The following is a 55602-nucleotide window of genomic DNA, read 5'->3' on the forward strand; positions in this document are numbered from 1 at the left end:
TTCGCCACTCGCCGCCAGGGTTGCCCCCGCGCTGCCGTTCGACTTGCATGTGTAAGGCATGCCGCCAGCGTTCAATCTGAGCCAGGATCAAACTCTTCAGTTCAAACCTGTTACTGTTTTTCGGTTCACGCAGTTGCCTACGTATTGAACCGGTCGCTCACTCAAAATCACTGACGAAAGATCTGCGCTGAGTTTTTCAACCCAGTCAAACCTTCCTCAATTACTTCTGTGTGAGACTCGATTACTTTCGCTATATCGGTAATCCGAAGATCACCGCGCGCCGCCATCGAGCACCCACACTTATCGGCTGTTGATTTTTAAAGAACATTCGCGGGAAGCGCCTTGCTTTCACCACATTGCTGCGTCAGCAGCAGAGAAACGAGATTATGAAGAACCTTTTTCGTTTCGTCAACCGGTTTTTTTAACTTCCTAACCTGCCGACTGAACGGGAAAGCCTGTCAATACTGGCTTTCCAGCCTCCCTCGTTTCTTTCGCACCGCGTTGGCCGCAGCGCGAAAGACCGGAATTCTAGACACTGGATCGCGGACTTGCAAGGCTTTTTTTGATGTGCGTAAACCGCATGACATATCCAGCGAGTAACCAGCAAGCCCGCAGCTAGAAATCACGCAACAGCATGCCGCGACATCACCCGCGACACGACATCCATATAGTGATCAAGCCCCGGCGTCGCTCGGTTCGACTCTTTCGCGAGATCGTCCCAGCGGCGCAAACGCAGCGCGTCTTCGGCAAACGGCTTCTGCAAGAACGTCTGCGCCTCGTCATCGCTGAAAATGCCGCCCTGCAGTTCAAGACTGCGCACGGAATCCGCCGACAGCTTCCCAAAGTAAGCCGCGTCGATTGCGCAAAGACAGCGCTTTGCATCGACATGCAGCCGAATCGGCTCCAGCGTCGCCTCCGGCAACACCGGCCGCAAGAATGGCAGCGCGAAGTATTGATGCAGATCGTCGATGCCGCGCGCCGTCGGCGTCTCGCCCTGACGGTTCAGCAAATGCCCAAGGTCGTGCAGAAACGCCGCCGCGACCAGTTCCTCGGACGCGCCCTCCGATTCCGCCAGCGCACCGCTTTGCAACGCATGCTCGAGCTGCGTCACCGGCTCACCACTGTAGGCAAGCTGGCCGTGCGCCTCGAACAGTCCGCGAATGTCGTCCAGATTCAATGCCACGCGATCACTCCCACGGAAGAGAAAAGGTTTTGAGATTGGTGAAGCTCTTCATCGCTTCCTGCACGCCTTCCTTATAGCCGAGCCCCGAATCCTTGATGCCGCCAAACGGCGTCAGTTCGACGCGATAGCCCGGCACTTCCCACACATTCACCGTGCCCACGCGCAGTTCGTTGATGAAGCGCGGAATCGCATCCTGCCGGTTCGTGCACAGTCCACACGACAGCCCGAACGGCGTGCCGTTGCTGATACGGATGGCGTCATCGATCGTGTTGAAGGTGATGATCGGCGAGACCGGGCCGAAGGTTTCCTCGCGGATCAGCGTCATCGACGGATCGACCTGATCGACGACCGTCGGCGCATACAGCGCGCCCTTGCGCTGATTGCCCGTCAACAGGCGTGCGCCCTGTGCGACAGCTTCGTTCACACGCGCTTCGAACAGACGCGCTGCATCGGCGTCGATCACCGTGCCCATCTGGTTCGACGTATCGAACGGATCGCCGTAGGTCCATTCGCGTGTTTTTTCGACAACCAGTTCCGTGAAGCGCGCCGCGATGCTCTTCTGCACGATCATCCGCTTGACGGCCGTGCAACGCTGCCCCGAGTTCTTGTAGGAGCCTTGCACCGCCAGTGTGGCCGCACGCTCGATATCGGCGTCTTCGAGCACGATCAGCGGATCGTTGCCACCGAGTTCGAGCACGACGCGGCGGTAGCCCGCGCGCTCGGCGATATGCTTGCCGATCGCCACGCCGCCCGTGAACGTCACCAGTTCGGCAAGCGGATTCGTGATCAGTTCGTCGGCGATTTCGCGCGGGTCGCCTGTGACTACCTGCAGCATCGGCGCAGGCAGGCCGGCTTCATAAAGAATGTCGGCGAGAAAGAACGCCGACAGCGGCACCTTCTCCGATGGCTTCAGGATCACCCGATTATTCGTCGCAATCGAAGGCGCAATCTTGTGCGCGACCTGGTTCATCGGGTGATTGAACGGCGTGATCGCGACGATCACGCCGGCAAGCGGATCGCGCTGCGTAAACACGCGCCGCTTCTTGCCGTGCGGTGTCAGATCGCACGAAAAACTCTGGCCGTCATCACGCAACGCTTCGATCGACGCGAACTTCAGCACGTCGGCAACGCGCCCGATCTCATAGCGAGAATCCTGCTTGGACAAACCCGATTCGAGCGTGATCAGATCCGACGCCTCTTCGAGCCGCTCACGCAGCAGCAAGCCCGCACGTTCGAGAATCTGCGAGCGTTCATAACGCGACAGCGTCGCGTGATACGCACCCGCGTACTCGAAAGCGGCGCGCACATCGTCGACGCTCGCCATCGGCACCGTGCCGACGCGCATGCCCGAATACGGATCGAACACATCGAGCGTGCGCGAACGAGCGGCGCGCTCGCCCTTCAGACGCAGCGCTTCCGCGCGAAACGCCGGATGGTCGTTGGATTGCAGGATTGCGTTCATGACGCCGCCGTATGGTTGAGCGCGATATCGAACACGTCGAAATTGCGCAGACGCTTGCCCGCGACGCTTGCTTCGTCGATGCGTCGATTGAAGATCAGCGGCACCACCTGCTCCGAGATGCCGCCGTGCGAACGCAGCGGTACGGTCAGGCCCGACAGGTCATGTTCTTCGCGGCGCGTGCCGAGCGCCGTATTCTTCTTGCTGACGACGACGATGTCGCCCACGCGGTCGTTCGGCAATTCGAAGCGCTCGCACGCCGCCTTGTTGTCGAGCACGACTTCGATGTCCTTCAAACCGCCAAGACGTTCGATCACCTGACGTGCGTTTGCATCGGCAGGCAGATAGATCGTCGCGAACGAACCGAGCGCGCCGTGATGGACGACATACGGATCGGTAATCGGCAGAATCACGCGGGCTGCGCGCGCGCCGAGCCATTCGTCCATCACGTCCTGCAGATAGATCACGTTCGGCTCGCCCGTCTGCGGATCGTGCTTGGCGTTCATGCCGTGGTCTGCCGTCAGACCGATGACCCAGCCGAGCGCATCAAGTTGTGCGAGATAACCGTCCATCATGGCGTAAAACGCGTTCGCACCCTCCGTGCCCGGCGCCCACTTGTGCTGGATGTAATCGGTGGTCGACAGATACATCAGGTCGAGCTTGCGCGTCTGCGCGAGTCGCACGCCAGCGGCGAACACGAACTCGGAAAGCCCCGCGCTGTACACGTCAGGCACAGGCAAACCGACCAGATCCAGCACTTCGTCGATACCGTTTTCTTCGAGCGTTACCTTGTCGGCCTTTTCCGCCGAGAAGCAGATGCCTGTCATCTTGTTGCCGAGCAGACGGCGCAGCTTGTCCTTTGCAGTGACGACGGCCACGGCCGCGCCTGCATCGGCGGCAGCGGCGAGCAGCGTCGGCGCGCGCAGATAAGCGGGGTCGTTCATCATCACTTCCGCGCCTTTGCCGTCGTTGGCCTGCGGGTCCCAGAAGTAGTTGCCGCAGATGCCATGCACGGACGGCGGCACGCCACACACGATCGACAGATTGTTCGGGTTGGTGAATGACGGAATCACGCAGTCGGCCTTGAACGCCGCGCCTTCGCTCAGCATCTTGCCGATATACGGCGCGACGCCTGCCTTCACGGCTGCTTCCAGATAGTCATACTCGCAGCCATCGACACAGACGACCACCGTCGGCTTGGCAGGCAACTGATAAAGACGGCCATTCACTTCAACACTACGTCCGGATTGGATTGCCATTGCACTCTTCCCTACGCGTCGCCGACGCGTGTTCTTGATTCGTTCAGGCTTCGTTCAGGCGAGCAGCGCGCTCAACCCGTCGTTGCCATCGTTTGTTGCGCGCGGCTCCGCAGCCTCGTGCGCGCGCTGCCTGCCGCCGTCGACGTGCGCACGCATCAGCCGTGCTGCTTCGTCGGCATCACGCGCGGCGAGCGCCGACAGAATCGCGCGATGCTCGGCGAGCGACCGCTCGACGGCATCGCTTCGTACATCCAGCGCGGCGCGTCTGAACAGGCTCAATTCACCCACCAGCCCGCGATACGTCTCATACAGCTTGCCGTTGCCCGCCGTCGCGACGATCGCGTCGTGAAATGCGACGTTGGCGCGCGCGTAAGCGTCGTGATCGCCGGCATCGAGTGCGCTGCGCATCGCATCGACATGTGCGCGCAGCGTCGCCAGTTGAGCGGCGTCGATGCGCGGCGCCAGCATCCGGCACGCCGCTTCTTCGAGCACGGCGCGGACCGCGTAAATCTCGTCGGCTTCCGTCAGCGACACGGTCCGCACGAACACGCCGCGATTCTTCTCGTTGCGCACCAGCCCCGCCTGCTCCAGCGCGCGAAACGCCTCGCGCACCGGACCGCGCGACACCTGCAGCCGCGTGGCCCATTCGGCTTCGTTGAGCTTGTCGCCCGGCGCCAGCTTGCCGTCGACGATGTGCCGTTCGATCTCGTCGCGCACCAGCGCCGTCAGCGAATGCCGCCTGACCACGTCGATCCGGTCGTCCGGTTCAATTTCCATATTTTCGGTCATTTCGACAATATTTGCCACATCAATGTGCGTGGTGCGCCGACCTCGACACACCTCACGAAAAATCAGGAAACGTTGACGATCAGTCCACGCGGCGACGCGGCACGCGGGCGGCGATAAGAAGCAGCGCGGCCAGCGACGCGATCAGCAGGATCAGCGACAGCGCGGACGCCGGAAGGTAATAACCGCGCTCGACCTGCCCGACGACGACGATCGGCACCGTCGCGAAACCAGGCGGATAAACAGTGAGCGTCGCGCCCAGTTCACCGAGAGACAGCGCGAAACCGAGCGCGAGCGATGCGCGGATAGCGGGCACCAGTTGCGGCAGCACGACCCGGCGCAACACCATCGACGGCGGTGCTCCGAGGCTCGCTGCCGCTTCGCGCAACACCGTCAGTTCAGGCCGCAGCGCAGCCGCGGCGCAGCGATAGCAGAACGGCAGTACCAGCGCGAGCTGCACGAAGATCACGATGGCAGCGGAGCTCGACAGATCGACTGGCTTCTTGTGATACGCGATCAGCACGGCCAGACCGAGCACGACGCTCGGCACGCCGTTGGGCACCATCGCGATCGTATCGACGAGCGCGCCGAGTCCACGGCGGTCGCGGCCTTCCAGCGCAAGTGCGAGCCACAGACCGAGAATCGTGCCGAGAATCGCCACGCCGAAACCAATCTGCAGGCTGGTGACGAGCGCATCGAAATCGCTGCCGCCGAGGCGCTCGAACCAGCGCATGCTGAAGCCGTCGGGCAGGATCGTGCCTGACCAGTGCGCAGCGACGCTCGACAGCGCGACCACGATCACAGGCAGCACGAACAGCCAGAAGCACAGCAGCGCGGCGAACGCCATGAACAGCGCCCCGCCGATGCGCGCAACGATGCCATGTTGCACAGGCCGCGCGCGATGATGCACGGCGGGCAGCACGGTTTGATCGACGTCGGACATTACTTCGCTCCTCTCACCTTGCGCTTGTTGACCTGGCGGTACAGCGCATACAACGACAGCGACATCGCCAGCATCACGACGGCACCGGCGGCGGCCGTCGGCAGATCGAGATCGACGGTGGCCGAACTGTAGATCGCCACGGGCAGCGTGATCAGATGCGCGCTGCCGAGTACGAGCAGAATGCCGAACTCGTTTAGCGTCAGCAGGAAACACAGGATCGTGCCCGCCGCGATACCTGGCCACGCGAGCGGCAGGATCACGCGAAACGCAACCATCCAGCTATTCGCGCCGAGACTGCGCGCGGCTTCGATCAGGCGCATGTCGAGCATCGCGAACGACGCGAGCGTCGGACGCACGACGAACGGCGCGTAGAACACCACTTCCGCGAGAATCACGCCGCCGATGCCGAACAGGAAATCGAGCGGCGGCGCTTCGAGATGAAAGAGCCGTTGCAACCCGATACTGACGGAGCCCTGCGAGCCGTACAGAAAGATCAGCGTGAACGCGACGAGAAACGACGGGAACGCGACGAACAGTTCCAGAAAACGCGTGACGAGACGCGCGCCCGGAAACGGCTTGAAAAACAGCAGCGACGCGAGCGCGACACCGAGCAAAGAAGCAAGCCCGGCGCTGGCGAACAGAATCCACAGCGTCGTGCCGATCACGCCGCTCGTCTCGGGGTTCTGGAAGAACGTCGAGTAAGCGTGAAAGCTCAGGCCATGCTCGCCCGTCAGGCTCAACAACACGAGACGCACGAGCGGATAGATCACGAGCGGACCGAGCACGACCACGGCGAGAAACGCCAGATGCCACTGCGACAGTCGCTCGCGACGACGCTTCGCCGCCGCGTGCGCCGCATGCGAGGCGGCGGCCGCGGCGCGGCGCGCATCCTGCGCTGCGTCGAGCGCGTCAGGGCTTGATAAGGACGACATCGTCTGCCTCGTAACGCAAGGAAATCCGCGCGCCCTTTTCGGGCGTCACGCCGGTGCCGCGCTGCATCGATACCTGCACGGGTTCGTTGGGCATCGCGTCGAGGGCGACCTGCACGGCCAGCACCGAGCCATACCATTCGACCGTCGAAATCGTGCCGTGCAACTGGCCTTCGCCAAGCGGCACGATACGCATCGATTCAGGACGCAGACACGCGACGCGGTCACGCTCGCTGTATCGCGCATCGCCGAGGGCGAACGCGACGTTCGGCGGCAGCAGGTTGGCCGCGCCGAGATACCGCGCGACGAACGCGTCGTTCGGCGTGTCGTACAGTTGCTGCGGTGTGCCGAGCTGCGCGATCTGGCCGTCGCGCATCAGCAGCGTGCGATCGGACAACACGAGCGCGTCGTCCTGATCGTGCGTCACGCAGACGATCGTCAGATTCGGCAGGCGTTCATGCAGCGCCTTCAGTTCGGAGCGCACCGACGCGCGCAGATTGGCGTCGAGCGCGGACAGCGGTTCGTCGAGCAGCAGCACATCCGGCTCGATCACGAGCGCACGCGCGAGCGCCACGCGCTGCTGCATGCCGCCCGACAGTTGCGCGGGCATCACGTGACCGGCGTCGCCGAGTTGCACGAGCTTCAGCGCATCGGCGACACGGCGGGCAATTTCTTTCGTCGAGATGCGGCGCGCGCGCAGACCGAACGCGACGTTCTCGAACACGGACAAATGCGGGAACAGCGCATAGCTCTGGAACAGCAGCCCCAGATTGCGCTTGTGCGGCGGCACATGCGTGAGATCGCGTCCGGCGACCGTCAGCGTGCCTGCGAGACCATCGGCTTCGATAAAACCGGCGATAAAGCGCAGCAACGTCGTCTTGCCGCAGCCGCTGCGGCCGAGCACGGTCAACAGTTCGCCGCGCTCGATCGTCAGCGACAGATCGTCGAGCACCGTGCGCGAGCCGAAGCGCACCGTCAGGTGGTCGATCTGCACGCCGCCTGGCGCGCCCGCCTGCGCGATGCCCTCAGCGCGTGACGTGGCGTCGAGTTCGCCGGAACCAGCAAGGGTTGCAGTATTCACCGGGACCATCCTCCTACGTTTTTTATCGGCGCTTTCGGGCGCCGGCATGCTTGTCGCGCGGCGCGATGAGCGTTGGAACGAACATCGCGCCGCGCGCTTCCATCAGACATCCAATGCCGCAATTACTTCGGCTTGACGACCTCGAGCTGCTTGCCCGAATTGCCGATCACTTCGCTCTTCCAGCGTGCCGTCCAGTCAGCCTTCTTCGCCATCACCTGGTTCCAGTCGACCGGGATCAGCTTCACGCCCGAGATCGCCTGCTTGACAGCCGCGCCGTTCTTGCCCGACAGCGCCACGTCCGTGCGACCCGGAATGCCGAAGATGTCCGGCACCTTCGACTGCACTTCCGTCGACATCAGATAGTCGATCAGCTTCTTGCCGCCTGCCTGGTTCGGGCCGCCCTTGATCAGACCGATCGCGTACGGCAGCTGGAACGTGGTCGGCTGGCCGCCTGCTTCGGCTGCGAGGAAGATCGGCTTGAGCGACAGGCCGCCGTTGGCTGCGTCGTCGAGGTCCATCTGCAGGTCGCCGTTGGCCACCGCGATCTCGTTACGCGAGAGCAGCACGTCGAGGTAGCCCGTACCCTTGGTGTGGAACTTGGCGCTCTGCTCGAGCTTCTTCAGATAGTCGAACGCCTTGTCTTCGCCCATCAGCGACGTCGTCAGGATGATCACGGCCATACCGTCGCCCGCCGTAGCCGGGTTCGAGTACGCGACCTTGCCGCTGTAGTCCGGGTGCAGCAGATCCGCGAACGTCTTCGGCTGGTTCTTCACCACTTCCGGGTTGATCGCGAACGAGAAATAGTTGTTCACGAACGTCGCCCACGCGCCATCCGAAGCCTTCGCGATGGCCGGCACGTTCTTGTAATTCACGCTCTCATAGTTCTGCAGCAGGCCCGACTGCCCCGCCTGCTGGATGAACGGCGGCAACGTGACGATGACGTCAGCCTTCGGCGCATCCTTTTCGACCGTGGCGCGGTTCACGACTTCGCCGCTGCCGGCCGTCACGATATTGACCTTGACGCCTTCCTGCTTCTCGAACGCGGGCAGCACGTCCTTGTAGAGATTCTCCAGGCCGTCAGCCGTGTACAGCACGACCGCGCCCGCCGCGTGCGCGGACATCGCGCCGCCGAACGCCGCCGCCGCGACCAGCGCGGGCAGCAGTTTGCGCGCGTAGTGAGCAGCGCGGCCCGTCGGGCGAAGGTGATCCGTCTTCTTCATGTCGTTCTCTCCAAAAGGCAAAAACCTGTGGGTAACCCGTTTAGTGGTGGTGTCGAGCGGCGCTACGGGCGCGCCACACGCCTGACGTCGCGGCCTGAACCGCTGGAATTGCAGATTGCTGACAACTTTTTTTGCGGCGTTTGTACCAAGGCATCCCTCCGACGATTACGCGTTGCTGAATGCCTTGCCTGAACGGGCACGGCAAGGATGGGCTTTTTTTGTGACACCGACGTGAAGATTCTGCCGATTTCCACAAAATGACACAAATAGCCAATAATATGCAAAGCATCTGCTGATGCAAGCAATGCAATGTGCGCCCGCCACGGCGCACCTGACCCATCCGAAGGAGGCTGTGTGATTCTTGGCAACGACCCGATCCTGCTCACGCCGGGACCGCTGACGACCTCGCCGGCGACGCGTCAATCGATGCTGCGCGACTGGGGATCGTGGGACGCCGCGTTCAACCGCGTGACGCACAGCGTCTGTGCCGATCTCGTCGAGATCGTACATGGCGAAAATGACTACGTGTGCGTGCCCCTGCAAGGCAGCGGCACGTTCGCCGTCGAAGCGGCGCTCGGCACGCTGGTGCCGCGCGACGGCCGCGTGCTGGTGCCGAACAACGGCGCGTACTGCGCGCGCATCATCAAGGTGCTGCAGCGCATGGGCATCGCGTACGTGGAATTGGCGCTGCGCGAGGACGAGCCGGTGAGCGCCGCCGCGATCGAAGATGCGTTCAATCGCGACCCGCGCATCACGCACGTCGCGCAGGTGCATCTGGAAACCAGCGCCGGACTGCTCAATCCGCTCGACGCGATTGCGGCCGTCTGCAAGCACCACGGAAAAAGCCTGATCGTCGATGCAATGAGTTCGTTCGGCGCGCTGCCGATCGATCTGCGCAATGGCGGCATCGATGCGCTGGTGTCGGCGAGCGGCAAGTGTCTGGAAGGCGTGCCCGGCATGGGCTTCGTGATCGTGCGGCGCAGCGTGCTCGAAGCGTGCGAAGGACGCTCGCCGTCGCTCGCGCTCGATCTGTACGACCAGTTCGCATACATGCAAAAAACCACACAATGGCGCTTTACGCCACCGACGCACGTGGTCGCGGCGCTGCGCACGGCGCTGGACCAGTTCATCGCGGAAGGCGGTCAACCGGCGCGTGGCGCGCGTTACCGCAGCAACTGCGCGGCGCTTGTCGACGGGATGAAGGCGCTCGGCTTCGAGACGTTTCTGCCGGCCGACGTGCAGGCGCCCGTGATCGTCACGTTCCACGCACCGCGCGATCCGAAGTGGCAATTTGGGGAGTTTTATGCCGCCGTGCGCGAGGCCGGATACGTCCTGTATCCCGGCAAGCTCACGCAGGTGGAAACGTTCCGCGTCGGCTGCATCGGTGCGATCGATACGAACGAGATGCACAACGCCGTCGCCGCGATCGGCAGGACGCTGACCGACCTCGGCATCAGCGTGAAGTGAACGAAACGGAAACAACGCGGCGCGCGACACTCACGCGATCAGGATTTCGGGTCCGCGCGCCGTGATCGCCTTTGCGAGCGCGCGGTCCGGCGCAAGCTCGGTGACGACGTAACGTGCCTTCTCCATCCCTTCGATGCGCACAGGCGTCACGCGGCCGAACTTCGAGTTATCGGCGACGATGATGACCGTGTTGCCCGCGCCGATCATCCGGCTGCGCACTTCGGCGGCCATGCGCGAATAGTCCGAGAGATATGCGTCCGGCGTGATGCCGCCCGCGCCGATCAGCGCGAAGTCCGCGTGATAGTGCGACAGCTGCGTGATCGTGTCGAGGCCGAACGCGGCGTCTTCATTGTCCGACAGTTCACCGCCGAGCAGCGTCACGCGATTGTCGTTGCGCCGGCCAAGCAGCAGCGCGATACGCCAGTCGTTCGTGTAGACGCTCAGCCGGTGGCGGTCCGTCAATGCACGCGCGACGGCATGCGTGGTGCTGCCCGAATCGATGATGACCGACGCGCCGTCGGGTACCAGTTGCGCCGCGCGTTCGCCGATGGCGCGCTTCGCGCTGGCGTTCGCGGCATCGCGTGTATCGAGATCAGGCTCGCGCCGGTCGCTCGACAGCGCGCCGCCATGCGTCGTCACGATCAGGCCGCGCTCGGCGAGTGCGTTGAGATCGCGGCGGATCGTCTCGCGCGATACGTTGAGCTCGCGGACCAGTTCGGCGACCGACAGTGCGCCCGTCTTCGTGACCTGAGCCAGAATGTATTGATGACGTTGTTCTGCGAGCATCGGTTGGTTTGGCCGCCGTGAGCGGCGAGCGTGTATTAGGAATTGGGCAAGCCCGCGCCGTATTGTATTACGCATGGCGAGCGGTTGCGGAAGTCGCGCGTAATGAAGGGCTGCAAGCCGTGGGCGGGCTGTCGGCAGATAGTCGGTGAATCGTAGGTATATGCCGTTTGCGTGCGCCGAACGGCACGCGCTTGCCTGTGCGGGTGTCCCGCGCCGCGCATCTTTGCTAATCTGAGCGGTCTTCCCACGCATCGCCGATGCGCCCGCCGAACACACCGCCCCGATGCCGCCTCTGTTTCGCCGACTACGACTGCTGTTCCACGCGCTGCGCTATGGCGCGCGTCTCATCTGGCTTGCCGCGCCTGAACATCACAAGCTGCACTGGATCGTCACGCTCGCTTCGCGCGTGCACGAGTCGCCCGGCGGCCGTGCCGGCGTGCATCGCGCGCTGCCCAATCTTGGCCCGCTGGCAAGCGCGTTCGCCGAAGCGCTCCAGCGCCGCCCCGAACTCGCAACGGGCACGCTGCACGATGCCATCGATGCCGTCAGCCACCTGGAAACGCCCTTGCCGCCCGAAGAAGTCGAGCATGCGATCGCGGCCGCGCTTGGACGGCCGGTCTCGACGCTCTTTGCTTCCATCGATCTGACGCCCGCAAAAAACGGTTTTGCCGAGCAGACGCACGTGGCCCGGCTGATCGAGCCGCTCGGCGGGCACCGCGACATCGCGCTCAAGCTCGTGCGCGTCGCGCAAGTCCAGGAAATCTCGGATGAAGCCGCGCTGCTGCGCTGGGTCGCGCGCTGGATCGAGAAGCTCTCGAAGAACGCGCGCCGGCTGCGCCTTCGCGAACTCGCCGACACCTTCACGCAAGAGATCCTGCGCCGTTTCGATCTGCGCGCCGAAGCCGCGAATCTGAGCCAGACCGCCCATCATTTCGACGGCGACAAACGCGTCGCGATACCCGACGTGATCTGGGAACTGTGCACGGACCGCACGCTCGCGATGCAGCATATCGAGTCGCTGCCCGCGCTCGATCTCGCCGGTCTGTCCGCGCGCGGCGTGAAGCTCGTGCCACTCGCCGAGCACATCATAGAAGTGGTCACCGAGCAGGCCTTCGAGCACGGTTTCTTCCACGCGACGCTCGACGCGCGGCGCGTGCGCGTGAGCATCGAGCCGGACACGCTCGGGCGCATCGTGCTCGCGGAGTTCGCGGTGATGTCGAGTCTGTCGTCGCAGGAGCGCGAGTTTTTCGTGCATGGCGCCACGGCGCTGTTCGACCAGGACTACGGCCGGCTCGCGCATCTGCATCGCGATGCCGGGCATGTGTCGCAGGAAACGCGGCCTGAAAAGCTCGAAGCCGAACTTCGCACGCGCGCCGAAGCGCATTTCGCGCCGCAGTCGCATGAACGCTCGGCGGGTGCGCTGTTCCATCATCTGCTGTTCGCCGTGCATCCGTTCGGCGGCGCCGTGCCGCCGCGGCTCGCCGCCGCGCAGCGCGCGTTCGGCCAGGCGGAGATGCTGGCCAACGCGCTGCATCCGGGCGTCGATTCATGGAAGATCGCGCGCTCGGTGCTGGCCAGGCTGGCACGCCGCGAACTGGATCATCGCGGCTGGGTCAGGCATCTTGCGCAGGAATTCCCGCATCTCGCGCATCTGGTGCCGCGCATTCCGCAGCTCGCGGTGCGCTATCTTCAGCATCGGCACGAAGTCACGACGGTCCGGCAACAGGCGCAGCTCGTCAGCGACGTGCTGCTCGAATACCGGCGCACGCGCACGCTGCTGTGGGCGTGCACGATCTGCGGCGGACTGCTCGGCGCGATGGCGGTGCTGCTCGCGTACTGAAGGCGACGTTGCGTTGCGCTCCACACGCGATGCAGCTTCGAACAAGACAACTCGCGGCGCTTGCGCCGATACTGCGGGCTTCGTATCCGTCGTTCGAGTCGTCCGATGCTGGTGGTCTTCAATGCCGTTGTGTTCGTCGTGCTGTGGTCGACGGGTTTCGTCGTCGCCCGCGCGATCAAGCCGTTCGCCGATCCCAATCTGTTTCTGCTCGCGCGCTTCGCCGGCACGGCGCTGCTTTTCGCGTTGGCGGCGCTGGTCGCGCGCGTCGAATGGCCGAAGGGGCGCGTGCTCGGCAAGCATCTGATTGCGGGCGCGCTGCTGCAAGGTGTCTATCTGGGCGCCGGCTACTGGGCCGTCGCGCAAGGGATGAGCGCGGGCATCATGGCGCTGCTCGGCGCGTTGCAGCCGCTGCTGACTGCGGCGGTTGCCGCGCCGCTGTTCGGCGAACGTCTGTCGGGACGCGGCTGGACGGGCATGCTGCTCGGCCTTGCAGGGGTCGCGCTGGTGCTCGAGCCGAAGCTCGCCGCTGCGACAGCACCCGTCGCGTCGGACGCTGCGGGTAACGTGCCGGAATGGATCGTCGTGACCGTGTCGATTCTCGCCGTGTGCGCTATCACAGCGGGAACGCTGTTCCAGAAGACATCGCTGTCGAAAGCCGATATTCGCAGCGCGAGCGCCGTGCAGAACGTCGGCGCGGCCATCGTCGTGCTCGTGTTCGCGCTGGCGCTCGGCGAGCAGAAGTGGATTCCGTCTCCCGCGCTGTGGGTGTCGCTTGCCTGGGGCATCGTGATGCTGTCGGGCGTGAGCGTCACGTTGCTCGTGTGGATGGTCAGGCGCGGCGACGCATCGCGCGCGACGGCGCTGCTGTTTCTCGCGCCGCCGCTTGCCGCGCTCGAAGGCTATGTCGGCTTCGGCGAAACGCTGACGGCAATTCAGGTGGCAGGCTTCGTGGTCGCGCTGATCGGCGTGCTGCTCGCGCGTTCGTGACACAGCATCCGGCCGCGGTTGTGTCGCGACGCTAATCAGCCGTGTCGGCGTTGGCCGGCACTTTCGCGCGAACCTTGCCGCTCGGCGCGGGCGACCACGCGGGCCGCGCCTTGCGCTGCGAATCCACCACGACGATGTAGCGGCCCGCCCACGGCGTCGCGACGCGGTCCGAGTGCAGCACCCAAAGCGAACGCCCTTCTGCCACAAGCGCCTCGTACTCGCGATCGAGAATGCCGTAGTGATCGAGGAACACGTTCAGCGAAGCGGGTATCCGCACGCAGCCTTTCGAATGGCGGATACCGAGGATCGGTTCGAGCTTGTCGGGATCCGTCGCATGCATCTGGAAGCGCATCTGCGACATGCCGCCCTTGCCCCAGCCGCGCTCGCCCTGCGCCCAGCCGAGATCGAAGATACGCATGTCGTGCTTGCCGTAGCCGCGGATGCCGTTCTGGTTCATCGTGCCTTCCGCGCGGAAGTCCATGTTGTCGGGCGTGTGTTCGAACACGCCGAGCGGCGTGATGAAGTGATCGAACTGCCCCGGCCTGCCAGTCGCGACGGGCGACGCCCCGATCATCTGCCACGCGTCCAGCGGCGCCGCGCGAAAGTAGATGAAGAGCGCCTGCACGTTTTCGTTGCGATCGACGAGCACCACATACTCGCCCGACAGATTGCCCAGATCGCTCTGCACGAGCGCCTGTTGCAGGCGCTCGCCGTACGCGCGCTGATCGGCGGCGGGCACTTTGAGCCGACGTGTGACGCTGCGCGCAAACACGTCGCGCATCAGCAGCGCGCGGCGAGGATCGACGCCGCCGGCGGCATCGCGTGTGGCGACAGCAGAAGCGTCGACGGCGGGATTGGCAGCGTCTTGCGGCGCATCGGCCGCCTGCGCGTTCTGCGTGGCTATTGAAGCGGCCAGCGTCAACGTCAACGGAATCGCCAAAGATAAGCCGAACGACAACGCCGATCGCCGCGCACGCGATATCGACGCGATCAGGCTGATCGCCGTATCCCCGTTGTCATTGCGCACGTTACCGCTATGCGCATCCGCCCTCTCTCGTGCAGGCGGAATGAATAACCTGTTCTCTTTTTTGCTGGTCATTGTGTTCGAACATCACTGCCTGTCGTCCAACCCGAGCAGCCGCTCGTTGCTTGCTGCCGGGCGTCTCGCGGCGCAGGAAACGTTTTCATCCGCTCCGTACTGCCTGTCATGACTAATCAATTACTGCTTCGCGCCTTTAAATACTGTGACGTCCCATGCATCAGTCGATTTAAAGCGCTATTGGTTCAGATTTAATTATGGGTATGCCACATTAAACCAGACAATGTGTGCGCGCGCACCGGATTCAGCGCTTCATGCAATCATCGAAGATCGCAGGCCGACCTTGCAAGGAGAACGCCGATGGACCAGCAGCAACGCGCCGCCCGCCAGCGGCAGATCGCAGCCGAACTGCACGTCGCGGACGAGTTCGACATTGCACGCGAAATCGAGCGGCGCGTCGCTTTTCTCGCCGATTATCTGCGCGCCAACGCAATGACCACTTACGTGCTCGGCATCAGCGGCGGCGTCGATTCGTCGACAGCGGGCCGGCTCGCGCAACTCGCCGTCGAGCGTCTGCGCGACGCGCACTACGAAGACGCGCGCTTCATCGCGATGCGTCTTCCCTATGGCGTCCAGCACGACGAAGCGGATGCGCAGCAGGCGCTCGCGTTCATCCGCCCCGATGACACGTTGACCGTCGACATCCGCCCCGCCGCCGACGCGATGCTCGCGTCGCTCGGCGCGAGCGGCCTGCCGTTCATCGACGCTTCGCAGCAGGACTTCGTGCACGGCAACATCAAGGCGCGCCAGCGGATGATCGCGCAGTACGCGGCCGCGAGCGCGCGTCGCGGCATCGTGATCGGCACGGATCACGCGGCGGAATCGGTGATGGGATTTTTCACGAAGTTCGGCGACGGCGGCGCCGATGTGTTGCCGCTGGCGGGTCTGACAAAGCGGCGGGTGCGTGCGCTGGCCCGGGCGCTAGGCGCGAGCGACGCGATTGCGCACAAGGTGCCGACCGCCGACCTCGAAATGTTGCGTCCTCAACGTCCTGACGAGGACGCGTATGGCATCCGTTACGATGACATCGACGATTTTCTCGAAGGCAAGCCGGTAAGCGAAACGGTGTTCGACACCGTCATGCGGTTCTACGACAGCACGCACCACAAGCGCGCGCTGCCTTACACGCCATTCGATTGAACGATGGCCCGTCTGACTACTTGCGCGGCGGCGTTTCGTCGCCGCCGAACGGCACCGCACTCACTTGCAGCGACACGCCGCCGAGTTGCTTGCCGTTGAACTGCTGCGCGATGACTTCGGCGACATAGGCTTCATCGGCTTCGACGTCGACCTTTGCGTACGCATTGGACGTGCCCGGCTCGAACACTTCGATGTCTTTTGCATAATGACCAAGCTCGTGGCTGAGAAAATCACGCACTTCCTGCTCGGAGCAGGACTCGGGAATGTTCCACACGATGATCTTCATACGCGCCACGCTCCCATTTGGTGGTGGTCAGCAACAGGCCAGATTGAACGCCGCATGCAGGGTTTCGATCTATGCTGTCTCAGCTTCGTTTCAGCTGTCAGCGTAGCCAGAAACGTGCCTCGCGGCAACGCAGGCGGCGAGACTCAGTCCGCGTTCTCGACATTCGCCGCGCTCACCCACCACGCCATCTTGCCTTGCGGCACATGCACGAGCACGGCGGAGGGATCGGCGACACCGTCATCGGCGATCTCGCACACGTCGAGTCCGTCGGGCAGGCGCCTGACCGTGCCCGCGTCCTGGAACATCGCGAGACGATGCGCGTCGAGCGGACGCAACTGGCGATACACGTCATAGCTGATCGCGCCCGGCGCGTCGCCGCGAATCTGCAGCGCGCCGTCCTTGCCGCACGGCGACGCCGCCAGCGCAGCGTGACTGGCCGCGAGACAGCTGAGCGCTGCAACAGCAGCGATGATGGATTGCTTCATGTGATTCTCCAGAATGTGACGGTTTGCCGCGGGTCGCGGCGACCTGAAAGACGGTTTGAACGTGCTGGCGACGCTGCCGGCCCGGCTCACGGGCCATCGTTACCGATTGACGCAACACCGCGATCGTCATCGCAAGGCGCACTGCCGAAGCCCCCGTAATGCGCGGACCAGTTGCCGGTAATGGCCGACTGCGCTTCGCTCAACGACATGCGCCCTTCGCACACGCAGCGCTTGAGCTTGGCCGTCAGCAATTCCTTGCGACGCTCGCCCTTGTGGCCGCCCCACGGCAGCAGGCCGAGATTGTCGGGCGCATCGGGCGAGCCACCCAACACGATCGGCACGCGGCGGTCCAGCGCATAGCGCGTACCGTGTTCGGCATCGATGCCGTATTCGGCAAGCAGCCGGTCCTTGTGCTCCATCATGTCGTCGAACGGTGGCGAAACTGTGTCCGCGTAGCCGGGCCGACAGATGGTCGCGGCGATGTTCTGCTGCGTGACGCGCTCGTCGAGCATCGACGCGTCTTGCGCAAACGATCCAGCCGCATGCAGATACAGGCCGGCAGACATAGCTACGAGCGCCATGCCGCGCACGCGCACCGTTAGCGCGAGGCGATGTGCATCACGCGCATTTGATTCGATTCGAGTACTGCCAGGCGCCTCACCGGGCGCGTTCGCCTTCCCTTCGTTCATTAATCAGCGCGCCTTTGGATTGCGCGGAAGAGTTAATTCGCAAGGCAATTAAAACACATCCGGCGCGCATGACGTAAATAACAGCGCAATTGAATCGTTGCGTTTTTTCGATGCCAGCCGAATAGGGGCATCGCCAGTACGAATGCAATGCCCCTATTGACGCAGTTTCGACGACGCGTCAAATCGTTGCCATGACCCGCATCAAAACAGACGCGCTCAATGCATCTTCGCAGCCGTAAGCGCCTGCAGCGCGCGTACGCGCCCGAGTGCTTCCGTGTTGCTGACCGCCTTCTCGTACATCGAAGCGAGGTCGGCTTTCAACGCGGTACGCGAGCCGCCGTCGAGGTACACCATATGCCCGGACGGATAGAAGCGCGCGGACAGGTTGTCGCGCACCTGCTGGCTCAGCAACGGCATCTGCTGCAGATCGAGCACGGTCTGATAGAACGGCGTGACGAAGTCGTAGAAGCCATTCGCCGACAGCACCTTCAGATCGACATTGAGCGCCATTACGGCGGCGAGGTCGCCCGCCGTGTACAGAATGACGTTGCCCTTCTTGTCGAGGCCCTTCTGTTCGCCCGTCGGATCGATATGGCTGAAGTCCCAGTACTTGAAGGCCTGATCGTTCAGATCCGTGAACGCCGAGTTCGACGTGAACTTCAACTGCTCGTTCAGATAGACGTTCCACATCGTCGTGTAGACACCCGTCACGGCCGTCATGGTCGGGTCGTTGCCGCCCGAGTTCGGATCGATCTTGCCTGCGATCCCCGTTTCGATCGCCGTCACGCGACCGTCGTACTCGCCGAGCGCGAGTCCCTTCGACTTCAGCAGCGTGGTCAAGAAGAGTGAATTGCCGCGGCTGTCATACCCGGCGATGTCGAGGCTCCACGCAAGCAGCGTGGTCTTGTCGATGCCCGTGTATTCGCTGAGCTTTTCGACCACGGCGCTATCCGTGGTCGGGAATTTGCGCAGCGCGTTGAGGTAGTCGGTGCGCGCGAACTGCGCAACCTCTTCGACGAACTGACCGAGATCCGTGGGCCTTGGCGCGACGCCGAGCTTCTTGTGATACCACGCGTCGGCGGCGGCCGTGGGCAGTGCGCCGACGGGATTGCCTGCCTGCGCGTAATCGAGAATCGACGATTGCAGCGTGATGCCGTTCAGATCGACGCCATCTTCGTGCAGCTTGTACGCAAGCACGCAGCTGCGCGCCGTGCCGTACGACTCGCCGAACAGAAACTTCGGCGAATTCCAGCGGTTGTTCTTCGTCAGAAAGCGCTTGATGAACTGCTTGATCGAGTCCGCGTCCTGATCCACGCCCCAGAAATCGCGGTTCTTGCGCGGCGCGACGGCAGCTGAATAACCGGTGCCAACCGGATTGATGAAGACGAGATCGCTCCTGTCGATCAGGCTGTCCGGGTTGTCTTCCATCTGATACGGCGCGGGCGGCGTGAAGCTCGGCATCGACGTCTTGATGCGGCGAGGCGCGAACGACCCCAGCAGCACGAACACGGACGACGAGCCCGGCCCACCGTTATAGAAGAACGTAACGGGCCGCGTTTCTTCCTTCTGGTTGTCCTGCGTGAACGCAACATAGAACATCTTCGCGCTCGGCAGCGAGCTGGATGGATCGACCGTCACCAGATGGCCTGCCGTTGCCGTGTAGTTGATCTTCTTGCCGCCGATCGTGATGGAATGCTTCGTGATCGCGGCGTTCTCGCTGCTGTCTGTGACCGAATCGTCGGGCCCGTTGCCGTACGCGACGGGATCGAAGAACGGATGGTCACCGGCCTTGTGCGACGCGCTCGCAGCGGATGCTTCCTGCGTGGCGTGTGAATTGTGAGGCGACTGCAAACTGCCGGAAGCTGATTCTGTGTTCGTCATGATCGCTCCATCGAATGCCTGTTTATGTGCTCACTGTTGCGATGCGTCGATCGCCGCGAAAACGCGGCGCCCGGACCGCCAACGCCCGCTCTTCAGACTATAAAGCCGCTGCCACCTTCACACCATTGGGACTGCCCAAGCCTGTGCAGGCGTCCCAGCCGGTGGTCGCGGCATAACTGCCGTTGTTGCCCTGCGTGATGTCGTTGCATGCGCCCGCCGCCTTGTACAGCTTCGGATTGACGAAGCCGACGGGCGTGCCGTTCGCGCCTCTCGCGCCATTAATGCGCGCGATCAGTGCAGCCCACAGCGGCGCAACCGCGCTCGTGCCGCCGATCACCGTGTTGTTGCCGTCGACTATTACGTCGTAGCCGGTGAGCGGCGACGCGTCGGCCGCCACGTCCGGCACGCCGCGCCCTGTCAGCGCGTGCTTGCTGCCCTGCTCGCTGGAGACAGACAGCCCTTCCTGCCATGCCGGCACCGGAAACGTGCCGCTTACGCCGCCGCCCGTTGCCCCGCCATTCGCGCCGTCGTTCCACACCACTTCATGCGAGACCGTTTGCCCGGAGCCTTGCAGGCTGGTGCCGCCGCATGCGAGCACATACGGGCTCGACGCCGGGAAATCGACATGGTTGCTGCCGTCGCCAACGCCGTCGCTGGAGCCGCTGTCGCCCGAAGCGGCGCAGACCGTCACGCCAACCGCCGCAGCCGATTGCAGGACATCGTTGAAAGCGTTCATTGATTGCGCGGTCCACACGCTTTCGGGCGCGCCCCAACTGATCGAAATCACCGAAGGCTTGTTGGTCTTGTCGTGCACGGCGCGGCTGACGGCGTCGATAAAGCCGGCGTCGCTATTGGTGGTGAAGTACACGGCAATCGTCGCGCCCGGCGCGATCGCACCGGCGATCTCGATGTCGAGCGTCACTTCGCCGTCGGGTCCGTTCGGATCGCCCGTCGGATGATTGCCGCCCTGATCGACGCCGACCGCGACGACTTTCGGCGAACCCACGCCGAGGCTGGAGAAATAGTTGTCGAGGTCCGCCGTGCGATAGCCGCCGCCCAGTTCGACGATGCCGATGCACTGTCCGCTGCCGTCGCCCTGCGGAAACTTGTACAGCGACGCGAGCTGCAACGGCGTAAACGACGACGCCTGTTGCACCCTCGCCGGCTGGAACGGTGGACGCATGCGAAAGTGCGGGCGCGCCTGCGGGCGGTCATCGAGACCGAGCACGGCCGTCACGACGCCATGCAGATCGTCGGGCACGCTGATCGTGCCCGTGCGTCCGCGAAACTGGCCCATCGATTGATGCTCGTAGTGCTGCAACTGAACGTCGAACGCCTTCTGGAACTGATCGATTGTGCCGCTCAGCACGACGCTGCGCGCCGACGCATCTTCACGCACAACCGTCAGCCCATGCTGCGCAGCGAAGGCTTTCAGTTTTGCAATGTCATCTGCCGCCGCGCCGAAGCGCTGCTCGAGTTCTTCGCGCGTAATCGGCTTTGCATCGGCCGCGCCCGCTTCGATCTTCTTCATCAACTGCGCGAACTGCTGCTCGTCCTTGCGCCGCAGCAAGACCACTACCTGAATCTTTTCCGCCGGATCGCATTGCGCGACCACCTTCGAGCCGGGCGCGAGCGTGCGCTCGCTGCCGGGCAATGGATGCTTCGTCATGGTTGCGATTCTCCCTGTGTCTACTGGAGGCACCTACTCGATCTCATGCAACAGACGGACGCTTAGGAAACACCTTCGCGCCCTCCCTCGTTACGAGGCAACGACATCCGTCCGACCAATCGATTCGAACACAGTTCCAGCACGTCCGACACCTGGCCGAACGGCCAGCTTCCAGCAAAGGTCAAACCAGCGTTACGCTGCTCCAGCAGTTTTTACGCTGTTGCGTTACGCTATGCGACCGCGTGCCAGAGAGCGCGCGGGACCCCAAGAATTCGAGGACTTCCATGACCATCTCGATGTTTCAGGCATCCATCCCCGTGCTGATCCGCGGCCTCACGAACCTGCAGGCCATTCTCGGCAAGGGACAGGCGTACGCAGCAGCAAAGCAGATCGATCCCTCCGTGCTGACGGGCGCGCGTCTGTTCCCGGACATGCATCCGCTCGCCCGGCAGGTTCACATCGCGACGGATACCGCCAAGGGTTGCGCGGCGCGTCTGGCCGGCGTCGAAGCACCCAAGTTCGACGACGTCGAGTTCACATTCGATGAACTGCACGCGCGCATTCAGAAAACGATCGATTATCTGAAGGAGTTCAACGCCGCTCAGATCGACGGCTCGGAGACGCGTGAGGTGACGCTGAAGATGCGCAGCGGCGCGGTCGAGTTCAGCGGCCTGTCTTACCTGCTCGGCTTCGCGATGCCGAACTTCTACTTCCACATTACGACGGCCTACGACATCCTGCGTCATAACGGCGTCGAACTCGGCAAGCTCGATTTCCTCGGCAAACCGGAATAGCCAGGCGCAACGCAGCGCTCAGCCAAGGCGTCGCGCGAACGTGTTCAGGCAGGTTCGCGCGATGCACGACTCCCGATGTGGGTCCGCGCTCGGTGCGGCGCGGGCCGGAGCAGCATCAGACGCGAGGCTGGAACGCAATGACGCTCATGCCCGCCAGCGTCAGCGCGACGCCCGCGACATCCCACGCGCTCGGACGCACGTGATCGACGCACCATAGCCAGAGAATCGCCACGGCCACGTAGACGCCGCCGTATGCGGCATAGACACGGCCCGCGGCCGTGCCATGAAACGTCAACAGCCATGCGAACAATGCAAGGCTCAACGCGCCCGGCAGCAGCAGCCATGCGGAGCCGCCGTCCTTGAGCCAGCGCCATGGCAGATAGCAGCCGACAATCTCGGCGATCGCGGTCACAACGTAGAGCAACAGGGTTTTCATCGGCAGGTGTCAGGTGATCGGTCGAGGCGCGGCCCCGGTTCAGGCCGTGTAGTCTATCGCCTTTATTGACACAATCACTTGGCTCGCCGCCGGCGCGCCATGCGACATTCACCTTTCACCTTCCATTCACACGATCACGAGCACGCCAGCATGAGTGTCAAATCGCCCTGCATCGACATCTGCAAGTTCGACAGCAAGACCGGCTATTGCGTTGGCTGCCTGCGCACGAAGGAAGAATGCAAAGGCTGGAAGAAGATGAAGGACAAGCACCGCCGCAAGGTCATCGACCAGAAGCCGGAACGTGCGGCGATGATTCGAAAATAAGCACGCGCGGCGCGTTCAGTCGAGCGAAAGGCGCAGCGCAAAGCCGATCAGCGCAGCCGAAAAGGTCCAGCGCTGCAGGGTCTGCGCAAGCGGATGCGCGCGCACCCAGCCGGCAATCCGCGCCGCGCCGATTGCATAGACGGCATCGAAACACGCGCCCAGCGCCACCAGCACGACACCCAGTTCGACCATCTGCCACGCGACGGGCCCCGCTTCCGGTCGCACGAACTGCGGCAACAGTACCGAACAGAACAGCAGCGCCTTCGGGTTCAGCAGGTTCGTGAACAGCCCTTTGACGAAAGCCGTGCGCAGCGCGCCGTCGTCGTCCGTCTGCGTGCCGTTTGCAGGCAGCGCGAACATCGGCGAACGGAAAATCTGCACGGCCACCCAGGCCAGATAGATCGCGCCGCCATAACGCACCACTTCGTAGAGCCACGGTGCATTGCGCAGCAGTGCCGCGACGCCGCACGCGGACAGCGTCACATGGGTTGCACGGGACAAGCCAAGGCCGACGGCCGCCGCGAAACCGTTACGCGCGCCGCGCCCGATGCTCGTCTGCAACACCAGCGCCATGTCCGGACCAGGCAGCGCAAACACCACGACCAGCGCCGTGACATACATGACCAGAAGATGAGCGGAAATCATGGGAAACCTCATATATCGAGGCACTCATGATGCACTCTGATTGAGAGCGAATACTGGCGATTATCGACCGCCCATCCATCATAGTTAGCGGATTGCCCTAAAATAAGCGAACCGGTTATCACTTTCCCCTCATCCATGAACGAACTCGACAAAACCGACCGCACGATCCTCGCCGCGCTGCAGTCGGACGGCCGCATGTCCAACGCGAAACTGGCCGACACCGTCGGCCTGAGCGAAACGCCGTGCGCCCGGCGCCTCAAGCGGCTCGAGAACGATGGCTACATCGAGCGATATCGCGCGATGCTGTCGCGATCCGCGCTCGGATTCGGTGTGATCTCTTTCGTTTACGTGCGCTTCGCCGTGCACGACCGCGCTACCGCAAACCGCTTCGAGCGCGAAGTGCTGGCAATTCCACGCATCCTGTCGTGCCACAACGTATCGGGCAGCGCCGACTACGTGCTGCAGGTGGTTGCACGCGATCTCGACGATTACGGCACCTTTATGCGCGACGAATTGCGCAGTCTGCCGGGCGTGACATCGGTGGAATCGTCGTTGTCGTTGCGCGAAGTGAAAGCGAATGGTGGCTTGCCTTTGATCTGAAGGCGCAACGCCGCGCGCGAAATACGCGGCGAGTCATGGCATAGTGAGCGCCTCGCCGACACGGCACGATGAATCACGGAGCATTGGCATGGACCACGCAGAGGCGCGAGCCGAAGAATCCCGCGCGATGGAGCGCGTTCTGAACGCAACGAAACAGGTGCAGACGGCGTTTGCCGCGCTGCAATCGCAATTCCCGCCGGCGGGCAGCGGCAAACCTTCGCAAATCGCCCTGCAGACCTTCGACGCCGCGCTGCAGGAACTCGAAGACGCTCAATCCGCTTTCGATACGTTGCTCAACGATCTGCTTGACGGCAATCGTTGAGCGGACTACACGCCGGGCGTTGATGACGTCTGGCGTCACGCGCGGCCTGGGCAGGTCCCACTGGCCGGGCGCCATCACGCGGAGAAGGCTGGGAATCGATAAAAACAGACAGTTAGTTGCGATTTAAGGTTACATCCGTCATCACTAAACTGAATCCCGATGGATTCAGTAAATAAATTTCAGAAATACGTCCCCCGCCGCTAAGCTGGTTTCACCTCTTCCACGGTGAAACATGCGATGGCGGAACTCTATCTGGTGCGGCACGGCCAGGCGTCGCTGGGCGCCGACGACTACGACCAGTTGTCGGAAGTCGGCGAGCAGCAAGGCGTCTGGCTCGGCGAATACTTTGCGCAGCGCGATATCACGTTCGATCGCGTGATGACCGGCACGCTGCGCCGCCATGCGCAGACTGCCGATGCGATCCGTCGCGGCCTCGATACGCTGCCCACGGAAACCGGGATCCATCCCGGCCTCGACGAATACGATTTCCACGCACTCTTTCGCGCGCTCGGCGAGCAACACGCGGCGCTGGCCGAACGTGCGACGCGTAGCCCGCGCGATTTTTTCAAGGCCTTGCGCGAAGTGCTGCATCTGTGGACGGAAGGCGCGCTCGATGGCCGCGCGCCGGAGAGCTGGCAAGCATTCCAGCAACGCGTCGCCGATGCGCGCGCCGCGATCCAGCAAGGCGACGGACAGCGCGTGCTGGTCGTCAGTTCGGGCGGCGTAATTGCCGCGCTGACGCAGCAGGTCCTGCAGGCGCCCGCGGCGACGGCGATCGCGCTCAACATGCAGGTTCGCAATAGCAGCGTCAGTCATTACTTCTTCAATCGCGACACGCTGCATCTGTCGAGCTTCAACGGCATTGGCCATCTCGACGATCCTCAGCGGCGCGCCTTTCAGACCTATGGCTAACTCATCGATGACCCAGCACGACACCGCGCTCGATCCCGAACGCCTCGCGCAGTATCTGGAGCAGCATGTCGCGGACTTTCGCGGCCCGCTGCGCGCGACGAAGTTTGCAGGCGGACAGTCCAATCCGACTTATCTGCTCGACGCCCAAAGCGGCCGCTACGTCTTGCGCCGCCAGCCGCCGGGCAACTTGCTGAAATCGGCGCATGCCGTCGATCGCGAATTCCGCGTGCTAAGCGCGCTCGCCGACACGCCCGTGCCCGTCGCGCGTGCGTGGCATCTGTGCGAGGACCGCGATGTCATCGGCAGCATGTTCTACGTGATGAGTTACGAGGAAGGCCGCATCTTCTGGAACCCGGCGCTGCCCGAGATTGACCGCGACGCGCGTCGCGACTACTACACGTCGATCGTGTCGACGCTCGCGGCGCTGCACGACGTCGATCCGCAAGCGGTGGGACTCGCCGACTATGGACGCGCGGGCAATTACTTCGAGCGTCAGATCGGCGTATGGACGAAGCAATACCGCGCCGCCGAAACGCAACGCATCGACGCAATGGAAGTGCTGATCGACTGGTTGCCCGCGCACTGCCCTGCCGATGCCATGGACGCGTCGCTCGTGCACGGCGACTTCCGCATCGACAACCTGATCTTTGCGAGCGACGCACCGCGCGTGCGCGCGATCCTCGACTGGGAATTGTCGACGCTCGGCAATCCACTCGCCGATCTCGCCTATTTCTGCATGTGCTTGCGCTTGCCGGCGCAAGGGCACATTACGGGTTTGCGTGGACAGGACCGCACTGCGCTCGGCGTGCCTGACGAAGAAGAGATCATCGCAAAGTACTGCGCACTGCGCGGCCTGCCTGCCATCGACAACTGGCCGTTCTATCTGGCGTTCAGTTTCTTCCGGCTCGCTTCGATTGCCCAAGGAGTGAAAGCGCGCGCGATGCAGGGCAATGCATCGAGTGCCGACGCGCACGCGGTTGGCGCGATGGTCGAGCCGCTTGCGCAACTCGCGGTCGAAGTGATCGCGTGAGATTCAAACACACTTACTTATTCGACAAGAACATGAAGGAGACGACATTGAGCACGAACCTATTCGATCTGACCGGCCGTATTGCGCTCGTCACGGGCGCTAGCCGCGGCATCGGTGAAGCGATTGCGAAGCTGCTCGCCGGGCAGGGCGCGCACGTGATCGTATCGAGCCGCAAGCTCGACGAATGCGAGCACGTGGCGGCGAATATCCGCGCCACTGGCGGAAGTGCCGAAGCGTTCGCGTGTCACGTGGGACGCATGGAGGATATTGAAGCGACGTTTGTGCATATTCGCGAGAAGCATGGGCGGCTCGACATTCTCGTGAATAACGCGGCGGCGAATCCTTATTTCGGGCACATCCTCGATACGGATCTTGCTGCTTATAACAAGACTGTTGAAGTGAATGTTCGCGGGTATTTCTTTATGTCGGTTGAAGCGGGCAAGTTGATGAAGGAGCGAGGACGCGGTGCGATTGTGAATACGGCGTCTGTCAATGCGCTGCAGCCGGGTGATATGCAAGGGATCTATTCGATTACCAAGGCAGCGGTCGTCAATATGACGAAGGCGTTTGCCAAAGAGTGCGGACCGCTTGGGATTCGTGTGAATGCGCTTTTGCCAGGATTGACGAAGACTAAATTTGCTGGCGCGTTGTTTGAGAACAAGGAGATCTATGAGCACTGGATCGAGAACATCCCGTTGCGCAGGCATGGTGAGCCATCTGAAATGGCTGGGACCGTGCTCTATCTTGTCTCCGATGCGGCTAGTTATACCAATGGGGAATGTATTGTTGTTGATGGCGGTTTGACGATTTAGGTTTTTTCTTGTCTGCGACGCTTGGTTTGGTTTGCTGGTGTTGTTGCTGGCATCCGCGTTTTGTTATCGGTTCTTCATGCGTTGCCCCTGTGCGGGGCGGCACCTACTTTTCTTTGCCGCGGCAAAGAAAAGTAGGCAAAAGAAAGCCGCTAACACCGCCAGCCCTTGTTCTTGCCTGAGGGCCCCCAACGATTCTTATCCTTCAAACGACATCACACTATTTCATTACCCGTTGCCAACGCTTCGAATTGACGCATCACCCGCTTCAATCACCTGTAGCGCCGCCAGCGGTAGCGAATGGTTGATGCCGCCCAGGTGGCAAACTGTGTGTCGGTCGTAGTGCTCCACACCTCAGCGCTTCTACGACACCGATCGTGTTTTTCAGTCCGGAGTGAAGTGCATACGGCGCGACAGCCTACACACCGTTTGCCGCTATAGAACGCGCGCAATTCGACAACGCGTGCGGTGACGCGGGAGTGTGAAGCGGGTGATGAGCCAATTCGAAGCGTTGGCAACGGGCAGCGACTGGCAGAACGCCGTTTGAAGCGGAGGAACCGTTGGGGGCCCTCAGGCGGAGGTCAAGTACGGGCGGTGTTAGCCCGCTTTCTTTGCTTACTTTCTTTGCGGCGGCAAAGAAAGTAAGTGCCGCCCCGCACAGGGGCGACGCGTGAACAAGGCAAAACAAATCGCGGATGCCAGCGAAAACAAAACCAAACCACACCAACGTCAAAGACAAAACCCAAACAAAGGAACACACACATCATGAACTTCGGCTACACAAAAAAAGTAGAAGACTTACGCGTACGCGTAAAAACCTTCATGGACAAGGAAATAGTCCCCCGCCACGCCCAGTGGCTAAGAGAAGTGCATGCGGGCAATTTCCCGCCATCCTTCATGGAAGAACTAAAAGCGAAAGCAAAAGCGGAGGGCCTCTGGAACCTCTTCCTGCCGCATCTGAAAGACGACGAACCCGGCACCCGCCTGACGAACCTCGAATACGCGCCACTGGCAGAAATCATGGGCCGAATCTCCTGGGCCCCGGAAGTCTTCAACTGCAACGCGCCGGACACCGGCAACATGGAACTACTCCACATGTTCGCCACGCCCGCGCAACGCGAAAAATGGCTCAACCCCTTGCTGGAAGGCAAAATCCGCTCAGCCTTCGCGATGACCGAACCCGACGTTCCGTCGTCGGATGCCACCAACATCACCACATCGATACGCCGCGACGGCGACGACTACGTGATCAATGGCCGCAAATGGTTCATCACGAACGCAGCACATCCGGACTGCAAGATCTTCATCGTGATGGGCAAGACGAACCCGGACGCGGAAACGCATCAGCAACAAAGCATGATCCTCGTGCCCGCACAAACGCCCGGCGTGAAAGTGATCCGCAACATCCCGGTGATGAATCACATCTCGCCCGAAGGCCACTGCGAAATCACATTCACCAACGTGCGCGTGCCCGCCACGAATCTGCTCGGCGAAGAAGGCAGCGGCTTCGCGCTCGCTCAGGCGCGTCTCGGCCCGGGTCGCATCCATCACTGCATGCGCTCGATCGGCGCAGCCGAGCTCGCGCTCGAACTGATGATCGAACGCTCGCAGGAACGCAAGACCTTCGGCAAGTATCTGCATCAGCACGGCACAGTCGGTGAATGGATCGCGAAGTCGCGCATCGAGATCGATCAGGCCCGCCTGCTCGTGCTCAAGACGGCGTGGCTCATCGATGAAGTGGGCGCGAAGGCTGCGCGCAAGGAAATTTCGATGATCAAGGCGCTCATCCCGCAACTGCATACGACCGTCTGCGATCGCGCGATGCAGGTGTTCGGCGCAATGGGCCTGAGCCCCGATACGCCGCTCGCCGATCACTGGACCTGGGGCCGCGCGCTGCGTTACGCGGATGGCCCCGACGAAGTGCACCTGCAAGCCATCGCACGCATGGAGATCGCGCAAGGCAAGGAGACACTGGGCGCAGCCGCTGCGTACATGACCGCGCCGCCGCGCGACTAGCCGCGTCGGCATGCGTGGACGCGTCGTGAGTGTCGTCGGCCTCGTTACGCGGTCCGTCTATTATGATGTCGGGCCGTGCAACCATGGCATGGGACTGGAGACTGTGCGATGCGTCCACCAAAGCTCGATCTGAACCTCTTCGTCGTATTCGAAGCGATCTACGACAAACGCAATCTGACGCGCGCGGCCGAAATGCTGTTCATCACGCAGCCCGCCGTCAGTAATGCGCTCGCGCGCATGCGCAAGGCGTTCGACGATCCTCTCTTCGTCAGCACGCCGTCGGGCATGGTGCCGACGCCGCTGTCCGAGAACATCATCGGCCGGGTGCGCGAAGCGCTGCAATTGCTGGAGACGAGCGCCACGGAAGGCGACGTGTTCGTGCCCGCCGCGTCCGAACGCACCTTTCGCCTGAGTATGCCCGACCTGACGGAGGCAATCCTGCTGCCCGCGCTCGGCGAAGTGCTGCAGCAACAGGCGCCTGGGATGCGCATCGAAAGTTATTTCACGCCGCGCAGCGAAGTGGCCGCCGCGCTCGCGACGGGCAAGATCGATTTCGCGATCGACGTGCCGCTCATCGACGATCCTCAACTGCATCAGATGCCGCTCGGCAGCGACCGTTACGCATGCATGCTGCGCCACGATCATCCGTTCGCAAGCGACACGCTGACCATGGACGACTATCTCGCGCTTGGCCACATTCAGGTGTCGAGCCGCCGCCAGGGCAGCGGTCTCGTCGATGCCGAGCTGAGCAAGCTCGGCAGGCGCCGGCAGATGCAGATGCGCGTCCAGCATTACATGGTCGCGCCGCTCATCGCGCTGCGCACCGATCTCGCGCTGACGGCACCCGTGCAACTGCTGCAACGCTACGACGCGCGCATTCTCGAACTGCCGTTCCCGCTCGCGCGGCTCGAATGGCATCTGTACTGGCATCGCAGCGGCGAACAGGATCAGGCGAACCGCTGGGTGCGCGGCGAAGTCATCCGGTTGATGGCGGAGATGTCGGGGCAGGCGGCCGGTTAGAAGGACAACTGCAAGGCAAAAACGGCGGCAGCAACATCTGGTAAGGAACGGCCTGTTTTCACGGCTGTTCGCCGTATTGGAAATGGCCGCTTGCGGCGATCATCGCTCGAATCCAAAGGCCCGCGTGCGCGTTGCGGGATGACCTGAGCGAATCATCGACGCAGAGAAAGACGTGAATACCTTGTTCGCACGAACAGTGCTGTTATCGGTGGCGATGTTGCTGACCGTGCATCTCGGTTATCGGCTGATCGAGTCCGTTTCTTTAATCGCCGACGACGCCCCTTTTAGTGCGCCGCCCGCAGGCGCGTCGTGCGCTGCGACCGAGGACACCGTCCTCGACGCCAGCGACACCACAGGCATCGGCCCCGCGCTGTCCATCCGCCCGCGCCTCGTCGATCTCGGCGCGCCCGTCGCGCCGAGGCTGCGCACGGCCGTGTGGAGCGCCGCTCCGATGTCCACGTCGATGAGCGCGCTCGTGCTGGCCGACACAAGCTCTCCCGATACATGGGACGAGACGCCCTTCTATCTCGCTTACGACCCGCGCTTTGCGCCGCTCATCCTGTCGCTGCCTGCCGCGTTGATCGCGCTGTGCGCGTACTGGTTCTGCCAGACGCGGCGCAACCTGTGCGAGCTCGCGCAGATGGCGCGCGACGCGGAACCCGGCAGCGCCGCGCTGCGCGCACCCGATCGCGGCGCAGGCGATGTGCGCCGCGTGGCGCGCGCGCTGAACGATCTGATGGGCCGTCACAGCCAGGCACTCGACGAACAGTCGACCGCGCTCGCCGCGTTTTCGCGGCAGATCGATGCGCGCGTCGCCCGGCTGCGCGCACGGGCGTTGAACGTCGCGCAATGGCACAAGCGTGTTGGTTTTATCGAAGATATCGATCTGTTCTCGAACGTCGCGCGGCAGTTCGTCGATATCGCAGGTCGCGGCGAGACGCAGGCGGCGCACGTATGCGTCGATGCGTGGCTGCGCGACCGCTTCGTGCACGGCGCGACGCTCGACGACACGAAAATCGTGCTGCGGCTCAATGCCGGCGCGGACTTCACGCTGCCGCGCAACGCGCTGGAGCGCCTCGTCGGCAATCTGGTCGGCAATGCGCTCGCGCACGGCGCGCCGCCCATCGAAATCTGCACGACACGCGGCCTGCGCACGTGGATGCTGAGCGTGCGCGATCATGGCAAGGGCATCAGCGAAAACGACCTTGCCGCGGCGACGAGGCCGTTCATGCGGCTGGCGTCGAACGAATCGAACGAGTCAAACGAAAGGCGCGACGAAGTGCACAACGGGCTCGACGAACACTGGGGACTCGGGCTGACGATCGTCGGCCGGCTCGCACAGCGTTGCGGCGCGAAACTCAAGCTCGGCAATCATCCCGAAGGCGGACTGTGGGCGCGCGTGATCGTGTCGATGCACAAGGCGCGCTTGCACTGAATCCGCGATTATTCCGGTCGAACACGAAAGGACTAAGGCTCTCTTAAGGACATGCCTACTAGTCTGTGGCCTTTGCGCCGCGCGGCTGCCCACAGCAGCCATGCCGCCGCGCCTCCGGTCCACTCTCTTTCGCGCCCGACCCCAATGGATAAAGCCAAAAACGCTGTCGCCAAGGTTCCCGAACTGACCATCGCCTTCTGGCTCATCAAGATCGCCGCCACCACGCTCGGCGAGACGGGCGGCGATGCTGCGTCGATGTCGATGAATCTCGGCTATCTCGTCAGCACGATCATCTTCGCCGTCATTTTCCTCGTCGCCGTGATCGCGCAGATCAAGGCGGACCGCTTCAATCCCGTGCTGTACTGGGTCACGATCATCGCGACGACCACAGTCGGCACCACACTCGCCGACTTCGCCGACCGCTCGCTCGGCATCGGCTACGCGGGCGGCAGCGCGCTGCTGCTGTGCCTGCTGATTGCGTCGCTGATCATCTGGTATTGGGCGATGGGGTCGGTGTCCGTCACGACCGTGTCGTCCGCCAAAGCCGAAATGTTCTACTGGGTGACGATAATGTTCTCCCAGACGCTGGGCACCGCGCTCGGCGACTGGACCGCCGACACCCAGGGCCTCGGTTACGCGGGTGCGGCGCTGATTTTCGGCGGCCTGCTGCTCGCGCTCGTCATCGCGTACTACGCGACGCGGACTCCGCGCACGCTGCTGTTCTGGGCCGCTTTTATCCTGACGCGCCCGCTCGGCGCGGTGGTCGGTGATTTTCTCGACAAGCCGGTCGACCACGGCGGCCTGGCGCTGAGCCGGTACGGCGCATCGATTGCGCTCGTGCTGTTCATTCTGGTTTGCGGGACGGTTTTCCGGCAGCGACCGGCACAGGTCTCGCACTAGCTAGCGGGTCAAGGCGCGGGCGGCCCGCGCTGTTCAGTTCGTGTCGGTGCGTGTGTGCGTGCAATCGTCCGGGCGATGCTTGCTGCCCCGCTCGGCCATCGGCACCTTGCAGTTGTCGACGCGCTGGTCGTCGCTGGCCTTGTCGCCCAGGCGCTCCTTGAGCGTTTTGGGCTCGCTTGCCGCGGCATCGACGGCGCTGGCCGCTTGCGCCGTTATCGCACTGCCCGCCGCCAAGAAAACGATAAAAGCGGCACACGCACTCGCGACGGCAGACATTGACGGCATCACGCGCACTCCTCTAGCTGTTGCCCAATCTTAGTTCACGCGGTAGCCGGGAAGATTGCTTACCAATTCTTCCGCGCGCATTCACCTCGTCCCTACCCCATTTCCCAATCCACAACGCTAACCCTACGAAAAACAAGGGAATCGCTTTCAAATGATATTGATTCGCATTACAATCGCGCCCGCCGTTGGAACAACATTTCGTAACATTTACGGAAGGATCGCTCCGCGCGCGCTCACGCTCGCAGAGCGGACCAGGCGCGGCATCCTCCGGGACCAGAACCAGGACACTCGGAATCATGGCCTTTGCCGCCCGCCGGAGCATCGACTCAGTCAGCAAGCTCCACTGTTTTGCGGCCGTCGCCGCACTCGCCTTTCTCACGCTGCCTGACTGCGCGTCGGCGCAGGACGAGCAAAACGAGCAGGACAAACCCGCCGCCGCTGCATCGAACGCATCGGATAGCAAGACGACCACGCTCGATTCGATCACCGTGTCCGGCGACTGGCTCGGCACCGGCTTGCAGAACAGCGTGAAGACGTTCCCCGGCGCGCGTACCGTGGTCGACAAGGAGCAGATCGAAGCCAGCGGCGCGACCAGCATCGGCGATGTGATGCGCCGCATTCCCGGCGTGCAGTCGACCGACAACTCCGGCACGGCCGGCAGCCAGATCTCGCTGAACATCGGCGTGCGTGGTTTGACGGGGCGCTACACGCCGCGCTCGACGGTGCTGCTCGACGGCATTCCGATGGCCGTTGCGCCGTACGGCCAACCGCAGCTGTCATTCGCGCCGATCAGCCTCGGCAACATCGAAACCATCGACGTCGTGCGCAGCGGCGGCACCGTGCGCTACGGCCCGCAAAACGTGGGCGGCGTGATCAACTTCCGCACGCGCGAGATTCCGGACAAGTCCGGTCTGACAGCCGATGCCTCCGTGCGCGAAAACATCTACACCGCAGGCGGCGGCAGCAACACGCAGTACAACACCTTCCTCGGCACGCAGCTCGACAACGGCCTCGGCGTCGCGCTGCTGTATTCGGGCATGACCGGCCGCGACTGGCGCGACGGCAGCGACGAGCGCGTCAACGATCTCGCGCTCAAATGGCGTTTCGAACTCACGCCGACGTCCGAGCTGTACGGCAAGTTTTCGTACTACGACGTGAAGTCACGCACGCCGGGCGGCCTGACGGTCGCGCAATACAACCAGGACCCGTTCCAGAACACGCGCCCGACCGACTACTGGCAAGGCGAGCGCAAAGCGGTCGAAGTCGGCTATATCAACACGTTCAACGCGAACCAGGAATTCGAAGTCCGCGCGTGGTACAACGAGGCCAACCGCACCAGCGCGCTGATCAACGCAGCCGGCACGCAGCTGCAATACCAGCCGCGCAACTACAACACCACAGGCGTCGAGCCGCGCTTCACACAGCGCTTCACGCTCGGTCCGGTCCAGCAGGACGTGACGGTCGGCTATCGCTACATCCGCGAGCGTGGCGACGACAACAGCTACAACCAGTCGATCGCCACCGGCATCATCGGCCCAACGGCCACCTTCGAAAATTCGACCGATGCGCACGCCGTCTACCTCGACGACCGCATCGCGCTGGGCCGCTGGCGTCTGACGCCTGGCATCCGTTTCGAGCATATCGAATCGACTCGCCGCGACGACACGCTCAAGCAGAACTTCGACACGCTCAACAACAAGGCGCTGCCTGCTGTGAGCCTCGAGTATCTGTGGAACTCGTCGCTGACGCTGTTCACGGATTACAGCGTGTCGTTCGGTCCTGTGCAGAATCTGCAGCTGAACTCGCAGTCGGCGACGAACCCGTTGCAGCCGGAAGTCGCGAAGACTTTCGAAGTCGGTGCGCGCTGGACGAGCAAGCGCATTCACGCGGAAATCACCGCGTTCAACATGCGCTTCGACAACCAGATCCTGCAGGTGCCGGGCGTCGTGCCCGCGACGTTCCAGAACATCGGCGCGACGCATCATCAGGGCATCGAAACCGCGATCGACTACGCGTTCGATGAAGACAGCGTGTTGCGGGGCCTCGATGCGTACGCGAACTTCACGTACACGAAGGCGATCCAGGAATCGGGCGCGACGGCGGGTCTCGATGTGCCGTTCTATTCGCGCATCACCGACACGATGGGTCTGAAGTACGAAACGCACGGCTGGACCTTCAACCTGTCGACGACGCATCAGACTTCGCAGTACTCGGACCTGCAGAACACGGTCAACGAGAACGCTGCAGCGACGACAGGCCGCGTGCCGGGCTTCCGCACGTACAACTTCCAGGCCGACTGGAAGATTCCGAACTGGAAGGGCAGCACGCTGACGGTGGGCCTGAACAACTTCACGGACAAGCGCTACTACACGCGTAACGTCGACGGCAATCCGGGCCGTATGGTCGGCGCGCCGCGCATGGTGTACGTGCAAGGCCACTTCATCTACTGACGATGCAAGCAACCTCGCCCACTAATAGAGCCGCCATGCCGCGCCTTCGACATTACTGGGTCGTCGCGCACCGCTGGTTCGCACTGTCGGTGGGCTGGGTGCTCGCGCTGATGGGCATCACGGGCGCGCTGCTGCTGATCGCTGCGCCGCTCGACGAGCATCTGCATCCTGAGCTGTTTCGCGTCGCCGTGCCTTCGCAGAGCGACACGACCGTTTCGCTCGAACGCGTGCGGCAACATCTCGCGAGCGAGTTCGGGCCGCGCGCCGCGCTGTCGTTTCATCCGCCGCGCACTGCGCAGCAAAGTCTCGAAGTGACCGTGCGCGGCAAATGGCAAGGCGCTGTCTACATCGATCCGTACACAGGCCGCGAACTCGGTCGGCGCGCGCAAACGGAAGGCTTCTTCAATCTGCTCTTCAAGCTGCATAGCTCGCTGCTGCTCGATCAAACGGGCAAGCCGCTGCTCGCGTGTGTCGCGCTGTGCTATCTGCTGATGCTGATATCCGGCCTCGTATTGTGGTGGCCGCGCGCGGGCATCAAGACATGGCGCATCGAATTGCGGCGCGGACGCACGCGGGCGCTGTATGACCTGCATCGTGTGGGCGGCGCATCTCTGGGACTCGTCATTGCGTTGTCCGTTGCGACCGGCGCATATATGGCATGGCGGCCGCTCGGTGGCTGGGTCACTACCTTGAGCGGCGCTCATCCGATGCGTGCACCGTCTTTGCCTGCACACGCTTCTCACGCACAGCGAATGCTGCCCGTCGACACGCTCATCGCCCGTGCACACGAGCAGTTTCCCGACGGCCAGATCAACATCGTGCAGTTGCCCCCGAAAGCCGACACGCCGTTGCGCGTGCGCATGCGTCTTCCCGACGACCCGCACCCGAACGGCCTGACTTCGGTCTGGCTCGATCCTTACTCAGGCAAGGTCCTCGCGGCCCAACGCTGGGATCAGCTCGATCCAGGCGCGCGTGCTGTGTCGGTGATTTATCCATTGCATACGGGCGAACTGGGCGGACTGCCGCTGATGATCGTGCTGGGAATCGGCGGCCTCGCGCTGTTCGGGCTATCGGTGACGGGCATCTGGCAATGGTGGCGGCGGCGCAAGGCACGCCATCACGCACGCCGCGTATCTGGCGCGGCACAGCGGCCATAGCGTCGAAACTGCTTTGATTCTGACCATTGATTGGTTCGCTCGCGCGATCGGCTTCGCTACATTGAACGCTTCGATCACGATCCACCGCGAGGACGATCCATGGTACGCATCCGACGCTTCACACGCCTCACACAGGGCTTCCTGAAAACGACAGGGGCCGCGCTTGCCCTTTGCTACTTCGGCACGTCCACGCAACCGGAAGCGCTCGCCCTGTTGATCCGCGATCGATGAGCCGCGCCCTTGCGCTCAGATGCGATAACGATAGCGCTCGATATTATTTGCGCGGCCACGGGCGCCTCTCTACGATCTCGGCATCTTCAACCGATGACTTCTGAATCATGAAAACAACCAGGACACTCAAGGCCGCACTGTTCTCCGTTCTGCTGACCTGCGGCATCGTGAGCGCGCAAACTGCGCTGGCCGCCGACCAGACGGTGCGCGTCGGCATCATGTCCGGCGAAGACGAGGACGTGTGGCGCGCGGTCGCCGCCAACGCCGCGAAGCACGGCATCAAGGTCAAGATCACGACCTTCTCCGACTACACGCAGCCCAACGAAGCGCTCGCGCAGCACGATCTCGACGCCAATTCGTTCCAGCACAAGCCGTATCTCGACGCGCAGATCGCCGCGCGCCACTATGACATCGTGCCTGTCGGCTTCACCTATGTGCAGCCGATCGGCCTCTACTCGCGCAAGGTGAAGTCGGTCGCCGCGCTGCCGCAGAACGCGACCATCGGCGTGCCGAACGATCCGAGCAACGAAGGCCGCGCGCTGCTGCTGTTGCAGGCCAACGGGCTCATCAAGCTGCGCGCCGATGTCGGCCTGCTGCCGACGGCACGTGACATCGCGGAGAACCCGAAGCACATCCAGATCAAGGAACTCGATGCGGGCATCGTAGGCCGCGCGATCAGCGATGTGGACGCAGCTGTCGTCAATACCGACTGGGCGATCAAGGCAGGCATCCAGATTCCGCAAGAACGTATCGCGCAGGAGAAAGTGCCGGGCAATCCGTATCGCAACTTCATCGCGGTCAATGCGAAGGATGCGAAGGCGCCGTGGGTGAAGACGCTCGTCGACAGCTATCAGCAGGCCAATGTCGCATCGTCGATCCTGACCGTCTATCACGGCGCGACGCTGCCCGCATGGGACGGCGCTCCGCAGCACTAACCTCGCGCACATCCGACATGTCCACGATCAACCGACGTTCGTTCCTTCAACGCTCGCTAAGCGCCGCCGCTGCGGCGGCACTCTCGACAGCCGCGATACCCGCAGCGTTCGCGCAAGGCGCACCGCGCACGCTGCGCATCGGCAACCAGAAGGGTTATCTGAATCTGCTCAAGGGCCGCGGCACGCTCGAAAAGCGGCTCGCGCCGCTCAACGTCTCCGTGACGTGGACGGAGTTCTCCGCAGGCCCCGTGCAACTGGAAGCGTTGAACGTCGGTTCGATCGATCTCGGCGATGTCGGCGAAGCGCCGCCGATCTTTGCGCAGGCGGCGGGCGCGCCGCTCGCGTATGTCGCGGCGACGGTGGCGCGGCCGCAATCCGAAGCCGTGCTGGTGCCGCCGAATTCGTCCATCCGCACGGTTGCGGACCTGAAGGGCAAACGCATTGCGCTCAACAAAGGCAGCAACGTTCACTACTTTCTGGTGAAACTGCTGCGCAAGCATGGCTTGCAGTACAGCGACGTGAACCTCGCGTTCCTCGCGCCCGCCGATGCGCGAGCGGCGTTCGAGCGCGCATCTATCGACGCGTGGGTTATCTGGGATCCGTTCTTCGCGGCCGCGGAGAAAACGCTTGGCGCGCGCGTGATTGCCGATGCGAGTGGCGTAGTGGGCAACCGCGCGTACTATTTTTCGTCGCAGACGTATGCCGCGAAGAATGCCGACGTGATCCGCATCGTGATCGACGAACTCGAAAAAGTCGATCAGTGGGGGCAGCAGAACAAGGATCAACTGGCGAGCGAACTCGCGCAGTTGTGGGGCCTGCCGAAGCCCGTCGTCGATACCGTCGTGGCGCGCCAGCAGTACGGCACCGTGCCGATCACGCGCGCGATTATTGCTGAGCAGCAGCAGATTGCGGATACCTTCCTCGATCTCGGCCTGCTTCCGAAACATGTCGACGTGCTGAAAGCCGCGCCCCCGAACCTCGCCTGATCTCGCCTGATTCCTCACGCCGCGCCGCGCAAGCGGACCCGTTTCCCGCATTGCCGTTACAATCCAGCACTTCGATCGTAACAGGCAAACTGCGAGGCACACTGCGCAATGAAATCCCTTCTTGCATCGACACTCGCGGCGGCATTCGCTGTCGCGAGCGCGGCTGCGATGGCCGCCGACTCCGGCTCGAACGGCAGCCTGAGCTGCGCGATCGGCTATGTGACGGGCGTTGGCGGCGCAGCCGACAGCATGCGCGAATACCTCGCAACACCCGACCGCGACCGTTACCGCTACATTGCCGATCACCCCATCCAATGCCAGGTGAACGACGAAGGCCGCGCGACGGGCTGCGTCGGCGTCGAGAACCTTCGCAAAGAAAAGGTCAGCGTGTATGACGACATCGACAGCACGACGATGTCGGTGGTCGCGCGCATCGAACTCGAACACGGCCAGACGTATCCGATCATCATCGTCGTGCAGAAGAAGGACGTGCGTTGCGACGACTGAGGTCGCCGCCTGCACGCATTCCCGCCTTCCCGCCCTCTGACAACCGCTGCTACTGCGTTGCGCCCGTCAACGCTTGTGTGAACTCGACCGCCATCCGGTCGAGCAGTCCCGACACCGGCGCGTAGCTCGTATGGACCAGATGCAACTGGCCATCGAACGTCCCTGCGCCGATCACCTGCTCGCCGATCACACCGACCGACACCGACGGCCCCCACACCGCGTCGAGTGCGATCGGGCCGAAGCGCTTCGGCAGATTGACGACGCCCAGATTCGTCACCACCGCATCGTTCGCGAAGGCCTGCGCGAACACGGCTTTCGCGTCGGCCGCTCCGTCCACCGTATCGAGCAGCGCGTGCGCCGTCAGCACGCGCTCCGCCAGCACAGCCGGCGATTCGATATCCGCGAATGCCTGGCCGGCGTGACGCGCGCGGCTCCACAGGCTCGCATCGCGCGGACTGTCGTCGGGGTGAACGACGCCGCTCGCGCACATCGCCAGATGATCGCTGCCGTCGAGCAACCGGCGCCGCAAATCGACGGGCGATAGCACGCGCGGCTCCTGCTGCGCGTTCGTGTTCAGAAAGCACATGGCTCGTGTGAACGCCGCGATCAGCGCCGATTGAACCGAGGTCTGTTCGGCTCTGGCACGCTCGCGCAGCGCGCGCGTCATCGCCGGCGACAGACGCAACGCCTCGACATGCGGCGCGGAACCGTCCGGACGGCGCATCTCGAGCGGCGCGCGCATCGGTGCATCGGACGGCACGGGCGGCGACGAAGGGACTGATGGCGCGCCATGCTTCAGTTCGATCAGACGCTCGAGCGCGCGCGTCTCAGCGCGGCGCTCCAGCGCTTCGCCGGCCACCGCGCGCAGCAGATCGCCGAGCAGCGCCGTCAGCGACACGCCATCGCCAACCGAATGATGCGCGACGAGCACGACGATTGCACGTTCGTCGCCATGCAGCAACGTAGCACGCAGCAGCGGTGGCTGCAGTTCGTCGAACGGTTGCGCGAGTTGCGCGGCGACTTCCCGGGTCCAGCTCGACGAACCGTACCGCACCACTTTCAATGGAACCGAACCATGTGGGACGGGCGCAAACGCGAGCGCGCCACTGCCGTCACGCTCGACGCGCGACCACACGAGCGGCGAGTGATGTGCGACCAGATCGAGCGCATTCTGCCACTGCTCGACATGCGTGACGCCGGACACCTCGGCAGCCATGGCGAAATGATTCGGATGGCTCTGATTCAGCAGATAAAAGAACTTTTCCATTGCGCCCAGCGAGCGCGCAGCACGGATCATGACGGGTTCGGCAAGCAGATTCATAACGTCCTTCCATGTTTGATTGGCGGTTGCATACAGAAGAACACCCGACCCATTCCGCTTATTCCGTCATTGCGCAACGACACATCCGGCAGCTCGGCTCATCTACACCTCGAACGCACCCTATTTCGCCTGCATGACGAAGCCGTGTCGCGAAGAGCGAAGTCACGTTCTGGATGAATGACTCGAACGACCGACCTGCATTTCGCAGGAATAGGCAGGCCAGGTGAGTTGTTCTGAAGAGAGTTCCGATCGCAAAGGAACCAAGGAAATCGCCGAGAAGATTTCATTTTTATTTGTTAGCGATCCTGTTGACCCGTATTCCAACGAATGAGGAAGCTGATGATGAAAGCCTGTAAGCCTTTGTTTGCCATTACGTTCGCCGGCGTTCTGGCAGCCGGCCTCGCCGCCTGCGGCGGCAGCAACGATTCACCGCCCGCCCCGCCGCCCGCCAGCCCGTTCGTATCGACGGCGCTGGTATCGGACGGCAGCACGCCCGCCGCGCACACCGACCCCAACCTGCAGAATGGCTGGGGTGTCGCGTTCAATCCCAAGGGCACCTTCTGGGTGTCGGACAACACCACACACAAGTCGACGCTTTACGACGGCAACGGCGTCGTGCAATCGCTCGTTGTGACGATTCCCGATGGCGCCAACGGTCCCGCTGGCCCGACGGGCATCATCTTCAATGCAACGACGGATTTCGTTATCAGCAGCGGCGGCGCGAGCAGCAGCGCGGTGTTCGTGTGGGCCACCGATGCGGGCACGATTGCCGCGTGGTCACCCAAAGTTCTGCCGACGCAGGCCGTCACGGCGTTCGACGACAGTACGGGCCGCGCCAACTACAAGGGGCTGACGGCAGCCAATGTGAACGGCCAGAACCTGCTGTATGCCGCCGATTTCCACAACGGCAAGATCGACGTATTCAATGCCTCGTTCCAGAAGGTGCAGCTCGACGGGCAGTTCAAAGACCCGACGTTGCCGGCCGGGTTTGCGCCGTTCGGCATTCAGGTGATCGGCAACAACATCTTCGTGACGTACGCGAAGCAGAACGCGACGGCGAGCGCACAGGTGGTCGGAGCGGGGTTCGGCGTGCTCGATGAGTTCGATCTCAGCGGTCACTTCGTCAAGCAGTTCGTTGGAGCGGGTGGTGTGCTGAATGCGCCGTGGGGTATTGCGCAGGCGCCTGCGAACTTTGGCCCGTTGAGCAATGATTTGCTGGTTGGGAATTTTGGTGATGGCACGGTCGAGGCTTTCGATGCTGCCAGCGGCAAGGATCTCGGCAAGCTCATGTTGCATAGTGGGCAGGTGTTTGCCCAGCCAGGGCTGTGGGGGATCAGCTTCGGTAATGATGTCGATAATCAGCCGAAGAATACGCTGTTTTATGCGGCGGGGCCGAGTAAGAGTACTGGGGTGTTTGGGCGGATTGACGCAGCGGCTAATTGATATGTCCCGGCATGTGTTTGCCCCTTGGCGGGGCGGCACTTGCTTTGGCTTGTCTTGCGATGCTGGTTTGGTTTGCTTGGCTTTTTGCCGGCATCCGCGTTTTGTATTGCCTGCTTCACGCGTCGCCCCTGTGCGGGGCGGCACTTGCTTTGGCTTGTCTTGCGATGCTGGTTTGGTTTTGCTTGGCTTTTTGCCGGCATCCGCGTTTTGTATTGCCTGCTTCACGCGTCGCCCCTGTGCGGGGCGGCACCTACTTTTCTTTGCCGCGGCAAAGAAAAGTAGGCAAAAGAAAGCCGCTGAACACCGCCATTGCTTGTAGTTGCCCACGGGCCCCCAACGCCCCCGTCCTGTTCGCGGCGTCGCTCTTCTCAACGCCCGCTGCCAACGCTTCGAATTGGCTCATCACCCGCTCCATACTCCCGCGTCACAGCATGCCCGATCGCATCGCCCACGTTCTATGGCGGCAAACTGTGTGTAGGCCGTCTCGCCGTATGCGCTTCACTCCGGACTGAAAAACACGATCGGTGTCGTAGGAACGCTGACGTGTGAAGCACTTCGACCTACACACAGTTTGCCACCTGGACGGCCGTAACCATTCGCTGCCGCGGGCTACGCTACGGGTGATTGAAGTGGGTGAGGCGCCTGTTCAAGGCGCTGGCAACGGGCAGTGAATGGCAGAACGCCGTTTGAAGTGGATGAACTGTTGGGGGCCCTCAGGCGGAGGTCAAGAACGGGCGGTGTTAGCCCGCTTTCTTTGCTTACTTTCTTTGCGGCGGCAAAGAAAGTAAGTGCCGCCCCGCACAGGGGCAACGCATGAACCAGGCAAAACAAACCGCGGATGCCAGCGAAAACAAAAAACCAAACCACACCCAGCGTCGCAGACAACCCGCAAAAAAAAAGCCGCCCAGATCGAGCGGCCACCTACATCAAAAAAAGAACTTAATCGTCGAGCAACGACAAATCCCTAACGGCACCCTTGTCCGCCGACATAACAAGCTTTGCATAAGCCTTCAGCGCAGCTGACACCTTCCGCGGACGCGGTTTGGCAGGCTTCCAGCCCTTGGCATTCTGCTCCTCACGACGCCGCGCGAGTTCCTCATCGGACAGCAGCACATTGATCGTGCGATTCGGAATGTCGATACGAATCTTGTCGCCATCGCGCACGAGACCAATCGCGCCGCCCGCCGCGGCCTCAGGCGAACAATGCCCGATCGACAGTCCCGACGTACCGCCCGAGAAACGGCCATCCGTCAGCAGCGCGCACGCCTTGCCAAGACCCTTCGACTTGATATAGCTCGTCGGGTACAGCATTTCCTGCATGCCGGGACCACCCTTGGGCCCTTCATAGCGCACGATCACGATATCGCCCGCCTTGACCTTATCGTTCAGGATGTTCTCGACAGCTTCGTCCTGCGACTCCGTCACGTGTGCCGAGCCTTCGAACACCAGAATGCTTTCGTCGACGCCCGCCGTCTTCACCACGCAACCGTCCAGCGCGATATTGCCCGTCAGCACCGCAAGACCGCCTTCCTTCGAGAACGCATGCTCGTACGAACGGATGCAGCCCTCCGCGCGATCCGAATCCAGGCTCGGCCAGCGCGTGTTCTGGCTGAACGCAACCTGCGTCGGAATGCCGGCCGGACCTGCCATGTAGAACGTCTTCACGGCTTCGTCGTCGGTGAGCGCGATGTCCCATTGCTTGAGCGCATCCTTCAGCGACGGTGCATGCACCGTCGGCACATCCGTGTGCAGGTTGCCCGCGCGATCCAGCTCGCCGAGGATCGCCATGATGCCGCCCGCGCGATGCACGTCTTCGATGTGGTACTTGTTCGTGTTCGGCGCGACCTTGCACAGCTGCGGCACGATGCGCGACAGACGGTCGATGTCCGTCATCGTGAAGTCGATTTCCGCCTCACGCGCGATAGCCAGCAAGTGCAGGATGGTGTTGGTCGAGCCGCCCATCGCGATGTCGAGCGTCATCGCGTTTTCGAATGCCTTGAAGCCGACGGAACGCGGCAGCACGCGCGCGTCTTCCTGCTCGTAGTACTGGCGCGCCAGTTCGACGATACGGCTGCCCGCGCGCTTGAACAGTTGCTCGCGGTCCGCGTGCGTCGCGACCACCGTGCCGTTGCCCGGCAGCGAGAGGCCCAGCGCTTCCGTCAGGCAGTTCATCGAGTTGGCCGTGAACATGCCCGAGCACGAACCGCAGGTCGGGCATGCCGAGCGTTCCACTTCGGCGACGTCGGCGTCCGAGTACGATTGATCAGCGGCGATCACCATCGCGTCGACGAGGTCGAGCTTCTTGAACTCGATCGTGCCCGTCTTCGGATTCGCGAGGCGCGTCTTGCCCGCTTCCATCGGGCCGCCCGACACGAAGATCACGGGGATGTTCAGGCGCATCGCGGCCATCAGCATGCCCGGGGTGATCTTGTCGCAGTTCGAGATGCACACCATCGCATCGGCGCAGTGCGCGTTGACCATGTATTCGACGGAATCCGCGATGATGTCGCGGCTCGGCAGCGAATAGAGCATGCCGTCGTGGCCCATCGCAATGCCGTCGTCGACGGCGATGGTGTTGAATTCTTTCGCGACGCCGCCCGCCGCTTCGATTTCACGCGCGACGAGTTGGCCGAGGTCTTTCAGGTGCACGTGTCCGGGAACGAACTGTGTGAACGAATTGACCACCGCAATGATCGGCTTCGAGAAATCTTCGTCTTTCATGCCGGTGGCGCGCCACAGCGAGCGCGCACCTGCCATGTTGCGGCCGGCGGTGGAGGTTTTGGAACGGTATGCGGGCATCGTGGTTGTGGGTGAAAAATCGCAGAGAGAAAGCGGGCCGCGGGAATATTGGCCCTTCTTGCGCCCGTGCGAACAACCTCGTGAGTCGCGCCCTGGGCAAACGGCGATTATCCCACAGCGCCTTTGCGCGCGTGGGAATCCCAATACCTGGAAGGCCGCACCCGCTGTTACGGCGCGTAGCGCGTGAAAACGTAGTCCCGGTCCTTCACCCGCGCTGCGTGGCACGCAAAACAGGTCTGGTGCTGCGCGAGATCCGCCGGCTGGCCGTTGATAAAGCGCCCGAAGCCCCAGCCGCCCGTCGATGCATAGCGCTTCGAGTCCTTCACCATCACCTGCACCGTGGTCGCCTGGCCCGGCACCGTCGCCGGTTCGAAATCGGGCGACTGCTTGCGCTTGTACGCGAGCTTGACCAGGATCGTGCCGTCCGGATACGGCTGCGTCGAGCTTTCGATTGCCTTGATCGCAGCGGGATTGCCCAGCACGACACGCAGCTCGTCAAGCGGCGCGGCCTCTTCCGCCGGGGCGATCATCTGCCACTTGCGGTAGCCGTCGGGAATCGTCACGCCGTAGATCGGCGAGGCAGGTTTGGCCGATGTGGCGGATTCCGCAATCGCCTGATCCGCCGATACGGCGCCGAGCAGCAGCGCCGTGCTGAGGACGACATACGCGGTTCTGATGGGTCGCATCGGATGGCTCCTCAGTCGTCGGATCAGAAGCGCGCGACGTCGATGATCGCGTCGGCGAAGGCCTTCGGCGCCTCTTGCGGCAGGTTGTGCCCCACGCCGCCGCCGATGTTCCGGTGCGCGTACTTGCCCGTGAACTTCTTCGCGTACGCAGACGGATCCGGATGTGGCGCGCCGTTCGAGTCGCCTTCCATCGTGATGGTCGGCACCGAAATGGTCGGTGCGGCGGCGAGACGCTTCTCGATGTCGTCGTACTTCGCTTCGCCGCGCGACAGGCCCAGACGCCAGCGGTAGTTGTCGATCACGATCGCAACGTGATCCGGGTTCGCGAACGATTCCGCCGTGCGGTCGAAGGTCGCGTCGTCGAAATTCCACTTCGGCGAAGCCAGTTGCCAGATCAGCTTGTTGAAGTCGTGGCGGTTTGCGTCGTAACCGGCGTAGCCGCGCTCGGTCGCAAAGTAGAACTGATACCACCACGCAAACTCCGCCTTCGGCGGCAGCGGCGCGCGGTTGGCCTGCTGGCTGCCGATCAGATAACCGCTCACCGACACCAGCGCCTTCACACGTTCAGGCCACAGCGCGGAGATGATGTCCACCGTGCGCGCACCCCAGTCGAAGCCGCCAAGAATCGCCTTGTCGATCTTCAGCGCATCCATCAGCGCGATGATGTCGACGGCGATCACCGCCTGCTGGCCGTTGCGCGGCGTATCCGCCGACAGGAAGCGCGTGCTGCCGTAGCCGCGCAGGTACGGCATGATCACGCGGTAGCCCGCAGCCGCAAGCAGCGGCGCGACTTCGGCAAAGCTGTAGATGTCATACGGCCAGCCGTGCAGCAGGATGACCGCCGGGCCATTCTGCGGGCCGGCTTCCGCGTAGCCGATGTTCAGCGTACCGGCATTGATCTGCCTGATCGTATCGAACGAGGCGACGTGGCCGCCCGTTTTCGTCGATGCGGTCTGCGCGTTGGCGAGGCTGCTCAGGCCCAGTTCCAGCAGGCCGATGCCCGCAACGGTCGTCCCGAGCAGACGACGGCGCCGAGTATTGATCTGATCCGACATGTTTTATTTCCTCAGGTACGGTTGCTTGAAAGACATCTGCACGCGCTGTTCGAACGCGCAGCCAGTTGATGAGGTTATTAAACATGCCGGACGTATCTGCGGTGTGTCCGCAATGTCCGCCAATGAGTCGGTATGTATCAGGCGGCCGTGCAGATACATTGCGATACAAACGTGCCGTGCGGATTGAAAACGCACGCGTCCGCATTACTTCTTCGCTTCCTCCGGATCGTAGGTGACGTAAAGCTTCGTGTAGCCCGCAGTGTCGAATTGCCCCGTCCATCCTTTCGGAAGCGTGACGGCTTCCCCCGTATTCACGACCATCACCGAACCATCGGATGAAGTCAGCTTCACGCCGCCCGACAGAAAGTACAGAAACTCGTTATACGGCAGACCTTGCGGTCCTTTTATCTCTTCATGCAATGGGCCCGACTGATAGACGCCCGTTTGATAAGCGTTATCGGTCGACGTGTAGGTCACGACGTCAGTGCTCCGATGACCGTCTTCGTTCTTCTTGACGGCATCCTTGCGATTGAATATCGCACCCGCGGCATCGGCTTTCGATACCTTGACGGGTTTGATTGTCTCCGCATGTACCCCTGCCGATACGATTGCGCCGCCCACTACCACTGCTGCGAAAAGTGCCTTGTACATCGATGTTTTTCCCATGACTGAACCCGCGAATACTTCTAGAACGATTGACCAGAAAAACGGAAATCCGACGGCGACACACCGTATTGCCGCCTGAACAGGCGGCTGAAATGCGCGGCCGTCGCGAACCCGCAATGCCATGCGATTTCCTGAATCGAGCTGTCGTGCGCGCTGCGCGTGCCCAGCAACCGCGCCGCGCGCTCCAGACGCGTATGCCACACATAGCGCATCAGCGACATGCCTCTCTCACGAAACAGGCGCTGCAAATGCTGTGAAGAAAGATGCACGCCCGCAGCAATCCGCGCGACATCCAGCCCCGCTTCGCCGAGATGACTGTCGATATAACGCTTCGCCTGATGAATCAATGCTTCGGGGCAGCGCCGTTTCGACTTCGCGCCCGGATCGATCATCGCGAACTCGATCAGTTCCAGCAGTTGCGCGCCCATCATAGTCTGCGCAATCGGACTTGGCGCAGTGGATTGACGCGCGATGCACTGAATAAGGTCACAGGTCGCGCGCACATCGGGCGATTGCGCATCGCCGATCAGCGGCCCCGCACTCGAACGATGCACGCCCCGCTCGCGCAGACGCTCCTTCGGCACGCGCAGCACGGTCAACTGCGCGCGTTCCGGGAACACTTCCGCAAACGGATAGACGGGGTCGATGATGAACATGCTGCCCGCGTCGAAACGCTGGACGCGGTCGCGCCATCGCACGTGAACGTGCCCGGCTGTCACGAGCTTGACGAAGAACCAGCCGCCTTGCCACGACGGTAATTCCTCGCCAACGGGCGATAGCGTCTGCACGGCGAGACTGGCAAGCGAAACACCGACTTCGCCAAGCTTCCAGCTTTTCACGGTCGAATCGAGCGACTGCCGCGGGTCGAACGCGCAGTTCAAACCGTGACTGTTCAGCATGATGTGCGACCATCGTTCGCCCGCGCCGAGACCGGAATCGAAAGTCAGTTCGTGCGTGTCGAAGTGCATGAAAACGTCCCATCAATCAAACGGACGTGCACGGGCAGGACTTCGACGCGGACAGGCAAATGCCGCCCGCGCCATGAGCCTGTTACCCGGCCGCCGCCGGCATCAAGACTGCCTTGGTTTCGAGGTACGCCTCCAGTCCCTCGCGACCGCCTTCGCGGCCCACTCCTGATAATCTGAATCCGCCGAACGGCACATTGGCCGCCAGTTCGACGCCATTAACGCCGACATGGCCCGCGCGCATGCGGCATGCGACTGCATAAGCCCGCTCGATATCAGGGCCGTACACCGAGCCGCTCAGACCGTACGGCGTGTCGTTGGCGATGCGCACGGCGTCGTCGATGTCGTCGTAGGGAAGAATCGACACGACGGGGCCGAAGATCTCCTGCTGCGCGATCGTCATATCGGATGTGACATTGCCGAATATCGTCGGCTCGACAAAGTAGCCCTTGTCGAAACCGGCATTGCCTGTTCCGCCCAGAACGAGTTGCGCGCCTTCACTGACGCCCTGCGCGATATAGCCGCGCACGCGCTCGCGCTGCACCGCGTTCAGCACCGGGCCGATACGCGTATCCGCCTCGTGCGGATTGCCCACTTTCAGCTTCGAAATAATCTCAGCGTACGCGCTGACCACCTCGTCATGCCGCGCCCTGGGCGCAAGAATGCGCGTCTGCGCGAAGCAGATCTGGCCGGAGAACGGCATCGTGAATGGCGTCAACGCGGCTAGCGCGGCAGGCAGATCGACGTCGTCGAGCAGAATCGCCGCCGACTTGCCGCCGAGTTCGAGCGTCACACGCGCGAGGCGTTCGGCGGCCGCACGCGCGATCCACTGCCCGGTTGCGACGCTGCCCGTAAAGCTGATCTTGTCGATATCGCGCGATTGCACCAGTTGCGCGCCCTCGTCGCGGCCCGCTGTGATGACGTTTAGCACACCGGGCGGAAGGCCCGCCGCAGCCGCGCATTCGGCGATGATCAGCGCATCCAGCGGACTCTCGACCGGCGACTTCACGACCACCGTGCAACCCGCCGCCAACGCAGCAGCGATCTTGTGCGCGACGATCGGAAACGTCGCATTCCACGGCGCAATCAACGCAGCCACGCCAACGGGCTCGCGACGCACGCGCGCATGACCGCGCCGCGTCGGCCGCGCCTCCTCGAATTCATAGGTTTCAGCCAGCGACGCAAAGAACTCGAAGCGCGTAATACCGGTAGGCAGCAGGCCGCTTGCGAACGTAACCGGTGCGCCGACCTGTTCGGTCCACAACTGTGCGAGCAGCGGCAAGCGCTGGCGGATCTCTTCTGTCAAGCGCTTCAGATAAACGCTTCGCTCTGCGCCCGACATCTTCGGCCAGGGACCGTTGTCGAATGCGCGGCGCGCCGCCGCAATCGCACGCTCGACATCCACCGGATCCGCCAGCGACACCGACATGAACGGCTCTTCTGTCGCGGGGTCGACCAGCGTGTGGCGTGCACTGGAATGGCTCACCACCCATTCGCCATCGATAAAGAAGCGACTACGGACATTCGACGAAAGTGCTGTGGAGTACTCGTTCATGGTCTTTCCGATTTGAAAGTCTCTTACAGTGAAAGGGTTTCGAAGCAAATTGAGTGCTTTGCGAAACCTGCTAACGGATTCCGCTCACGTCGGGAACCAGCGACTTTTCAGTGTAGTGATTCGACTCTTTCGGAAATTGTCCAGCGCGGCTCGATTGCTTGTCCAAAACGCGCATTCTGGATGTGTCTGGTTATAGCCTGGTTTTAGCTCGGGAATATGTCGTAATGTATCTGCCGTCGCCACGGATACAAATGGTTGCAAACGGCTTGCACGCATTCGAATGTGCTTCACAGACAAGGAGAATGCGCCATATGGACAAGGCATCCGTCAACCCGAAGCGATAGAGTTACAAGTTCCCCTCAGTCAATCCGCTTCCCGCTAGCAATGTCGTGCATGGATCTCTCGCTCATTCTTCCGGACATGTTGCCGCAGCTCTGGTCTTTCGCGTTACGGCTGACAGAAAACGAATATGAAGCGGAAGAACTGGTGCATCGGGCCTGCGCACGCGGACTTGAAAACGCACACACGCTGTGCGGCGACGCGCCGCCGCTCGACTGGATGTTCGCGATTGTCTATTCGGTCTGGCGCTCGAACCCGATTGACCATGCGCTGCGGCGTGGAGCGCCAAAGAAAAGTCCAATCCGCTCACACTATCCATTCTAGAAGATGCGCGCGGAATAGATTCGCATAGTGAAGCGTTGTTGAGAAGAGCACTGGAAATCCAGTACTGGATGCTTTCGGTGCGCCTTGCGAAATCCTCACTTTCAATCGGAGTACGACCTGTTTCGTGCTTCGTTACGGCCCTGGAAGAACATGTCATCCTTCTCAAGAATGCTACTCGTCTATGACGATACCGCTGAATCTCAGGCTGCTTTGCATCGCTGCTCGCAGTTGTCGCTTGCTTTGTGTGCGCAGGTCGATGTTGTTTCCATCGTTGATTCGGTTACGGCTAGTGCGACCTGTGCTGGTATGTTGTCGGATCTTGCATGCAGCAGCATGGAGGCACACGCGCGGCATGCAATCGATACTGCTGTTGGGCATCTCTCTAATCTCGGCGTTACTGCTTATGGGTTCGTTAAGTATGGACGGCCCGTTGATGTGATTCCTTTGCATGCTGCCGCTTTTCACGCTGATATTGTGGTGATTGGGCATCGCGTTCGGAAAGGACTGGAGCGGTGGTGGGGGGAGCGGCCTGTTCATCTTGATCTCGCTGAGCGGGTTCGGGGGGCGGCGATTGTGACTGTGACAGTTTCGGGTTGATGTTTTTTTTGGCGGGTTTTGTCTGCGACGCTGGGTGTGGTTTGTTTTGTTTTCGCTGGTATTCGCGCTGATTCGGTCTTTTTGGGTTTTTCGCTGGCATCCGCGGTTTGTTTTGCCTGGTTCATGCGTTGCCCCTGTGCGGGGCGGCACTTACTTTCTTTGCCGCCGCAAAGAAAGTAAGCAAAGAAAGCGGGCTAACACCGCCCGCTCTTGACCTCCGCCTGAGGGCCCCCAACAGTTCCTCCGCTTCACACGGCGTTCTGCCTTTCAATGCCCGTTGCCAGCGCCTTGAACAGGCGCCTCACCCACTTCAATCACCCGTAACGCAGCAAACGGCAGCGAATGGTCAATGCCGCCCAGGTGGCAAACTGTGTGTAGGTCGTAGTGCTTCACGCCTTGGCGCACTTACGACACCGATCGTGCTTTTCAGTTCGGAGTGGAACGCATCAGCCGCGAAAGCCTACACACAGTTTGCCGCTATAGAACGTGGGCAATTTGATCGCGCGTGTGGCGACGCGGGAGTGTGAAGCGGGTGAGACGCACAATAAGTGCGTTGGCAGCGGGTATCGAGAAGGGAGATGCCGCGGACAGCACGGGGCTGTTGGGGGCCCGTGGGCAATAACAAAAGCTTGCGGTGTTCAGCGGCTTTCTTTTGCCTACTTTTCTTTGCCGCGGCAAAGAAAAGTAGGTGCCGCCCCGCACAGGGGCAACGCGTGAAGCACGAAGACATATCGCGGATGCCAGCGCCAGCGACAGCGACAGCGCCAGCGACAGCGCCAGCGACAGCGCCAGCGACAGCGCCAGCGACAGCGCCAGCGCCAGCGCCAGCAAAAACCAAACCCAAAAAAACACCACAAACACCCAACCTCATGTCGATTTCAACCACAATCAACCGTCGAAGACATGAAATCCCCCAAAAACCCTGCCCAAAAAAAGGAGCACACCATGCGAGTAATGGTAATCATCAAAGCATCAACCGAATCGGAAGCCGGCAAAATGCCCAGCACAGAACTGCTGACAGCAATGGGCAACTACAACGAAGAACTCGTCAAGGCGGGCATCATGCAGGCAGGCGAAGGCCTGCATCCCAGTTCGAACGGCAAGCGCGTGCGCTTTTCAGGCGCAAGCCGGACAGTCATCGACGGCCCATTCGCCGAGACGAAAGAACTGATCGCCGGTTTCTGGCTCTGGCAGGTGAAATCGATGGAAGAAGCGGTCGAATGGGTGCGCCGCTGCCCCAACCCGATGGAAAGCGATTCGGAAATCGAAATCCGTCAGGTCTTCTCAGCCGAAGACTTCGGCGACGAATTCACGCCCGAACTGCGTGAGCAGGAAGACCGCCTGCGCGCCGAAATCGAACAGCAGGCACACAAGCCGGACTGACAAAAAGGGGCCCGTCGGCGCAATGACGCACCCCGCTCACCGCGTGCGCAATGCGTCGACGATATTCATCCGCGCCGCCCGCAACGCTGGCAAAAACCCGCCCACGAGCCCCATCGTCATCGAGAACGCCAGCGTCTTCACGACAATCGCCGGCGTCAGAATGAACCGGAAAGACAGATCCGCAAACGTCTGAAAGTTCGTCGTCGAAAACGACGCAAACTGCATGAACGCCGCACACGCGAGCCCCGCCAGGCCGCCGACCAGTCCCAGCAACATCGCCTCGATCAGAAACGCGGCCAGCACGTTCGCACGCTGAAAGCCCAACGCGCGCAGCGTGCCGATCTCGGCCACGCGATTGGAAACCGACGCATACATCGTGATCATCGCGCCGATCATCGCCGCGATCGAAAAGATCGTCGACAGCGTGAAGCCCAGAATGTTGAGAAACGTCGACAGCGCCTTCGACTGGTCGCTATAGAACGTCTGCTCGCGTTTCGCTTCTTCCGCCAGTCGCGGATCGACATCGATGTCGGCCCGAAAGCGCTCGAACTGATCGGACTGCGCGAGCCGCACCACCATCGACGAATAACTCGTGCGCCGGAACGACTGCATCAACTGATCGACGTCACCCCAGATTTCCGAATCGAAGCCGCTGCCGCCCGCATCGAACGTGCCGACCACCGTCCAGTCACGCTGCGCGAAATGCAGATGCTCGCCCAGTTGCGTGCCGCTAAAACCCTTCGCAATGCTGCTGCCAACCACGATCTCCGACGAACCCGGCGCAAACATGCGCCCCGACACAAGCTTCACCTGCGGCCGCAAGCTCATGCCCGCAGACGACACGCCGCGTATCACCACGTTCGACGGCTTGCCCGTGCCGAGCTTCAGCAGCGAAATCAGCACGACGGATTCTTTCGACGCCATCCGCATGCCATTGCTGCCCACCGCAACGGCGGGATGCATCTCGATCACATTGGCCTGCCCGCGGTCGATCGCGCTCTGCACCTCCGTTTCCGCGCCCTTGCGGATCACGACGACGTTGTCCTCCTCGCCCGTCGATACGAGTGTCTTCTTGAGCCCCGCATCGAGCATCAGCACCGTCGCGAATACGAACACGACGAGCGCGAGACCGCCCGCCGTCAGCGCCGTGGTCAGACGGCGCGTCCAGAGATTGCGTGCGATGTACGAGAGCGGGATGGCCACGATGTGCTTGTCTTTATCCGTGAACTCAGCCGATCGCCCGCAGGCCTTCGACGATCCGCACCCGCGCCGCCTGGATTGCTGGAATGATCGCGGCTGCCAGTCCGACGACAAGCGCGCACGCGGCCTGCTGCAGCATCGTGTCGCGCGATACGGTGAAAACCGGGAACACGCCGCCCGTCGCCTGCTTGAAGAAGCTCGCGGCGGGCGGCGTCGCGAGCATGCCCAGGCCGGCGCCGAACATGCAGATCGTCAGCGACTCGCCGAACATCAGCAGCGCGAGAAAGCCCGGCCCGAAACCGAGCGCCTTGAGCGTCGCGTATTCCGTGGTGCGCTCGCGCGCGCTCATCGCCATCGCGTTCGCCATCACGGCCATGATGATCACGATCACCACATACGACACGAGTCGGATCGCCGCGATGATCTGATTCGACATCGCGACGAAGCCAAGCTGGAAAGCCTGCTCCGTTTCCGTCAGCGTCTCGGCAAGCGAGTTCTTGAACACACTGTCGACGTTGCGCGAAATCACCGCGGCATCGTCCGGATTGTCGATGCCGAGCACGTACACGCCGACCTGATCCGGCTTGCGCCCCGGCATCTTGCGCACGGACTCGTTCAGATAGTCCCAATGGAAGATCAGTTGACGCGTAATCGTCGATTCGTCGTGACCATCCAGAATGCCGCGCACGACGAATTCCCACGTGCCCGGATAGATCGTCCCCTTGATCGGGATCACGTCGCCGACCTTGAAGCCGTACGTGGTCGCAAGCTGACGGCCGACAAGGCAGCCCTTGCGGTCGCGCTCGTAATCCGAACGCTGTTGCGCGGGCAGAATGAATTCCGGGTACAGATCGAGATAGTTGTCCGACACGGCGAACTGCGCGAAGAAGTTCTTCGGGTCGCGATAGATACCGCCGAACCAGCTGGAACGCGCAACCATCGTCACACCGTCCACGCCGCGAATGCGGTTCTCGTAGCTTAGCGGCAGCGGAAACGTGAGCGAGATCGCATTGCGCGTCACGAGCCGCGCGTTCGACGCCGCCGACGCGCCCGCATACCACGCATCGATCACGGTATGCAGCAGCCCGAACGCGAGCACGGCAATGGTCAGGCCGAGCACGGTCAGCGCCGTGCGCAGCTTGTGACGCATCGCGTTGCGCGTGATCAGCTTCAGCAGGAACATGGCGTGTCGATGCCTGCCATCGGTGCGCGCATCTCAGCGAGCCGTGCCATCAATCAGCTCCCCCTTCTCCAGATGCACCAGCGCCCTTGCCGCGCCCGCCGCGTGCGCGTCGTGTGTGACCATGATGATCGTCTTGCCCAGTTCGCGGTTCAGGCGCTGCATCATCGCGAGCACTTCTTCGGCGGATGCGCGGTCGAGGTCGCCCGTCGGTTCGTCGGCGACGATCAGCGTCGGGTCGGTGATCAACGCGCGCGCGATTGCCACGCGCTGCTGCTGTCCGCCCGACAGTTCCGACGGGTAATGATGCGCGCGGTTGCCCAGATTCACCATGTCGAGCACGAGTTCGACCCGCTCGCGCCGTTCCTTCCGCGTGAGGCGCGTCAGCATTAACGGCAGTTCGATATTCTCGAACGCCGTCAGCACGGGCATCAGGTTGTAAAACTGGAAGATGAAACCGACATGCGCGGCACGCCACTGCGCGAGCGCGGATTCGGACAGCCGCGTGATATCCAGTCCGCCGACGCGCAGTTCGCCGCCATCCGGCCGGTCGATGCCCGCAATCAGATTGAGCAGCGTGCTCTTGCCCGAGCCCGACGGCCCCATCAGCGCGATGAAATCGCCCTCGCCGATCGCGAGCGTGATGTCGGACAGCACGGGCACCGTCTGCACGCCGCGCCGGTAGGATTTGACGAGATGCCGGATATCGACGAGCGGCGGCGTCGCGCGGTTCGGCTCGCTCACTGTTTCTTCGCCACAGTGACTTTGGCGCCGTCCTTGATGTGCTCGTTCGGCGCGCGCACCAGCACGTCGCCAGGATGCACGCCGCTCACGGCCACCAGTTCGCCGAGCGTCGCGCCCGTCTTGACGGGCACTTCATGCGCGACGTCGTCCTTGACCACGAACACGGCCTTGCGGCCATCTCTTTCGACAATGGCCGCCGGCTGCACCGCGATCACAGGCTTGCGATCGTCAGGCGACACCGGCTTCGACAGAAACGCGATCTTCGCGCTCATCTCGGGCAGCACGCGAGCGTCGCGATCCACGAAACGCACCTTGACGAGCACCGTCGCCTTCGAGCGGTCGACGGTCGGCACGATACGCGA

General features: G+C 62.4%; 57 protein-coding genes and 1 rRNA gene (1 of these 58 only partly in view). 26 read left to right on the forward strand and 32 right to left on the reverse strand.

Annotated elements, in window-relative coordinates; translation table 11 throughout:
* The 9 genes from G3O01_RS18945 to phnS form a co-directional block, all read right to left on the reverse strand.
* Positions 1-103 (reverse strand): 16S ribosomal RNA (locus G3O01_RS18945); the annotation flags it as partial.
* A gap of 519 nt (positions 104-622) precedes the next feature.
* Positions 623-1183, reverse strand: coding sequence for a phosphonate degradation HD-domain oxygenase (locus tag G3O01_RS18950; RefSeq protein WP_205806667.1), 561 nt, complete (start codon positions 1181-1183; stop codon positions 623-625).
* 4 nt (positions 1184-1187) lie between these two features.
* A complete protein-coding gene (phnY, locus tag G3O01_RS18955; RefSeq protein ID WP_205806668.1) occupies positions 1188-2645 on the reverse strand; it encodes a phosphonoacetaldehyde dehydrogenase in 1458 nt (485 codons plus the stop codon).
* A complete protein-coding gene (gene phnA, locus G3O01_RS18960) occupies positions 2642-3901 on the reverse strand; it encodes a phosphonoacetate hydrolase (RefSeq protein WP_205806669.1) in 1260 nt (419 codons plus the stop codon). Before phnA ends, phnY begins: the two co-directional genes overlap by 4 nt.
* Positions 3902-3955: 54 nt before the next feature.
* A complete protein-coding gene (locus G3O01_RS18965; RefSeq protein ID WP_205806670.1) occupies positions 3956-4690 on the reverse strand; it encodes a phosphonate utilization associated transcriptional regulator in 735 nt (244 codons plus the stop codon).
* 79 nt (positions 4691-4769) lie between these two features.
* Complete coding sequence (gene phnV, locus G3O01_RS18970; protein WP_205806671.1) at positions 4770-5630, reverse strand: 2-aminoethylphosphonate ABC transport system, membrane component PhnV; 861 nt, start codon at positions 5628-5630, stop codon at positions 4770-4772.
* Positions 5630-6562 (reverse strand): 2-aminoethylphosphonate ABC transporter permease subunit, encoded by a 933-nt coding sequence (locus G3O01_RS18975; RefSeq protein WP_205806672.1) that lies wholly within the window; start codon positions 6560-6562, stop codon positions 5630-5632. The genes phnV and G3O01_RS18975 overlap by 1 nt, the downstream gene beginning before the upstream one ends.
* On the reverse strand, positions 6540-7640 hold the full coding sequence (gene phnT / locus G3O01_RS18980; RefSeq protein ID WP_205806673.1) for a 2-aminoethylphosphonate ABC transport system ATP-binding subunit PhnT: 1101 nt from the start codon (positions 7638-7640) through the stop codon (positions 6540-6542). The genes G3O01_RS18975 and phnT overlap by 23 nt, the downstream gene beginning before the upstream one ends.
* Before the next feature lie 122 nt (positions 7641-7762).
* The gene (gene phnS / locus G3O01_RS18985; protein ID WP_205806674.1) at positions 7763-8860 is read right to left on the reverse strand and encodes a 2-aminoethylphosphonate ABC transporter substrate-binding protein; all 1098 of its coding nucleotides are present in this window, start codon (positions 8858-8860) and stop codon (positions 7763-7765) included.
* A gap of 357 nt (positions 8861-9217) precedes the next feature.
* Between phnS and G3O01_RS18990 the strand changes: the two genes are divergently transcribed.
* A complete protein-coding gene (locus G3O01_RS18990) occupies positions 9218-10327 on the forward strand; it encodes a 2-aminoethylphosphonate--pyruvate transaminase (RefSeq protein WP_205806888.1) in 1110 nt (369 codons plus the stop codon).
* 30 nt (positions 10328-10357) lie between these two features.
* On the opposite strand, the gene G3O01_RS18995 is transcribed toward G3O01_RS18990, so the two are convergent.
* Positions 10358-11113: a DeoR/GlpR family DNA-binding transcription regulator gene (locus tag G3O01_RS18995; RefSeq protein ID WP_205806675.1), complete on the reverse strand. Its 756-nt coding sequence runs from the start codon at positions 11111-11113 to the stop codon at positions 10358-10360.
* 283 nt (positions 11114-11396) lie between these two features.
* Between G3O01_RS18995 and G3O01_RS19000 the strand changes: the two genes are divergently transcribed.
* Positions 11397-12953, forward strand: a complete 1557-nt coding sequence (locus G3O01_RS19000; RefSeq protein WP_205806676.1) for an AarF/UbiB family protein — start codon at positions 11397-11399, stop codon at positions 12951-12953.
* A 105-nt stretch (positions 12954-13058) separates the two neighbouring features.
* Positions 13059-13940 (forward strand): DMT family transporter, encoded by an 882-nt coding sequence (locus G3O01_RS19005; RefSeq protein WP_205806677.1) that lies wholly within the window; start codon positions 13059-13061, stop codon positions 13938-13940.
* A 31-nt stretch (positions 13941-13971) separates the two neighbouring features.
* On the opposite strand, the gene G3O01_RS19010 is transcribed toward G3O01_RS19005, so the two are convergent.
* Positions 13972-14940, reverse strand: a complete 969-nt coding sequence (locus tag G3O01_RS19010; RefSeq protein ID WP_346779208.1) for a L,D-transpeptidase — start codon at positions 14938-14940, stop codon at positions 13972-13974.
* Here G3O01_RS19010 and G3O01_RS45770 point away from each other — a divergent pair.
* Both G3O01_RS45770 and nadE read left to right on the forward strand, forming a co-directional pair.
* Positions 14837-15151, forward strand: a complete 315-nt coding sequence (locus G3O01_RS45770; protein ID WP_205806909.1) for a hypothetical protein — start codon at positions 14837-14839, stop codon at positions 15149-15151. The genes G3O01_RS19010 and G3O01_RS45770 overlap by 104 nt on opposite strands.
* Before the next feature lie 188 nt (positions 15152-15339).
* Positions 15340-16179 carry an ammonia-dependent NAD(+) synthetase gene (nadE, locus tag G3O01_RS19020; RefSeq protein ID WP_241024082.1) on the forward strand — a complete coding sequence of 280 codons (840 nt, stop codon included), beginning with the start codon at positions 15340-15342 and terminating at the stop codon, positions 16177-16179.
* Between the two features lie 16 nt (positions 16180-16195).
* Here the strand turns inward: nadE and G3O01_RS19025 are convergent, their stop codons facing one another.
* From G3O01_RS19025 to G3O01_RS19045, 5 genes are all read right to left on the reverse strand, one after another.
* Entirely contained in the window at positions 16196-16465 is a 270-nt protein-coding gene (locus G3O01_RS19025; protein WP_205806678.1) for an RNA-binding protein, read from the reverse strand.
* 143 nt (positions 16466-16608) lie between these two features.
* Positions 16609-16950 (reverse strand): hypothetical protein, encoded by a 342-nt coding sequence (locus G3O01_RS19030; RefSeq protein ID WP_205806679.1) that lies wholly within the window; start codon positions 16948-16950, stop codon positions 16609-16611.
* A gap of 86 nt (positions 16951-17036) precedes the next feature.
* Positions 17037-17639, reverse strand: a complete 603-nt coding sequence (locus G3O01_RS19035; RefSeq protein ID WP_205806680.1) for a hypothetical protein — start codon at positions 17637-17639, stop codon at positions 17037-17039.
* A 216-nt stretch (positions 17640-17855) separates the two neighbouring features.
* Complete coding sequence (locus G3O01_RS19040; protein WP_205806681.1) at positions 17856-19520, reverse strand: peptidase S1; 1665 nt, start codon at positions 19518-19520, stop codon at positions 17856-17858.
* A gap of 97 nt (positions 19521-19617) precedes the next feature.
* The gene (locus G3O01_RS19045; protein ID WP_205806682.1) at positions 19618-21189 is read right to left on the reverse strand and encodes a S53 family peptidase; all 1572 of its coding nucleotides are present in this window, start codon (positions 21187-21189) and stop codon (positions 19618-19620) included.
* Positions 21190-21473: 284 nt separating this feature from the next.
* Here G3O01_RS19045 and G3O01_RS19050 point away from each other — a divergent pair, with 284 nt between their 5' ends.
* The gene (locus G3O01_RS19050; RefSeq protein ID WP_205806683.1) at positions 21474-21983 is read left to right on the forward strand and encodes a DUF1993 domain-containing protein; all 510 of its coding nucleotides are present in this window, start codon (positions 21474-21476) and stop codon (positions 21981-21983) included.
* Between the two features lie 115 nt (positions 21984-22098).
* On the opposite strand, the gene G3O01_RS19055 is transcribed toward G3O01_RS19050, so the two are convergent.
* The gene (locus tag G3O01_RS19055; RefSeq protein WP_205806684.1) at positions 22099-22419 is read right to left on the reverse strand and encodes a YnfA family protein; all 321 of its coding nucleotides are present in this window, start codon (positions 22417-22419) and stop codon (positions 22099-22101) included.
* 150 nt (positions 22420-22569) lie between these two features.
* On the opposite strand from G3O01_RS19055, the gene G3O01_RS19060 reads away from it, so the two are divergent.
* A complete protein-coding gene (locus tag G3O01_RS19060; protein ID WP_205806685.1) occupies positions 22570-22743 on the forward strand; it encodes a DUF1289 domain-containing protein in 174 nt (57 codons plus the stop codon).
* Between the two features lie 15 nt (positions 22744-22758).
* On the opposite strand, the gene G3O01_RS19065 is transcribed toward G3O01_RS19060, so the two are convergent.
* Entirely contained in the window at positions 22759-23388 is a 630-nt protein-coding gene (locus tag G3O01_RS19065) for a LysE family translocator (RefSeq protein ID WP_205806686.1), read from the reverse strand.
* A 135-nt stretch (positions 23389-23523) separates the two neighbouring features.
* Here G3O01_RS19065 and G3O01_RS19070 point away from each other — a divergent pair, with 135 nt between their 5' ends.
* The 9 genes from G3O01_RS19070 (at position 23524) to G3O01_RS19110 (ending at position 32432) form a co-directional block, all read left to right on the forward strand.
* The gene (locus G3O01_RS19070; RefSeq protein ID WP_205806687.1) at positions 23524-23988 is read left to right on the forward strand and encodes an Lrp/AsnC family transcriptional regulator; all 465 of its coding nucleotides are present in this window, start codon (positions 23524-23526) and stop codon (positions 23986-23988) included.
* An 88-nt stretch (positions 23989-24076) separates the two neighbouring features.
* Positions 24077-24310, forward strand: a complete 234-nt coding sequence (locus G3O01_RS19075) for a hypothetical protein (protein WP_205806688.1) — start codon at positions 24077-24079, stop codon at positions 24308-24310.
* A gap of 237 nt (positions 24311-24547) precedes the next feature.
* Positions 24548-25222, forward strand: a complete 675-nt coding sequence (locus tag G3O01_RS19080; RefSeq protein WP_205806689.1) for a histidine phosphatase family protein — start codon at positions 24548-24550, stop codon at positions 25220-25222.
* A gap of 7 nt (positions 25223-25229) precedes the next feature.
* Complete coding sequence (locus G3O01_RS19085; protein ID WP_205806690.1) at positions 25230-26252, forward strand: phosphotransferase; 1023 nt, start codon at positions 25230-25232, stop codon at positions 26250-26252.
* 47 nt (positions 26253-26299) lie between these two features.
* Positions 26300-27064, forward strand: coding sequence for an SDR family oxidoreductase (locus G3O01_RS19090; RefSeq protein WP_205806891.1), 765 nt, complete (start codon positions 26300-26302; stop codon positions 27062-27064).
* A gap of 762 nt (positions 27065-27826) precedes the next feature.
* Entirely contained in the window at positions 27827-29077 is a 1251-nt protein-coding gene (locus G3O01_RS19095) for an acyl-CoA dehydrogenase family protein (protein WP_205806691.1), read from the forward strand.
* A gap of 108 nt (positions 29078-29185) precedes the next feature.
* Positions 29186-30097 carry a LysR family transcriptional regulator gene (locus tag G3O01_RS19100; protein ID WP_205806692.1) on the forward strand — a complete coding sequence of 304 codons (912 nt, stop codon included), beginning with the start codon at positions 29186-29188 and terminating at the stop codon, positions 30095-30097.
* A gap of 172 nt (positions 30098-30269) precedes the next feature.
* Positions 30270-31532 (forward strand): ATP-binding protein, encoded by a 1263-nt coding sequence (locus tag G3O01_RS19105; protein WP_346779203.1) that lies wholly within the window; start codon positions 30270-30272, stop codon positions 31530-31532.
* Between the two features lie 144 nt (positions 31533-31676).
* Complete coding sequence (locus G3O01_RS19110) at positions 31677-32432, forward strand: hypothetical protein (RefSeq protein ID WP_205806693.1); 756 nt, start codon at positions 31677-31679, stop codon at positions 32430-32432.
* Between the two features lie 33 nt (positions 32433-32465).
* Here G3O01_RS19110 and G3O01_RS19115 read toward each other — a convergent pair whose 3' ends face one another.
* Positions 32466-32717: a hypothetical protein gene (locus G3O01_RS19115; protein ID WP_205806694.1), complete on the reverse strand. Its 252-nt coding sequence runs from the start codon at positions 32715-32717 to the stop codon at positions 32466-32468.
* A gap of 296 nt (positions 32718-33013) precedes the next feature.
* Here G3O01_RS19115 and G3O01_RS19120 point away from each other — a divergent pair, with 296 nt between their 5' ends.
* The 6 genes from G3O01_RS19120 (at position 33014) to G3O01_RS19140 (ending at position 38983) form a co-directional block, all read left to right on the forward strand.
* Positions 33014-35167: a TonB-dependent siderophore receptor gene (locus tag G3O01_RS19120; RefSeq protein ID WP_205806695.1), complete on the forward strand. Its 2154-nt coding sequence runs from the start codon at positions 33014-33016 to the stop codon at positions 35165-35167.
* Between the two features lie 35 nt (positions 35168-35202).
* Positions 35203-36324 carry a PepSY-associated TM helix domain-containing protein gene (locus G3O01_RS19125; RefSeq protein WP_205806696.1) on the forward strand — a complete coding sequence of 374 codons (1122 nt, stop codon included), beginning with the start codon at positions 35203-35205 and terminating at the stop codon, positions 36322-36324.
* Positions 36325-36423: 99 nt separating this feature from the next.
* Positions 36424-36555, forward strand: a complete 132-nt coding sequence (locus tag G3O01_RS45575; protein ID WP_277403044.1) for a hypothetical protein — start codon at positions 36424-36426, stop codon at positions 36553-36555.
* A gap of 107 nt (positions 36556-36662) precedes the next feature.
* The gene (locus G3O01_RS19130; protein WP_205806697.1) at positions 36663-37490 is read left to right on the forward strand and encodes a MetQ/NlpA family lipoprotein; all 828 of its coding nucleotides are present in this window, start codon (positions 36663-36665) and stop codon (positions 37488-37490) included.
* A 17-nt stretch (positions 37491-37507) separates the two neighbouring features.
* Positions 37508-38476 carry a sulfonate ABC transporter substrate-binding protein gene (locus tag G3O01_RS19135; RefSeq protein WP_205806698.1) on the forward strand — a complete coding sequence of 323 codons (969 nt, stop codon included), beginning with the start codon at positions 37508-37510 and terminating at the stop codon, positions 38474-38476.
* 108 nt (positions 38477-38584) lie between these two features.
* Positions 38585-38983 carry a hypothetical protein gene (locus G3O01_RS19140; RefSeq protein WP_205806699.1) on the forward strand — a complete coding sequence of 133 codons (399 nt, stop codon included), beginning with the start codon at positions 38585-38587 and terminating at the stop codon, positions 38981-38983.
* A gap of 49 nt (positions 38984-39032) precedes the next feature.
* Here G3O01_RS19140 and G3O01_RS19145 read toward each other — a convergent pair whose 3' ends face one another.
* A complete protein-coding gene (locus tag G3O01_RS19145; protein WP_205806700.1) occupies positions 39033-40304 on the reverse strand; it encodes a condensation protein in 1272 nt (423 codons plus the stop codon).
* 342 nt (positions 40305-40646) lie between these two features.
* On the opposite strand from G3O01_RS19145, the gene G3O01_RS19150 reads away from it, so the two are divergent.
* On the forward strand, positions 40647-41747 hold the full coding sequence (locus tag G3O01_RS19150) for a TIGR03118 family protein (RefSeq protein ID WP_205806892.1): 1101 nt from the start codon (positions 40647-40649) through the stop codon (positions 41745-41747).
* Positions 41748-41997: 250 nt separating this feature from the next.
* Here G3O01_RS19150 and G3O01_RS19155 read toward each other — a convergent pair whose 3' ends face one another.
* From G3O01_RS19155 to G3O01_RS19185, 7 genes are all read right to left on the reverse strand, one after another.
* Positions 41998-42150: a hypothetical protein gene (locus G3O01_RS19155; RefSeq protein WP_205806701.1), complete on the reverse strand. Its 153-nt coding sequence runs from the start codon at positions 42148-42150 to the stop codon at positions 41998-42000.
* Positions 42151-42686: 536 nt separating this feature from the next.
* Positions 42687-44546, reverse strand: a complete 1860-nt coding sequence (ilvD, locus tag G3O01_RS19160; RefSeq protein ID WP_205806702.1) for a dihydroxy-acid dehydratase — start codon at positions 44544-44546, stop codon at positions 42687-42689.
* A 167-nt stretch (positions 44547-44713) separates the two neighbouring features.
* Complete coding sequence (locus G3O01_RS19165) at positions 44714-45232, reverse strand: cytochrome P460 family protein (protein ID WP_205806703.1); 519 nt, start codon at positions 45230-45232, stop codon at positions 44714-44716.
* 23 nt (positions 45233-45255) lie between these two features.
* A complete protein-coding gene (locus tag G3O01_RS19170) occupies positions 45256-46287 on the reverse strand; it encodes an alpha/beta hydrolase (protein ID WP_205806704.1) in 1032 nt (343 codons plus the stop codon).
* Between the two features lie 204 nt (positions 46288-46491).
* Positions 46492-46938 (reverse strand): cupin domain-containing protein, encoded by a 447-nt coding sequence (locus G3O01_RS19175; RefSeq protein WP_205806705.1) that lies wholly within the window; start codon positions 46936-46938, stop codon positions 46492-46494.
* A 35-nt stretch (positions 46939-46973) separates the two neighbouring features.
* Positions 46974-47921: a helix-turn-helix domain-containing protein gene (locus tag G3O01_RS19180; protein WP_205806706.1), complete on the reverse strand. Its 948-nt coding sequence runs from the start codon at positions 47919-47921 to the stop codon at positions 46974-46976.
* An 82-nt stretch (positions 47922-48003) separates the two neighbouring features.
* Entirely contained in the window at positions 48004-49473 is a 1470-nt protein-coding gene (locus G3O01_RS19185) for an aldehyde dehydrogenase family protein (protein WP_205806707.1), read from the reverse strand.
* A 393-nt stretch (positions 49474-49866) separates the two neighbouring features.
* Here G3O01_RS19185 and G3O01_RS19190 point away from each other — a divergent pair, with 393 nt between their 5' ends.
* Positions 49867-50136, forward strand: a complete 270-nt coding sequence (locus tag G3O01_RS19190) for a sigma factor (protein WP_241024084.1) — start codon at positions 49867-49869, stop codon at positions 50134-50136.
* 150 nt (positions 50137-50286) lie between these two features.
* Positions 50287-50733, forward strand: a complete 447-nt coding sequence (locus G3O01_RS19195; RefSeq protein WP_241024086.1) for a universal stress protein — start codon at positions 50287-50289, stop codon at positions 50731-50733.
* Positions 50734-51210: 477 nt separating this feature from the next.
* On the opposite strand, the gene G3O01_RS19200 is transcribed toward G3O01_RS19195, so the two are convergent.
* Positions 51211-51594 (reverse strand): hypothetical protein, encoded by a 384-nt coding sequence (locus G3O01_RS19200; RefSeq protein WP_205806709.1) that lies wholly within the window; start codon positions 51592-51594, stop codon positions 51211-51213.
* An 84-nt stretch (positions 51595-51678) separates the two neighbouring features.
* Here G3O01_RS19200 and G3O01_RS19205 point away from each other — a divergent pair, with 84 nt between their 5' ends.
* Positions 51679-52116: a YciI family protein gene (locus G3O01_RS19205; RefSeq protein WP_205806710.1), complete on the forward strand. Its 438-nt coding sequence runs from the start codon at positions 51679-51681 to the stop codon at positions 52114-52116.
* 36 nt (positions 52117-52152) lie between these two features.
* Here G3O01_RS19205 and G3O01_RS19210 read toward each other — a convergent pair whose 3' ends face one another.
* The 4 genes in view from G3O01_RS19210 to G3O01_RS19225 are tightly spaced (at most 33 nt apart) and all read right to left on the reverse strand, a layout consistent with a single transcriptional unit that may run on beyond the window.
* Complete coding sequence (locus G3O01_RS19210) at positions 52153-53319, reverse strand: ABC transporter permease (RefSeq protein ID WP_205806711.1); 1167 nt, start codon at positions 53317-53319, stop codon at positions 52153-52155.
* Between the two features lie 25 nt (positions 53320-53344).
* On the reverse strand, positions 53345-54499 hold the full coding sequence (locus tag G3O01_RS19215; protein WP_205806712.1) for an ABC transporter permease: 1155 nt from the start codon (positions 54497-54499) through the stop codon (positions 53345-53347).
* A gap of 33 nt (positions 54500-54532) precedes the next feature.
* Positions 54533-55240 (reverse strand): ABC transporter ATP-binding protein, encoded by a 708-nt coding sequence (locus G3O01_RS19220; RefSeq protein WP_205806713.1) that lies wholly within the window; start codon positions 55238-55240, stop codon positions 54533-54535.
* Positions 55237-55602, reverse strand: partial view of an efflux RND transporter periplasmic adaptor subunit gene (locus G3O01_RS19225; RefSeq protein WP_205806714.1) — the final stretch only. The gene runs 843 nt beyond the window's last position; the window shows 366 of its 1209 coding nt (coding positions 844-1209); its start codon lies off the right edge, out of view; the stop codon is at positions 55237-55239. The genes G3O01_RS19220 and G3O01_RS19225 overlap by 4 nt, the downstream gene beginning before the upstream one ends.

The sequence above is a fragment of the Burkholderia sp. Ac-20365 genome, assembly GCF_017104715.1.
Classification (GTDB): Bacteria; Pseudomonadota; Gammaproteobacteria; order Burkholderiales; family Burkholderiaceae; genus Paraburkholderia.

What these genes read in the sequence shown, in the direction of transcription:
- G3O01_RS19060 (WP_205806685.1), top strand. Translation starts at nt 22,570, where the DNA reads ATGAGTGTCAAATCGCCCTGCATCGACATCTGCAAGTTCGACAGCAAG.
- G3O01_RS19130 (WP_205806697.1), top strand. Translation starts at nt 36,663, where the DNA reads ATGAAAACAACCAGGACACTCAAGGCCGCACTGTTCTCCGTTCTGCTG.
- G3O01_RS18995 (WP_205806675.1), bottom strand. Translation starts at nt 11,113, where the DNA reads ATGCTCGCAGAACAACGTCATCAATACATTCTGGCTCAGGTCACGAAG.
- G3O01_RS19175 (WP_205806705.1), bottom strand. Translation starts at nt 46,938, where the DNA reads ATGTACAAGGCACTTTTCGCAGCAGTGGTAGTGGGCGGCGCAATCGTA.
- G3O01_RS19165 (WP_205806703.1), bottom strand. Translation starts at nt 45,232, where the DNA reads ATGCGACCCATCAGAACCGCGTATGTCGTCCTCAGCACGGCGCTGCTG.
- G3O01_RS19180 (WP_205806706.1), bottom strand. Translation starts at nt 47,921, where the DNA reads ATGCACTTCGACACGCACGAACTGACTTTCGATTCCGGTCTCGGCGCG.
- G3O01_RS19005 (WP_205806677.1), top strand. Translation starts at nt 13,059, where the DNA reads ATGCTGGTGGTCTTCAATGCCGTTGTGTTCGTCGTGCTGTGGTCGACG.
- G3O01_RS18975 (WP_205806672.1), bottom strand. Translation starts at nt 6,562, where the DNA reads ATGTCGTCCTTATCAAGCCCTGACGCGCTCGACGCAGCGCAGGATGCG.
- G3O01_RS19205 (WP_205806710.1), top strand. Translation starts at nt 51,679, where the DNA reads ATGCGAGTAATGGTAATCATCAAAGCATCAACCGAATCGGAAGCCGGC.
- G3O01_RS19085 (WP_205806690.1), top strand. Translation starts at nt 25,230, where the DNA reads ATGACCCAGCACGACACCGCGCTCGATCCCGAACGCCTCGCGCAGTAT.
- G3O01_RS19065 (WP_205806686.1), bottom strand. Translation starts at nt 23,388, where the DNA reads ATGATTTCCGCTCATCTTCTGGTCATGTATGTCACGGCGCTGGTCGTG.
- G3O01_RS19125 (WP_205806696.1), top strand. Translation starts at nt 35,203, where the DNA reads ATGCCGCGCCTTCGACATTACTGGGTCGTCGCGCACCGCTGGTTCGCA.
- G3O01_RS45575 (WP_277403044.1), top strand. Translation starts at nt 36,424, where the DNA reads ATGGTACGCATCCGACGCTTCACACGCCTCACACAGGGCTTCCTGAAA.
- G3O01_RS19075 (WP_205806688.1), top strand. Translation starts at nt 24,077, where the DNA reads ATGGACCACGCAGAGGCGCGAGCCGAAGAATCCCGCGCGATGGAGCGC.
- G3O01_RS19040 (WP_205806681.1), bottom strand. Translation starts at nt 19,520, where the DNA reads ATGACGAACACAGAATCAGCTTCCGGCAGTTTGCAGTCGCCTCACAAT.
- phnY (WP_205806668.1), bottom strand. Translation starts at nt 2,645, where the DNA reads ATGAACGCAATCCTGCAATCCAACGACCATCCGGCGTTTCGCGCGGAA.
- G3O01_RS19030 (WP_205806679.1), bottom strand. Translation starts at nt 16,950, where the DNA reads ATGAAGCAATCCATCATCGCTGCTGTTGCAGCGCTCAGCTGTCTCGCG.
- G3O01_RS19050 (WP_205806683.1), top strand. Translation starts at nt 21,474, where the DNA reads ATGACCATCTCGATGTTTCAGGCATCCATCCCCGTGCTGATCCGCGGC.
- G3O01_RS19100 (WP_205806692.1), top strand. Translation starts at nt 29,186, where the DNA reads ATGCGTCCACCAAAGCTCGATCTGAACCTCTTCGTCGTATTCGAAGCG.
- G3O01_RS19110 (WP_205806693.1), top strand. Translation starts at nt 31,677, where the DNA reads ATGGATAAAGCCAAAAACGCTGTCGCCAAGGTTCCCGAACTGACCATC.
- G3O01_RS19195 (WP_241024086.1), top strand. Translation starts at nt 50,287, where the DNA reads ATGTCATCCTTCTCAAGAATGCTACTCGTCTATGACGATACCGCTGAA.
- G3O01_RS19080 (WP_205806689.1), top strand. Translation starts at nt 24,548, where the DNA reads ATGGCGGAACTCTATCTGGTGCGGCACGGCCAGGCGTCGCTGGGCGCC.
- phnA (WP_205806669.1), bottom strand. Translation starts at nt 3,901, where the DNA reads ATGGCAATCCAATCCGGACGTAGTGTTGAAGTGAATGGCCGTCTTTAT.
- G3O01_RS19035 (WP_205806680.1), bottom strand. Translation starts at nt 17,639, where the DNA reads ATGAACGAAGGGAAGGCGAACGCGCCCGGTGAGGCGCCTGGCAGTACT.
- ilvD (WP_205806702.1), bottom strand. Translation starts at nt 44,546, where the DNA reads ATGCCCGCATACCGTTCCAAAACCTCCACCGCCGGCCGCAACATGGCA.
- G3O01_RS19150 (WP_205806892.1), top strand. Translation starts at nt 40,647, where the DNA reads ATGAAAGCCTGTAAGCCTTTGTTTGCCATTACGTTCGCCGGCGTTCTG.
- G3O01_RS19190 (WP_241024084.1), top strand. Translation starts at nt 49,867, where the DNA reads ATGGATCTCTCGCTCATTCTTCCGGACATGTTGCCGCAGCTCTGGTCT.
- G3O01_RS19000 (WP_205806676.1), top strand. Translation starts at nt 11,397, where the DNA reads ATGCCGCCTCTGTTTCGCCGACTACGACTGCTGTTCCACGCGCTGCGC.
- G3O01_RS19025 (WP_205806678.1), bottom strand. Translation starts at nt 16,465, where the DNA reads ATGAAGATCATCGTGTGGAACATTCCCGAGTCCTGCTCCGAGCAGGAA.
- G3O01_RS19155 (WP_205806701.1), bottom strand. Translation starts at nt 42,150, where the DNA reads ATGAGCCAATTCGAAGCGTTGGCAGCGGGCGTTGAGAAGAGCGACGCC.
- G3O01_RS19145 (WP_205806700.1), bottom strand. Translation starts at nt 40,304, where the DNA reads ATGAATCTGCTTGCCGAACCCGTCATGATCCGTGCTGCGCGCTCGCTG.
- G3O01_RS19045 (WP_205806682.1), bottom strand. Translation starts at nt 21,189, where the DNA reads ATGACGAAGCATCCATTGCCCGGCAGCGAGCGCACGCTCGCGCCCGGC.
- G3O01_RS19120 (WP_205806695.1), top strand. Translation starts at nt 33,014, where the DNA reads ATGGCCTTTGCCGCCCGCCGGAGCATCGACTCAGTCAGCAAGCTCCAC.
- nadE (WP_241024082.1), top strand. Translation starts at nt 15,340, where the DNA reads ATGGACCAGCAGCAACGCGCCGCCCGCCAGCGGCAGATCGCAGCCGAA.
- G3O01_RS19095 (WP_205806691.1), top strand. Translation starts at nt 27,827, where the DNA reads ATGAACTTCGGCTACACAAAAAAAGTAGAAGACTTACGCGTACGCGTA.
- phnV (WP_205806671.1), bottom strand. Translation starts at nt 5,630, where the DNA reads ATGTCCGACGTCGATCAAACCGTGCTGCCCGCCGTGCATCATCGCGCG.
- G3O01_RS19185 (WP_205806707.1), bottom strand. Translation starts at nt 49,473, where the DNA reads ATGAACGAGTACTCCACAGCACTTTCGTCGAATGTCCGTAGTCGCTTC.
- G3O01_RS19135 (WP_205806698.1), top strand. Translation starts at nt 37,508, where the DNA reads ATGTCCACGATCAACCGACGTTCGTTCCTTCAACGCTCGCTAAGCGCC.
- G3O01_RS18965 (WP_205806670.1), bottom strand. Translation starts at nt 4,690, where the DNA reads ATGACCGAAAATATGGAAATTGAACCGGACGACCGGATCGACGTGGTC.
- G3O01_RS19055 (WP_205806684.1), bottom strand. Translation starts at nt 22,419, where the DNA reads ATGAAAACCCTGTTGCTCTACGTTGTGACCGCGATCGCCGAGATTGTC.
- G3O01_RS19215 (WP_205806712.1), bottom strand. Translation starts at nt 54,499, where the DNA reads ATGTTCCTGCTGAAGCTGATCACGCGCAACGCGATGCGTCACAAGCTG.
- G3O01_RS19140 (WP_205806699.1), top strand. Translation starts at nt 38,585, where the DNA reads ATGAAATCCCTTCTTGCATCGACACTCGCGGCGGCATTCGCTGTCGCG.
- G3O01_RS19170 (WP_205806704.1), bottom strand. Translation starts at nt 46,287, where the DNA reads ATGTCGGATCAGATCAATACTCGGCGCCGTCGTCTGCTCGGGACGACC.
- G3O01_RS19070 (WP_205806687.1), top strand. Translation starts at nt 23,524, where the DNA reads ATGAACGAACTCGACAAAACCGACCGCACGATCCTCGCCGCGCTGCAG.
- phnS (WP_205806674.1), bottom strand. Translation starts at nt 8,860, where the DNA reads ATGAAGAAGACGGATCACCTTCGCCCGACGGGCCGCGCTGCTCACTAC.
- G3O01_RS19115 (WP_205806694.1), bottom strand. Translation starts at nt 32,717, where the DNA reads ATGCCGTCAATGTCTGCCGTCGCGAGTGCGTGTGCCGCTTTTATCGTT.